The following is a 56801-nucleotide window of genomic DNA, read 5'->3' on the forward strand; positions in this document are numbered from 1 at the left end:
TGCGGGGGCCAGGGGTGCGGGTGGGGCCGGGCAAAACAACGATGGCGAGCCGATCCGCGTTTTCCGCAGACAGGACTCGCCATCGCCAACGTGCGCCGCCAGGGACTCGAACCCCGGACCCGCTGATTAAGAGTCAGCTGCTCTAACCAACTGAGCTAGCGGCGCCTGCTGACGTCGTAGACCTTAGCATCCTGATCGGCGGGAGGAAAAATCGATATCCGCACGGCCGCCCGGGCGGCGCGTACGGCCGCCCAGAGCACCACCTCGGGGCCGGGCAGCCAGGGGTGCCGGGTGTCGGGGGCGGCCAGCCAGCGGGAGGTGCCGGGCGCGTCGCCGCCGGTCAGGGCCGGGACGGTCACCGCGTCTCCCGTGCCGTGGCAGAGCAGCGGCGGCACCGCCTCCGCCCGATGGGAGCCCCACTCCTCCCAGGCCAGCAGCGAGGGCAGCCGGTGGGCCGTGCCCGGGGCGGCGAACAGCAGCATGCGGCCCCGGAACACCGCGACCGGGCCCGATCCCGGGCCCTCGTCCCACAGCCGGTCCAGTATCCGGCGCCCGAAGACCGCCGGGGCGCTCACCACGTCGAAGACGGTGCCGCACGGCAGGACGACCGGGGCGTCCGGGTGCTCGTCCCAGAGGGCCAGTGTGCTGCGTGGATGGGTACCTGCCGAGGCGAGCCAGGCGACGCCGTCGGAGGTGGCGCGGGTGACGTTCGGTGTACCGCTCATGACCACTACAAGTACCGGTCGTGAGCACGCGGTTTCGCAGGGTTGCCGAAAGTCGGGACAGCGGGGTGCCGGGAGGAGTATCTTGCCCACCCGGCATATGCCAGACGGGCTAGACGGGGTCCGCCGTCGTCCGGCCCTCGCTGTCGCCCCGCATCAGGCCCTGGCCGAACTCCACCATCTTCTTCGCGTAGTCCTCGGTCCATTCCGCCTGGTCGGCGATGTCCGCCGGGGTCAGCCGGTCGAACCGGCGCGGGTCGGCGAGCTGGGCCGCCGCGACGGCCTGGAACTCCACGGCCCGGTCGGCGGCGGCACGGAACGCCTGGGCCAGCTCCGTGGCACGTGCCAGCAGCGCCCGCGGGTCCTCGATCGACTCCAGGTCGAAGAAGTGCTCGGGGTCGGAGGCGGCCTCCGCCGGCTCGAACAGCAGGGGCGCGGGGCGTAGCCGCGGTTCGTCACGACGCGGCGTGGGCTCCGCCATGTCTCGTCCTCCTCGTACGGTTCGCTGGGCGCCGCCTTCAGGTGGGCCACCGTCCATTGTCTCGCGCTCACGCAAGGGGCTCTCAGGGCCGCAGGTTCACACGGTGTTCCGCCAGGTGGGCGAGGACCGCGTGATTCGCCTCCCAGCCGTCCGGGAACTTCACCAGAGTGCCCAGCTGGACCGGTTCCGTGGAGGGGTAGTCGTCCAGGAGGTCGCCCACGCCGGCCCGGCAGACCACGATGCACGCGTGCCGGTGCCGGGAGGCCAGGACACACAGGCGGCCGGTCTCCAGATGGAACGCGGTGGCGTCGGGGCGGCCGGAGAGCGGGTGCAGGACGACCGTGACGTCGTACTCGCGGCCCTGCAGACGGTTCGCGGTGTCGACCGTCACGTCGGACACTCCGAGTCCGGTCAGGGCGGCGCGGATCGCCGCCGCCTGGTCGCGGTGGGCCGTGCCGACGGCGATGCGGTCGGCGGTCAGGGGCGCCGGATCCGGTGCGCGCTCCGAGACGGCCGCGCCGCCCCGGTCCAGCAGGCGGCGGACGACGGCCGCCACCGCCCGCACCGCCTCGGGATCCGTGCGCGGGGTGTGGCGGGCGGGCAGTTCCAGCAGGCCCCACCCGGACCGCGCCGCCTCGTCGATCACCCGGTCCGGGCCGGAGCCGTCGGAGGGGACCGCGAAGCGCAGACGGCGGTCGCCGTGGTCGGTGCCGCTGCGGAACGGCGTGTACGGGTAGAAGGCGTCCGAGACCAGGCGGGCCGCCGAAGCGGGCAGCCGCCAGGAGACCGGCAGGCGGTGCTGGGGCAGCGCCGGATTGTGGGCCAGCAGGGTGCTGACCGCGGAGGCCGACGGGTCGTACGACAGGCCCGCCCACTGCTCACTGCCGACGATCGTGAACGGGTCCAGCTGCCCCGGGTCGCCCACGAACAGCGCGCGCTCGAACAGGCCGGCCACGGCGAGCAGGGAGTCCGAGCGCATCTGGTACGCCTCGTCCACGATCGCGTGCCGCCAGGGCTCGTCCGCCTTCACATGGGCCCACTTGGCGGCCGTGGACAGGACGACCGAAAGGCCGTTCAGGTCGGCCGCCTTCGCCGACGTACGGACGTTCGGCAGGTCGTCCAGCGCCTTGTCGTACGCGTCGGTGTCGCTGCTGTGCAGGCGGCCCACCGGCAGATCCGGGCTCTTCTCGGCCAGCCGCAGGACCAGGTCGTCCACCTGGGCGTTGGTCTGCGCCACCACCATCAACGAACGGCCCGCCCCGGCCAGTTCGAGGGCCGCGCGGACCACCAGGGTGGACTTGCCCGCCCCCGGCGGGGAGTCGACGACCACGCCGCGCTCGGTGCCGTGCAGGGTGTCGTGCAGGATCGCGTCGGTGGCGCGGGCGGCCTCGGCCGCGGGGTCGAAGTCGACGCTCCTCACAGCACGTCCTCCTCGGTGACGGTGTCGGGGCTCTCCGCGGCCGGCTCGCCCGGCGGGCCGCCGTGCGTCCACGGCGTCTCCTCCGGGCCGGGCAGCTTCGCCCCGCCCCGCTGCTCGTGCTCGAAGAGGGTGAAGCAGATCCGGTCGCCCTTCTCCGGTACCGAACCGGGCTCCGGCTCCTTGCCGCGGCCCATCTTGTCCATGATCCGCAGCACCAGCACGCTCCCGTCGGCCGCGCCTCCGTACGGCGCGCCTGCGTCGGGCGCGCGCCTGTCGTGCGCGCCCCCGTCCGCCGCCGTCTCGTCCGCCGTGCCCCCGACCGCCGTGCTCCCGACCTCCGTGCCACCGACCTCCGTGGTCTCGTCCGCCGCGGTGGTCCGGGGTGTGGTCTCGTGGCCGACGAACTCCGCCGACTGGGGCTTGCCGCCCAGCGAGCGGTACACCCGTGCGCGCTCCGCGAGGTGCGGCCGGTCGTCCGTGCGGACCGTCACCAGGGGACGCGGGCTCGGCCGCTTGCCCTCGCTGTACGTCATCACGACGTCGATCACCTCGCCCGCGAAGGCCTCACCGGCCAGCCGCCGCCCCGCCATCACCAGCGGGTCGTCCAGCGCCTCCTGCGCCTCCAGACGTGCCTGCTCGCGCTCGCGCGTGGCCAGCTTGTTCGCCGCCGTCACCGCGTCGTCCCGGCGCGGCTGCGGCGGCTCACCGGCGAGCACCCGGTCGCGGTGACCGGTGAACGACCAGCGGTCACGGGTCCAGCGCTCCTCGACGTGCGCACCCGCCGGCAGCGCCCGCAGCAGGTCGACACCCCGCCACACCGCGTCCCAGGCCGGCCGGGCGCGGCTGTCGACCAGCTCGCGGATCTCCCGCTCGGCCACGGTGAGCGCGGCGAGCCGGTCGTCCGCGTCCAGCGGGTCCTCGGCGGCGGCGAGGGCGGTACGCGCCCGGTCGTACCGCTCGATGGCCGGGGCCAGCAGCTTGTTGTCGAAGGCCGGGTCGGTGGCCGGACCGGCCGGCGGGCAGAGCAGCTGCCCCGCCGGGTCCCGCTCCAGCTCGGCCCGCCGGGCGGCCTCGGCGCCGCTCGTGCCCCCGGGCGGGTCGATCCAGGCGAGCAGCGCGCCCAGGTGCTGGTCCTCCAGGCCGGACTGGCCGGTCGCCCAGTGCCGGCCGAGCACGTCGGTCAGGGCGAGCAGCAGGGACGAGCCGGGGACCCGGGCCCGCTCGCCGTAATGGGTCAGCCACCGGCCGAGCAACGGCACCCGGGGCGGCGCCGGGTAGGGAGCCTCGGGGTCCTGCTCGGCGGTGCGGCGGAACCGGGTCGAACGGCCGAGCAGCCGTACGAGATCCAGGCCCGCGCGGCTCGGCACCAGCAGCTGGGGCGCGTCCGCGCACAGCTCGGCCTCGACCTTGACCCGCTTGCCGGTCTCCGGGTCGGTCTCGGTGCGCTCGGCCGCCTCCACGGACTCGGCGTGGGAGTCGATGTACGGCAGGAGGACGTCGGCCAGTTCGGCGAGGAACGCGAAGCGCAGGTCGCGGTCGCGGGGCTGCGGTACGACGAGCAGGCGGGGCGCGTCCCGGTCGGTGCCGACCAGCGCGCCGAGCGGGGCACCCGCCTCACCGGCGGTGGTGAGCGGCACGAACACCAGCGGGCGGTCGGACAGATGCCGGTGGCGGACGGTCGCGGCGGGCTGGGCCCGGCCGCTGCTGACGGCCTCGAGGCGGGCGAGGGTGGTGATCAGGGACACCCGGCCACCTCCGCCGGGGCCGCGTCACGCGGGTCCGCCGTCCGGCCGGCCGCACGGAGGGCTTCCGCGCGCAGTGCCGCCGCCCGGCGCAGCGCCGCCACCGCCGGATCGTCCGGGTCTCCGCTCTCGCCACGGGCCGCGGCCAGGACCTCCTCGACCGTGGCCAGACCGCCCAGTTCGGCGCGCAGGGGCCGGCCGAGGCGGGTGACGGCGCCGGCCTCGCGGGAGCGTTCCCGGCAGTGGAAGGCCAGTTCGCAGGCGGACAGGCATTCGGGCGCGTACGTCGCCGGCACCGCCGCGACGGCTGCCGTCAGTTCCTCGGCGGGCCGGTCGGGCGCGAAGCAGGTGCCCTCGGGCAGGGACCCGGCGATCTCCTCGATGCGGGTGAGCCGGGCGAGCTGGCGCGCGGTGACCGCGCGCTGCTTGCGGACGTCCACGGCGCGGCCCGCGGGCAGGTTGGAGAAGTCCTTGGGACACACCAGCAGCACCCGGTGGTGCACGCGTGGGGCGGCGGCGAGGCGGGCGGCGACCTCCTCCAGTGCGAGCACGTACACCGCGGACTGCCGGGCGGCCGCGCCGACTTTCGCCGGGTCCGCGGAGCCGTCCAGCATCGGGAAGGACTTGATCTCCACCACCGACCAGGCGCCGTCCGGGTGCACCACCACCGCGTCCGGCTCCAGGAAGGCGAGCGAACCCGCCACGTCCAGGGCCAGCATCGGATGGTCCAGCAGCGTCCAGCCGCCCGCGCTCGTGGCCTCGCGCAGCGCCAGTGCCGTACGCGCCGTGCGGCCCTCGGGGCCGTGCGCCGTCAGGTCGGGTACGGCGGCCCCCTCCGGCGCGGGGGCGCCCGGGTCGAGGTGGGCGTGCGCCAGCCGCAGCAGCTCCGCGCCGCCGTCCGCCTTCACCTTCGCCTCGAACGCGTTGCCCCGGGTCAGCGCGAACTGCGACTGACCGAAGCCGGACGGCGCGCCCAGCGCACTCGCCAGCCGCGCCTTGTCCACCCCGGCGCCGTCCAGGATCGCCCGCCTGCGGCACCCGGGGTTCGCGGCGAGCGCCGCGAGGGCGCGCGCGTCCAGGGCCTTGGCCGGTACGTCGGGACCGCGCAGCTCAGCGAGCCGGTGCCGGAGCCCCTTCGCCCGCGTCCGCGGGGGAGGAGTCCGGTTCGCCTCCGGCGTCGAGCTGCGACGCGCGCTGCCGTGGAATTCGCTCACCCGCGGAAGTCTGGCATCCGGCACTGACAATCGGGGAACCCGTGCCCTCCGTGACAGGTGCGGCGGGCGAGAGCAGCCGTGCCCGGAGCGGCTCCACGGCCCGCAGCAGCAGCGGTGCCAGCAGCAGGCCCACGCCCATCACGGCGACGCCCGCGGCCGCGTCCAGGAAGTAGTGGTTGGCCGTGCCCATGACGACGAGGGCGGTCAGCAGCGGATAGGCCACGCCCAGGATCTTCGTCGGCCGTGTGCCGCCGTACCGCCACAGCATCACGCCGCACCACAGCGCCCAGCCGACGTGCAGGCTGGGCATGGCCGCGTACTGGTTGGTCATGGCGCCCATGCCGCGCGGCGCGCTGGCCTCGCCGCCCCACCAGCCGTACGAGCTGTACTGGGCCATCGTGTCCACGAAGCCGTGTCCGGGCGAGAGCAGCCGGGGCGGACAGGTCGGCAGCAGCGTGAAGCCGATCAGGCCGATGAACGTGGACGTCATCAGCCAGGTGCGGGCCGCCCGGTAGTGCCGGGCACGGGCGCGGAACAGCCAGACCAGGACGGCGGGCGTGACCAGGTAGTGCAGCGAGGCGTACCAGAAGTCGGCCGGCACCCCGAGCCAGGGCTCGCGCGTGAACAGGCGGTTGAGCGGGTGCTCGGCGTTCAGGCGCAGCACCTTCTCGATGCGCAGGATCGCCAGGCCGTGGTCGACGGCGCCGGTGACGTCGCCGCGCGCGAGGAGACGGCCGGCCGAGTAGCAGCCGTAGACCAGGAGGATCAGTGGCAGCTCGGTCCACCAGCGCAACCGGGGACGGGCGGCCACCTCGGTGTCCGGTGTCTCGGTCTGCGACATCAGATCGCCCCTCCCCCTTCTGCTGTGCGGCGCCCCGGCGAGGCGACCGTGCCACTTTACGGTGTCCTTAGACCGCCCTTGAGGGGGGCCGTTCCGGCCCACGCGGGCTCAGTCCTCGAAGACGTCGGGACGGCCCGCCGGGTTGCCCCGCCCAGGCGTGAGCGATCTCGCCCGCCGGACCGGGCCGGCACAGGGGCGAGCGCCGCCGCCCGCCGGGCCGTGCCGGCGCGGGGTGGCCGCCGCCCGCCGGGCCGTGGCGGGTGGCGGTGGGCGATGATGGAGGGATCCCGTCCGCTTGGTCTCCGTTCGATCCTCGCGGCGCCCCGTGAGGCGCCCCCTTTCCGGAAAGGTCTCCCATGGCACCGCGCATCCTGCTGGCCCGGCACGGACAGACGGCGTGGTCGCTGTCCGGCAAGCACACCGGCAGGACGGACGTGCCGTTGCTGGAGGAGGGCCGGCGCGGGGCCAAGCTGCTCGGCGAGCGGCTGCACCGTGCTCCGCTGGACGGGCTGGCGCAGGCGGACGTGCGGACCAGTCCGCTGTCCCGCGCGCGTGAGACGTGCGAACTCGCCGGCTTCGGCGACCGTGCCACCACGTGGGACACGCTCATGGAGTGGGACTACGGGGCGTACGAGGGCATGACCCCGGCCGAGATCCAGGCCGTCCGGCCCGGGTGGCTGATCTGGCGGGACGGGGTGCCCGAGGGCGAGAGCCTGGCCGAGGTGACCGCCCGCGCCGACGAGGTGGTGTCATGGGCGCGCTCGGCCGACCGCGACGTGCTGGTCTTCGCCCACGGCCACATCCTGCGCTCGATCGGCGCGCGCTGGCTGGGCCAGCCGCTGGCCTTCGCCGCCCGCATCCGCCTCAACCCGACCTCGCTGTCCGTACTCGGCTGGGCATACGGAGAACCGGCGATCGAAAGCTGGAACGACACCGGCCACCTGCCGTCCTGACCCCCGGCACGGCAACCCCCTGGAGGCACGGGGAACCGCGCGCGGGGGCAACCCTCCAGGGGCGCGGGGAACTGCGCGACCGGCCACGTCGGAGCCGCGGACGGCCGTCTTCGCGCCGCGCCCCCCGGCACGGCGACCGAGCCGCGCCACGAAGCGTGCGCGGGGGCAACCCTCCAGGGGCGCGGGGAACTGCGCGACCGGCCACGTCGGAGCCGCGGACGGCCGTCTTCGCGCCGCGCCCCCCGGCACGGCGACCGAGCCGCGCCACGAAGCGTGCGCGGGGGCAACCCTCCAGGGGCGCGGGGAACTGCGCGACCGGCCACGACGGGCCCGCGGACGGCGACTGCGTGTGGCCCGCCGGGACTACGGCCGTCCCGTCCTGGGCGTGGACGCATGCCGGTCCAAGAACTCCGTCACTCCCGAGGCCCGCCGGTGCGGCAGCAGGACCCTCGCCGTGCCCGCGAGCATCGTCTGGATGCGCGACGACTGGACCTGCTCCAGCAGCGCCAGCACGCGCAGCCCCGCCTCGGCCGCCTCGTCGGGACGACCTTCGCGGGCGAGGTCGTCGGCCAGCTCCGCGGTGTAGAGCGCGATGTTGCGGCTGAAGTGCGGATCCTGCAGCTGGGCCGCCCGGCGCGCGTGCCGGGACGCGCGCCGCCAGTCGCCCAGTGTGGACCAGCACTGCGCCTCCAGCCCCTCCAGCTCGGCCTCTCCGTAGAAACTCATCCACTCGGGATCGGCGTCCGAGCGGCCCCGCGCGAAAAGGGCCTGCGCCCGGACCAGTGCCTGCTCGCAGCCGGTGCGGTCGGCCAGGCCCGCCCAGCCGCCCGCCTCGCGCAGCGCGAGCAGCGACATCAGGCGCGCGGAGCCCAGGGGACGCGCTGCGCGCTGCGCGGCCTGCGCGGCCCGCACCGCCTCCCGGGGCCGCCCGGCGTCCCGGGCCAGGAACGCGGTGTTGCAGAAGGCGTGCGCCTCCAGCCCCGGATCCCCGGTCATCCGGGACGTGGCCAGCGCCTCCGCGTAGTGCGAGCGGGCGTCGTCGAAGCGGCCGGAGTCGTGGGCCAGCCAGCCCACGGAGATGGCGAGTTCACCGGCGCCCGTGTGCAGCCGGTCGGCGGTGGTCTGCCGGGTCGCGCCGGCGTCCAGCAGCGCGAAGGCCGCGCGCAGCGGAGCCGCCGCGCGCCGGTAGAGACCGTCCGCGCCGTGCCGGTCGTCGAGCAGCCGGATGCGGCGGACGGCCTCCTCCAGGGCGGTCGCCTCGGAGCTTCCCGGCCGCCGCGACGGCCGGGCCGCGGCCACCGCGTCCTTGGTGAGCCCCAGCGGGCCCAACGTGGCGGCGGCCACTGTGGCACCGCCGCCGCTCATGAATGCGCGACGCAGCACGTCGCTCTCCTCGTGGTTCAGGTGGTCTTTCGCGTACGGCTCGTGCGGGTCGTACGGGTCCTGCATGTCATACGGCTCGAACGCCCCCCTCGTCTCAAGGGTCCGGCCGGCCTCGGCGGCCTCACGCGTCCCGCAGACGGTGAGCGCCCCCGATGCCTCGGAGGCGTCCGCCGCGGTGCGCGCGGTCCGTCCGCGGACGGACGAACGCGGCGAGAAGCCGAGGTCGGTGAGCGTGCGGCCGGGGAACATGTGCAGGAACACCCGCTCGTACGCGTAGTTGGGGCAGCGGATCTCGCCCGCCTCGACCCGGCCGACATAGCGCGCGTCGCAGCACACCCGCTCACCGATCTCGCGTGCAGCACGCCGTACGAGCGCCGCGAACTCCGCCGGTGAGCGCCTGCCGCGCAGTCGCCGGAAGGCGAGGTTCGGCCGGGGTGGCCGTTCGGGCTGGGACGAGGTCACGGTTGACGACGCCATGGCCGGGTCCTCTCGTGCGAACCGTCGAACCATGCCGGTGCCGGGGCGGGTTCGGGACGAGTTGTCCGTGTGACGCCCTGGTTCCGGCGGGCATGAACGTACCTGCTGTGAAGGACCCGCCACGCAGTGTTTGGCTACAAATCGGATATCTCATGCGAGATCTGCCATGAAGTGCCATCCTTTGCGGCGCACTTGTGCCGTAGCCGTTGACGCGCTCGCGCGTTTAAGTCCATGGACCGCAACAGGGCTGTGTGGTGGAGGCCGGCATGGCGACCAGCCAGAGCAACGAACCTTGTACGTCACCGCTGTCGGCACCCTCGCCGGGGGCGGGCGACACCGGATGCGACCTCGTGACGGTGTCGGCCCGGCAGGGACTGGAGGCGGTCGACATCCTGCGGCGCGGGGCCGCGGACGCGGTGGGCCCCGTCCTGCACGACGGCGGCTGCGACACCCTCGGCTTCCTGGTGCCGGCCGGCACGGCGGCCTGCTGGGACGTGCCGGGCAGCACCTGCACCGAGACGGACGGCCGCGGACTGCGGCTGAACCCCGAGCCGCCGGTGGAGGGCTCCGACTGGCTGCTGCCGCCCGGCGAGGCCGATCTGGCCACCGATCCGGTGGTGCTGCGCCGGGCCCTCGGCGAGGCGGCCCGGATGATCGAGGCGGCCGACAGCTGCCGGTGAGGCGCCGGCCGCGGCCACCTGCGAAAATGGACCGATGGGCAGGTCCAGGAACTCGCGGCGCAGGTCGGCCGCCGTCGAAGCCGTCGTCGAGGCGGTCGACGGCGGGCTCGCGCAGCTCGTGCCGGACCCCGAGCGCGGCCGGGCCTGGACGCTGCTGATCGACGGGGCGCCGCAATCGCACGTCGATCTGGACGACCCCGGGTACCTCTCCTTCGAGTACCAGCGCCGCCTCGGCCATGTCATCGACCTCGTCGCTCCCACGGGGAAGCCCGTACACGCCGTGCATCTGGGCGGTGGCGCCTTCACCCTCGCCCGCTACCTCGCCGCGACCCGGCCCCGCTCCACCCAGCAGGTCGTCGAACGGGACGCCGGGCTGGTCCAACTGGTCCGCAGGGAACTGCCGCTGGATCCGAACGCGCGGATCCGGGTGCGGTCGGCGGACGCCCGGGCCGGCCTCGCCAAAGTGCCCGACGGCTGGGCCGACCTGGTCATCGCCGACGTCTTCAGTGGCGCCCGCACCCCGGCCCACCTCACCTCCGTCGAGTTCCTGGACGAGGTCCGCCGGGCCCTGAAACCCTCCGGGGTGTACGCGGCCAACCTCGCGGACGGCCCGCCCCTCGCCCATCTGCGCGGCCAGATCGCCACCGCCGCCGCCCGGTTCGGCGAACTCGCGCTGATCGCCGACGCGGCCGTACTGCGTGGCAAGCGCTTCGGCAACGCCGTCCTGGTCGCCTCCGACCTGCCGCTGCCCCTCGCCGAACTCACCCGCCGCGCCGCCTCCGATCCGCACCCCGCGCGGGTCGAACACGGCAGGCGGCTCACCGACTTCAGCGGCGGCGCGCTCCCCGTGACGGACGAGGCGGCCGTCGCCTCCCCGGCCCCGCCGCCCTCGGTGTTCCGCTGACCTGCCCGGGCCCGCACCCGCCGCTCGGGGCGGTTCAGTAGGTGCCCACCTCCACGCGTGGCGGTCCGTCGTGCCAGGTGCAGAACACCGACACCCGGTCCGCGCCCCTGCCGAACTCCACCCGGATCCACGTCTGCGTCTTCCACAGCTGCATCGACCAGCCCGCCCCCGGGGTCGCCGAGACCAGCGTCGCGCTGGAGGCGCCCAACTCGAAGACCGCCCGGCCGCCGTCGGTGTCGTACGCCTTGACCCGGCCGGACGCCGGCGCCGGCTTGCCGGAGGAGGGGCTGTGCGTGCCGGCCGGACTCCGCGAGGGCGCGGGGGACGACGGCGCTCGCTGCGTGCGCGACGGGGACGGGGAGGCGGACGGGGCCCCGGACGCCGGCTTCACGTCCCGCGCCCTCACGTCGGCAGCGGTGACCGGCAGGGCGCGCGGCGGGTCGTACACCGTGCCCTCCATCACCGTGTGCACGCCCCACCACGACAGCGTGACCGCCGCTCCCGTCGCGAACAGCCAAGCCAGTACGTGGACCAGTCCTCTGCGCATCGCGGGCCATACTGCCTCAGGGACACCGCCGTGCGCACCCGCCCCGAGTTGTCCACAGGCGCCCGGCCGGCGTCGCGCGCATGGCGTACGGTGCGGCGCATGGCAAGTGTGCTCGTGGTCGAGGACGACCAGTTCGTACGCTCGGCACTCATCCGGCATCTGACCGACGCCTCGCACACCGTGCGCAGCGTCGGTACGGCACTGGAGGCACTGCGCGAGGTCGCCCATTTCCGGTTCGACGTGGTCATCCTGGACCTCGGGCTGCCCGACCTGGACGGCTCCGAGGCCCTGAAGATGCTGCGCGGCATCACCGAGGTGCCCGTCATCATCGCCACCGCCCGTGACGACGAGACCGAGATCGTCCGGCTGCTCAACGCCGGTGCGGACGACTACCTCACCAAGCCCTTCTCCGTCGAGCACCTCTCCGCCCGGATCGCGGCCGTGCTGCGCCGGTCCCGCTCCGGCGCGGCGGAGGGCCCGCCCTCGTCCGTGCTGCGGGTCGGCGGGCTGACCGTCGACCCGCTGCGCCGCCAGGCCGACCTGGACGGTGTCCGTCTCGACCTCACGCGCCGCGAGTTCGACCTGCTGGCGTTCCTGGCGGGCCGCCCCGGTGTCGTCGTCCCGCGCAAGGAACTCCTCGCCGAGGTCTGGCAGCAGTCCTACGGCGACGACCAGACCATCGACGTCCATCTGTCCTGGCTGCGCCGCAAGCTGGGGGAGACCGCGGCCCGGCCGCGCTATCTGCACACCCTGCGCGGGGTCGGGGTGAAGCTGGAGCCGCCCGTGCCGGCCGAGGGCGAAGGGGTGCCGCCGCGATGAGATGGGCCCTGGTCAAGGTCTGCCTGGCGGTGACCGCGATGGTCGTGGTCGCCTTCGCCGTACCGCTCGGGCTGGTCGTCAAGGAGATGGCCCGCGACCGTGCCTTCGCCGGGGCCGAGCGGGAGGCCGCCGCGGTCGCGCCCGCGCTGTCCATCACCACCGACCGGGACAAGCTGGAGCGGGTGGTGGCCTCCGCCGGCGCCGACTCCGGGCTGTCAGTGCATCTGCCCGCCGACGGCGCTCGGGCCGCGATCGACCTCGGCCCGCAGCGCGCCGCCGACCGCGACATACGGGCCGTGCGCAGGCTCGGCCGCGCCTCCACGACCGCCGTCGCCGGCGGCTCCACCCTGCTGCAGCCGGTGGCGCTCGGCACGGGCACGATCGCGGTCGTCGAGGTGTACGTACCCGAGTCCGAGGTGGCCAACGGCGTCCGTACGGCCTGGGCGGTCCTCGCGGCCGTCGGCCTCGCGCTGATCGTCGGCTCGGTCGCCGTCGCCGACCGGCTCGGGGTGCGCATGGTGCAGCCGGCCCGGCGGCTGGCCGAGGGCGCGCACGAACTGGGCGAGGGCCGCCTCGGCGCCCGGGTGCCGGAGGACGGCCCGGCGGAACTGCGGCTCGCCGCGGTCGCGTTCAACTCGATGGCCGACCAGGTGGTCCAGCTCCTCCACAACGAACGGGAGCTGGCGGCCGACCTGTCCCACCGGCTGCGCACCCCGCTCACCGTCCTGCGGCTGAACGCGGCCTCCCTCGGCGCCGGGCCCGCCGCCGAGCAGACCCGGGCCGCCGTCGCCCAGCTGGAGCGCGAGGTGGACACCATCATCCGCACCGCGCGCGACGCCAGACCGCAGACGGCCGCGGCCGGCCCCGGCGCCGGGTGCGACGCCGCCGAAGTGGTCCGCACACGCATGGAGTTCTGGTCCGCGCTCGCCGAGGACGAGGGCCGCACCTGGCGGGTGGCCGGCGTCGACCGTCCGGTCCGCATACCCGTGGCCCGCGGCGACCTGGCCGCCGCCCTCGACGCCCTGCTCGGCAACGTCTTCCGGCACACCGCCGAAGGCACCGCCTTCGCCGTGGACGTGCACAACGGCGAGGACGCGGTCATCGTGCTGGTCTCCGACGCGGGCCCCGGCATAACCGACCCGGAGGCGGCGATGGCCCGTGGCCGCGGCTCCGGGAACACCGGCTCGACGGGCCTCGGCCTCGACATCGTCCGCCGCCTGGCCGAGTCCACCGGCGGCGACGTCCGCATCGGCGCCTCGGTGCTGGGGGGCACCGAGGTGCGGATCTGGTTCCAGCTGGACGGGCGGGGGCCGGCCGGGCGAGGCCGACGGGGCGCCGTACGCAGGCGACGGCGGGGCAAATTGGTCTCGACCTTTAACCGCCCCCGATCGCTCCCTTAAGCGAACCCTAAGGTCTGCGACGGCCGTCCCCAACACGAGGTTTGTCCCTTTCCCGGTCGCTAGCGTGCTGCCGCACCCCCACCCCCGTGTACAGCGAAGGCAGGCACATGACCACGCACCGGCGCAGGATCAGCGGCAGGAACAAGGCGATAGGCGGCCTGGTGGCCGCGGCCGTGGCCGGCGGCGGCGCGGTCCTGCTCACCGGCACCGCGAACGCGGCAGGTGTGGACGCCGCGTTCACCAGGACCAGCGACTGGTCCACGGGCTACACCGCGCAGTACGTCGTCACCAACAACAGCGGCGGCGCCGAGAAGACCTGGACGCTGGAGTTCGACCTCCCGGCCGGCACCCGGCTCGCCTCCCTCTGGAACGGCGAGTCGGCCGTCAGCGGCCGGCACGTCACCGTCAAGCCCGCGAAGTGGGACACCGCCGGTCTCGCCCCGGGGAAGTCGGTGACCATCGGCTTCGTGGTCGACGGCACCGGCGCCCCGACGGGCTGTCGCATCGACGACCAGCGGTGTTCCGCGGACGACGGAGCCACCCCCGAGCCGAGCGGCCGCCCCACCGAGACCGGGACGGGGGCGCCGGCCCCCACCGGCTCCGCCACCCCCACGAAGCCGGCCACCCCCACCGGGAGCGCCACCCCCACCCCTACCCCCTCGGGCAGCACGGGCAGCGGCACCACCGCCTCCGCCGGCTTCGCCCCCTACGTCGACACCTCCCTCTACCCGGCCTTCGACCTCCTCGGTTCCGCCGACGCGACCGGTGTGAAGAACTACAACCTCGCCTTCCTCACCGACGGCGGCGGCTGCACCCCCAAGTGGGGCGGCGTGACGGACCTGACCGGCGACGGCGTGGCCGGCCAGATCGGCGCGCTGCGCGCCAAGGGCGGCGACGTCCGGGTCTCCTTCGGCGGCGCATCCGGCTCCGAGCTGGCCACCACCTGCTCCTCCGCCGACGCGCTGGCGGCGGCCTACGGCAAGGCCGTCGACGCGTTCAGGCTCACCAAGGTCGACTTCGACGTCGAGGGCGGGGCGCTGCCGAACACGGCCGCCAACACCCGCCGCGCGCAGGCCATCGCCAGGCTCCAGGCCCAGCACCCGGGCCTGGACGTCTCCTTCACCCTCCCGGTGATGCCCGAGGGCCTCACCCAGGACGGCGTGAACCTCCTGTCCGACGCCAAGTCCAACGGGGTGAAGATCAGCACCGTCAACATCATGGCGATGGACTACGGCGCCTCCTACAGCGGCGACATGGGCACCTACGCCGTGCAGGCGGCGACCGCCACCCAGGCCCAGATCAAGGGCGTACTGGGGCTGTCCGACACCGCCGCCTGGAAGTCGGTCGCGGTCACCCCGATGATCGGCGTCAACGACGTCTCCTCCGAGGTCTTCAAGGTCGACGACGCCACCCAGCTGGTGGACTTCGCCAAGTCCAAGGGTCTCGGCGGGCTCTCCATGTGGTCCGCGACCCGCGACAAGCAGTGCCCCGGCGGCACCAAGCCCACCGCCGACGCGACCTGCAGCTCCGTCACCCAGTCCGCGTTCGCCTTCTCGAAGGCCTTCGGGGCGTTCAACTGACCCGGATCCACGGGTCGTCCGAGCGGGGGCGCGGTACTCCGGGGGGAGGACCGCGCCCCTTTCGGCCTCAGACCGCCGGCTCCAGCGGCGGCAGCGCCCCCGTCCGGGCCGCCTGCGCGTACCAGCGCGCGCTCGACTTCGGTGTCCGCTCCAGCGTCGTGTAGTCCACGTACACCGCGCCGAACCGCTTGCCGTAGCCGTACGCCCACTCGAAGTTGTCCATCAGCGACCACAGGTAGTAGCCGCGGACGTCGGCCCCGTCGGTGAGGGCGCGGCGCACCTCCGACAGGTGGCCGTGCAGGTAGGCGATGCGCTCGGGGTCGTGCACGCGGCCGTCGGGGTCGGGCTTGTCGTCGTAGGCCGCGCCGTTCTCGGTGACGTACAGAGGCAGGCCGGGGGCCTCGCGGGTGTAGCGCATCAGCAGCTCGTACAGGCCCGTCGGGTCGATCGTCCAGCCCATCTCCGTGCGTTCGCCGGGCGTCTGGTGGAACAGCACGTCGTCGGCGGCCGGCCAGGGGGAGTGTTCGCTGGCGCCGTGGCCGTCCGCCCCCGAACCACCGGCCCTGCCCGCCGCGGCGGAGACCAGGGCGGGGGTGTAGTAGTTGAGGCCGAGGGCGTCCAGCGGCGCGTTGATCGTGCGGACGTCGCCGTCGAGGACGTAGGACCAGTCGGTGACCGACGCGGTCGCCGCGAGCAGCGTCCTGGGGTACGCACCGTGCAGGATCGGCCCGTGGAAGACCCCGTTGGCCAGGTCGTCGATCCGGCGGGCCGCGGACAGGTCGGCCGGTTCCTGGGACAGCGGCCGTACCACCGAGGAGTTGAGGCTGATCGCGATACGGTTGCGGGCCGGCATCGCCGAGCGCAGCGCCGAAGCGCCCAGCCCGTGCGCCAGGTTGAGATGGTGGGCCGCGCGCAGGGCGGCCGCCGGGTCGGTACGGCCGGGCGCGTGCACCCCTGAGCCGTACCCCAGGAAGGCACTGCACCAGGGCTCGTTCAGCGTGATCCAGTTCTCCACCCGGTCACCCAGCGCCTCGCCGACCAGCCGCGCGTACTCGGCGAACCGGAACGCGGTGTCCCGCTCCGGCCAGCCGCCCGCGTCCTCCAGTTCCTGCGGCAGGTCCCAGTGGTAGAGGGTGAGCGCCGGCGTGATCCCGCGCGCCAGCAGCTCGTCCACCAGACGGCGGTAGAAGTCCAGACCCCGCTGGACCGCCGGGCCCCGGCCCGTCGGCTGCACCCGCGACCAGGAGACGGAGAAGCGGTACGCGTTCAGGCCCAGGTCCGCCATCAGCGCCACGTCGTCGCGGTAGCGGTGGTAGTGGTCGACCGCGATGTCACCGGTCTCGCCGCCCGCCGTCCGGCCCGGGGTATGGCTGAAGGTGTCCCAGATCGAGGGGGTGCGGCCGTCCTCCCGCACCGCCCCCTCGATCTGGTACGCCGAGGTCGCCGCGCCCCAGAGGAAGGCCGCGGGGAAGGTCACGGAGGAATCGGGTTCAGACATGGAAGCGCTCCCAATGGAGGTCGGAGGAGAGACCGGCGGGTGACGGGTGAGGGGGGCGCCGCCCCGGAGGGGGAGGGGCCGCAGGAAGAGGGGGCCGCTCGGCGGTGGGAGAGGGCCGAGCCGGGGGAGGGGGCCGAGTCGGGGAGGGGCTGGGCCGGGCAGGGACGGGCCGGGGAGGGGGGGCGGGGAGGGGCGTGGCGGACGGTGACCCGGCACCCTTCCCCTCCCCCCGCGGCAAGGGACGTGTCAGCCCTTGACCGCGCCCTGCATGATCCCGCCCACGATCTGCTTGCCGAACAGCAGGAAGGCGATCAGCAGCGGCAGGGTGCCGAGCAGCGCCCCCGCCATGATCACGGCCTGGTCCGGGACATAGCCGGTGCCGAGTGAGTTCAGGGCCACCTGCACCGTCGGATTCTGCTGGTTCAGGGCGATGATCGGCCACAGGAAGTCGTTCCAGGCGAACACGAAGGTCAGCAGCCCGAGTACCGCCATCGCCGGCCGCGCCGCGGGGAAGACGACGTGCCACACGATCCGGACGCTGCTCGCGCCGTCCACCCGGGCCGCCTCGATCAGCTCCGTCGGCAGCGCCTGCACCAGGTACTGCCGCATGAAGAACGTGCCGAACGCGGTGACGAGGCTCGGCAGGACCACCGTCTGCAGCTGGTTCGACCAGCCCAGGTCCGCCATCCACAGGTACAGCGGTACGACCGCCAGCTGCGGCGGGATCATCATGGTGCCGACCGTCAGCAGCAACAGCAGCCCGGAGAAGCGGAACCGCAGCTTGGCGAAGGCGAAGCCGGCCAGCGTCGAGAACACCACCGTGCTCGCCGTGATCGTGCCCGCCACGAGCACCGAGTTGAACATCGCGGTGCCGAGTCCCGCCTGCTCCCAGGCCGTCTGCAGGTTCTTGAACAGACTGCCGCCGAACCACAGCGGCGGCGGGGTCTGGGCGAGCCGCCGGTCGGTGCGCGAGGCGGCGATCGCCGTCCACACCAGCGGGGCCAGCGAGACGAGGGCGAACACCGTCAGCACGAGGTACGTCACCGGGCCCGCGTGCAACTGCTTGCCCGCACCCATCACCCGCCGGCGCTCCTTGCGGGCCGCCCGGGGCAGCGTCGGTTCACTGGTCGTCATGCGGACTTCCTCAGCCGTCGGGTGAACAGCAGATTGACCGCTGCGACGATCAGCAGGATCAGGAACATCGACCAGGCGATCGCGGACGCCTTGCCGAGGTTGCCGATGATCCAGCCCTGGTCGTACATGTACAGGCCGAGCGTCTGGAACTGGTGCTCGGAACCGCCCTTGGACCCGCTCACTCCGCCGAACAGCAGCGGCTCACCGAAGAGCTGCGTGGCACCGATGGTGGAGACCACGACGGTGAACAGGATCGTCGGCCGCAGCTGCGGAACCGTCACATGCCGGAACTGCTGCCAGCGGTTGGCCCCGTCGATCGCCGCCGACTCGTACAGATCGGCCGGGATCGCCTGCATCGCCGCCAGATAGATCAGCGCGTTGTAGCCGGTCCAGCGCCAGATCACGATGGACGACACGGCGAACTGCGAACCCCAGTCGGACTCGCGCCAGTTGACCGGGTCCACCCCGAAGAAGTGCAGGACCCAGTTGACCATGCCGCCGTCCCACGAATACAGCAGCGTGAACACCAGGGTCGCGGCCGCCACCGAGGTGGCGTAGGGCGTCAGCATGACCACCCGCCACATGGTGGAACCCCGCAGCCGGTAGTTCAGCAGGTGCGCCAGGCCGATGGCCGCCAGCAGCTGCGGCACGGTCGAGACGAGGCCGATGGTAAACGTGTTCCGCAGGGCGTTCCAGAAGAAGTCCGAGGAGAGCAGGTTCCGGTAGTTGTCCAGGCCCGCCCAGGTCTGGTGGTCCAGCCCCGACAACTGCACGTCGTGCAGCGAGTACCAGGCCGTGTAGAGCAGCGGGACCAGGGTGAAGGCCCCGAACAGGACGAAGAAGGGGGCCACGAACGCGTACGGCGACGCCTTCGTGTCCCAGCGGTACAGCCGGCTGCGCCAGGGCTCGGCGCCCGCCGGCGTACCGCGACCATGAGCGCCCCGGACCGCGCCCGGCGGGGTGCCGGGCGCGGCCTCGGCACTCGACGCGGGGTGCGCGAGAGCCTCTTTGGAGCCGGTCACTGGCCGAGCACGTCCTTGATCTCGTTCTTCGCGGCGTCCCAGCCCTGCGCGGGCGTCCGGCCCTTCTGCTCGACCTGGAGGATGCCGACGTCACTGATCGCGTTGTCGATCGGCTTGTCCTTGGGGCCGAGGGGCTGGGCGGGGATGGTCTTCGCCGAGTCGGAGAAGATCCGGGTGAGCGGCGCGCCGGAGAAGTACGCCGTGGTGTCGGCCTGCGGCTTCAGATTCGCGTACGCCGACGGGGTCGACGGGAAGCTGGCCTGCTTGGCGAAGACCTTCGCCTGCTGCTCGGGCGCGGTCAGCCACTTCGCCAGTGCGATGGCCTCCTTCCGGTGCTTGCCGGCGGTCGGCACGCCGAGGAAGGAGCCGCCCCAGTTGGACGCCGCCGGCGCCGCCGCCACGTCCCACTTGCCCTTGCCTGAGTCCCCGGACTTCTGCTCGATGTAGCCGATCATCCAGGCCGGGCAGGCGACGGAGGCGAAGGTGCCGTTGGCGAAGCCCTGGTCCCAGGTCGGGTCGAACTGCTTCAGCTTCGCGGACATGTTGCTGGTCGCGGCGCTCATGGCGGCGTCCCAGGCCTTCTTCACGCCCTCGGACCTGTCCCAGACGACGTTGCCGTCCTTGTCGTAGTACCGCTCGCTCGCGCCGCCCACCGCCGCGTTGTAGACGGAGGAGGCCGAGTCCACGAACTTGGTGCCCTTGGGCGCCTTCTTCATGTACTCCTTGCCGACGTCGACGTACTTGGACCAGTCGCCCTTCCACATCTCGGCGAGCCTGGTCCGGTCGGTCGGCAGCCCGGCCTTCTGGAACAGGTCCTTCCGGTAGCAGACGGCCATCGGCCCGGTGTCGGTCCCGAGCCCGATGGTCCTGCCGTCCTTGGTGGTGGCCTGCGCGAGCTTCCAGTCCAGCCACTGCGACTTGTCGACCTCCTTGCCGAGGTCGACGAACTTGTTCGCCTGGGTCTGCACGGCCTCGGTGATGTTGCCGACCTCGATGGCCTGAATGTCGTCGCTGCCGGAACCGGCCTGGAGGCGGGTGAGCACCTTCGGCCAGTAGACGTCCGTACGGGTGGTGACGTTCTCCTTGATGCTGATGTCCGGGTGCAGCTTCATGTACTCGTCGTAGAGGCCGGACTGCTTGTAGCCGAAGACGCCGAAGGTGCCTATCGTCAGAGTGATCTCGCCCTTGCGGCCGCCGTTGCCGTCGCCGGCGCTCGCCGAGCCGTCGTCCGAGTCGTCGGCGCAGCCGGCCAGCAGCCCTGTGGTCAGCGCGGCGACGGCCACGAGGGCCCCCAGTCTGCGCGGCCCGCGGATGCTCGTGCGCATTGCTCCTCCTGTTGCCTGACGTGCCGACCCCCCGGCCAACTGCATGGAACAAGGCCCGTTCGTGCTCGCTGCGGCTCGGGCGGGGAACGTGCGGGATGTGTAGGTGCCAGGTGCTGTGGGAGCGCTCCCACAGGTGATGTGTTGAAGAGTCGCCGGTTCGGAGCGGGGTGTCAAGGGACCGCACACGGCCAACTGTGTTCAGTTGTCGGGACGTTAAGTGGACCGCTGACTTCCGGAAGCTGTGGGCCAAGTCTGGCGGAAAAGCTTCACCTGCGGGGGCGGAGGGAGGACTTCGCGCGGGCGCCCGCGCCAGTCCCCCCCCGCCGGGCGCCGGGCGGTCGCCGCGGTGGTCGAGGCTGTTACATTCCAGGCCAGCACCAGGAGACGGTCGAGAGAGGCGGAGCCCATGGCAGGCCACGCGGGGCGGAGCCGGAGCGGGGGCCGGCCCACGCTCGAAGAGGTCGCCGCCCGCGCCGGGGTGGGACGGGGCACGGTGTCACGGGTGATCAACGGCTCGCCCCGGGTCAGCGACGCGACCCGCGCCGCGGTCGAGGCGGCGGTCGCCGAACTCGGCTACGTGCCCAACACCGCCGCCCGTGCCCTGGCGGCCAACCGCACCGACGCCGTCGCGCTCGTCGTTCCCGAGCCGGAGACCCGGTTCTTCGCCGAGCCGTACTTCTCGGACATGCTGCGCGGTGTCGGTGCCGGACTCGCCGAGACCGAGATGCAGTTGCTGCTGATCTTCGCGGGCAGCGACCGGGAGCGCCGGCGTCTCGCGCAGTACCTGGCGGCCCATCGGGTGGACGGTGTGCTGCTGGTCTCGGTGCACGCCGACGATCCGCTGCCCGACCTGCTGGCCCAGCTCGAGATCCCGGCCGTGATCAGCGGCCCGCGCTCGGCCGGCGAGGCGCTCACCTCGGTGGACTCGGACAACTACGGCGGCGCCCGCTCGGCGGTGGAGCACCTGCTGGCCGGCGGTCGCCGCCGGATAGCGCACATCACCGGCCGGCTCGACGTCTACGGCGCCCAGTGCCGGGTCGACGGCTACCGCGACGCCCTGCGCGACGCGGGCCACCCGGCGGACGAACTCCTCGTCGAGCGAGGGGACTTCACGGAGGAGGGCGGCCGCCGGGCGATGGCGGTCCTGCTGGACCGGCACCCGGACCTGGACGCGGTCTTCGCCGGCTCCGACGTGACGGCGGCCGGTGCCCGGCAGGTGCTTCGCGAGGCCGGCCGTCGCATCCCGGACGACGTCGCGCTGGTCGGCTACGACGACTCCGCGATCGCCCGCCACATGGACCCGCCGCTCACCAGCGTCCGCCAGCCCATCGAGGAGATGGGCCGGGCCATGATCGACCTGCTCCTCGCGGAGGTCGCCGACCGTCGACCGGCCGCGGCCCGGGACCTGGAACGGCGGCACGCGGTCCTGCCGACGGAACTGGTGGCGCGGGCGTCTTCGTGAACGGCGGCGTTCGTGCCGGGGCCCGGCGTGCCTGCCCGGCACGGCATCGTCCACGGGCGCGGCCACACTCGCGGCCTTCTTGCCCGGCCTTGATGTCGGCCCGGGCCCGACCGGCGGTGCGGGCGTTCTCGCGCGGCCACCGGGCGTGCGCTCCGGCGGTCAGGGAAAACGAATCAGCCGGTGCCCCGTCTTTCGACGGAGTCACCGGCTGATCACACAGGGTGAGTGACGGGACTTGAACCCGCGGCATCCTGGACCACAACCAGGTGCTCTACCAGCTGAGCTACACCCACCATGACCGGTGGTTCGAGGAGTGCTTTCCCCGACCGGCCGAGAAGAAGTCTACATGGTTCGAAGGGGTGCTCGCGCACAGGTTTTCGCGCGGGCGTCCGTGCGGGCCCGGGCGGACACCCGCACGGACCGGGAGTGGTCCGCGCCGTCACCGCAGGGGCGACGGGCGGTCCGCGCCCGTCACTGCGTGGGCAGGACGTGCTTGGCGGCGATCGCCTTCGCGGTGTCGGAGTCCGGGCCGGGCTGCGGGACGAAGACGGCCTCGCGGTAGTACCGCAGCTCGGCGATCGACTCGCGGATGTCGGCCAGCGCCCGGTGGTTGCCGTTCTTCTCCGGGCTGTTGAAGTACGCCCGCGGGTACCAGCGGCGGGCCAGCTCCTTGATCGAGGAGACGTCGACGATGCGGTAGTGGAGGTAGTCCTCCAGGGTCGGCATGTCCCGCAGCAGGAAACCGCGGTCGGTGCCGACGGAGTTGCCGCACAGCGGGGCCTTCCCCGGCTCCTTCACGTGCTCCCGGACGTACGCGAGGACCTGCTCCTCGGCGTCCTTCAGGGTCGTGCCGCCCGCCAGCTCGGCGAGCAGTCCGGACGCGGTGTGCATCTGACGCACCACCTCCGGCATCGTCTCCAGCGCCCGCTCCGGCGGACGGATGACGATGTCCACCCCGTCGCCGAGCACGTTCAGCTCGGAGTCGGTGACGAGGGCGGCAACCTCGATGAGAGCGTCGTCGGACAGCGAGAGGCCGGTCATCTCGCAGTCGATCCACACCATGCGATCGTTCATGCGACCACCCTAAAGCTGGCGTGCGCTTTTGGGATGCCCCCTGCCTCGTCCTCGGGCCCTGGACGGGCCCGAGGACGAGATCGGTGGCGCGGTGCGGCGGTCAGCTGCCGCTGCGCGGCCCCGGGAGCAGACTCACCGCGCCGGCGGCGGCACGCCGGCTCTGCATCGGCACGCCGCTGTCCGGATGCAGCATGGGGGGCACATGGCCCACCGGACCGGGGCCCCCGGGCAGACCCGCGGGCGGTCCCTGCTGGCCGACCGGGGACATCGGGGCGTCCGGCTCACCGTGCCGGTCGCTCTGGGGCCGGCGCGCCCGATAGGCCGCGCGGTAGGCCGCCGGGGACGAGCCGAGCTGGCGGCGGAAGTGCCCGCGCAGCGCGACGGGGGAGCGGAAACCGCACCGGCCCGCCACCTCGTCCACGGAGTAGTCCGACGTCTCCAGCAGGCGCTGCGCCTGCAGCACCCGCTGGGTGATCAGCCACTGCAGCGGTGCGCTGCCGGTCAGCGAGCGGAACCGGCGGTCGAACGTACGGCGGCTCATGTAGGCGCGTGCCGCCAGTGTCTCCACGTCGAACTGCTCGTGGAGGTGTTCCAGCGCCCAGGCGACGACCTCGGCGAGCGGGTCGGCGCCGATCTCCTCTGGTAAAGACCGATCGAGGTAGCGCTCCTGGCCGCCTGTTCGGCGTGGCGGTACCACCAGGCGCCGGGCGAGCGCGCCGGCCGCCTCGTTGCCGTGGTCCGTCCGCACGATGTGCAGGCACAGGTCGATGCCCGCGGCGGTGCCGGCCGACGTCAGCACGTCGCCGTCGTCGACGAACAGCTCCCGTGGATCGACGTGCACCGACGGATAGCGCTTGGCCAGCGTCGGCGCGTACATCCAGTGGGTGGTCGCCGGGCGTCCGTCCAGCAGTCCGGCCGCCGCGAGCACGAACGCGCCCGTGCACAGCCCTACGATGCGGGCACCCTCCTCGTGCGCTCGCCGCAGGGCGTCGAGCGCCTCCTCCGGCGGCGGCGAGGTGATCGAGCGCCAGGCCGGCACGACGACCGTGCCGGCGCGTGAGATCGCCTCCAGTCCATGTGGTGCGGTGAGTTCCAGGCCCCCTGTGGTCCGCAGCGGGCCTTCCTCGCCGGCGCACACCAGCAGTCGGTAGCGCGGTACTCCGGCGTCCTGGCGGTCGATCCCGAACACCGACAGTGGGATGGAACTCTCGAAGATGGGGCCGCCGCTGAACAGCAGCACGGCGACGATCTCCTTGCGGCGGCGCCCGGAGAGCTTCCGGGCCGCGGCTTCCGGCGTGGCAGTGGAGTCGTGGCTCATCCTGCTAAGCCCCCCTCGGTGGTCGCGGCTCCTCGGTTGTGTCGCTCCTGCACGTTTCCCCTCGGTCCTGCACGAGTCCCCCGCCATAAGACAGTCAAGATCGAAATTTACTGGCTACCGCGGTCTCACGGTGGCCGGTTCGACACGCCGGACATTGTCGACATGACAACTTGGCGTGAAGCATTCGATCACGAAGGGTTGCACTCACAAGCCGCGTAGGGAAGTACGCCTTGTCGCAGTGGCCAAACCGCGTAGGGTGCAGAGCGCCCCGTAGACCCTTTCCGTGCAGGTGGAACGGGGGTTGGGGGATGGTCGGGACCCCTCCTGGGCGATATCCAGAAGTTGGCTGAAAAGATGCGTCCGAGGGTGCGGAAACCGGTCAGTCGACCGGTGTCTGCCCCCGAGTGTGACGTCCGCCTCTTTGCGTCGCGCAATCCGCGGCACCCCGCTCGGAGCGGCGCAGCAGTACCCGGCAGACGGCCGTGACCGCGGCCAGGCCCAGTGCGGTACCCGCCGCGCCGGCCAGCGAGGTGCCGTACCAGAGCAGGACCACGGGGACGAGGACGCAGCTGAACGCCGCCCAGCGGATCACGTCGCTGACGGTGTCCGGTGCGCGGTGCGGCTCGGAGTGCGGTCGGGGTCCGGGCATCTCGTACTCCCTGTGGCGGTGGCTCACCCCGGTACAACGCCCGTTCGACGCGGCGGTCACCGGGCGCGCATCTGTGAATCCTGTGCAAACCGCCTGTACGGGGCAGCAAGCATTGCGTTACGGGCGCGGCTCGTGCATGCTCCGGTGAACCCCTACGGACCACGGGGTACCGCTCACGGAGCGTGCGCGGGGACTGGGCTCAGGAGGAGTGCAGCCGTACCCTTGGGGGTATGGGCTTGGGAAGATGTTTCCCGGACACAGCTCCGCCGCACGCTTCCGCAGCACACTGTCGTCCCACCCATGAAGGATCACGACGCCGAGACAGCCATGGCCGGTCACGAATTCTCCGAACCCGCGGACCGCAAGCGGCCGGTCGCCGATCCCACGGCGGCCGATCCCCTGGCGGCGGCGGAGCCACGCCCTTCCTGCGACCCGGCCTTCCGGCACGGAGTGGTCGTCGGCTTCGACGGCTCCACCTCCAGTGAGCGCGCCCTCGCCTACGCGATCGGCATGGCCCACCGCTCCCACTCGGGGCTGATCATCGTCCACGTGGCCAACCGGCTGCCGACCACCGTGTGGGCCGGCTGCGAGCCGCCCGTCTTCGTCGATGTGCCGGACCACCGCACCGAGGTCCTCGGGCTCGAGCTGGCCTGCGCGGACTACCTGGCCGAAGTGCCGTGGATCCTGGTCGAGCGCGGCGGTGACATCTGCCACGAACTCGAAGAGGTGGGCCGCGAGTACGAGGCCGACGCGATCGTCGTGGGATCCACGCACGGCATCGTGGGCCGGATCTTCGGCTCGGTCGCCGGCCGGCTCGCCAAGCGGGCGAAGCGGCCCGTGATCGTCATTCCCTGAAGCGGGCGCAGTAGCCCGTGATCGTCGTTCCCCGAGGCGGGCGCAGCGGCCCGTGATCGTCGTCTCCCGGCGGGCTCACGCTCCGTCAACTTCCTTTGTGCAGCGCGAAACTACTCGTGCGTAGAGGTGGTTTGTGTCCTTGTGAAGGGCATATACCGGTCACCGCTCAACCGCACAGCACGAAGGGAGCCCGCCGTGGACAACGAAGTCTCCGCGGGAATCGTGAGCACCACCGTGGTCGGCCGACTCGCCCTGGGAGTAACCCTGTTGGCGTTCGGGATCGGCCTGACCGGCGTGATCGACGGCGTGCGTGCCTCCGACGCCGTGACCGTGGCCCATTACGTGGGCGGGGTCGCCCTCTTCCTCGTCGGCCTGCTGGCCCTGCGCGACGACGCCGGCTCCGGCGTGGCGTACGTGGCTCTCGGCGCCCTGTGGTTCACCTGGGCCGTGTCGGGTGCCTCCTCGGCCAACGCGACCGGGCTGTTCCTGCTGCTGTTCGCCCTGGTGGCGCTCACGCTGACCCTCGCGGGCGGCGACACCCCGAGCCAGATCGTGCACGGGCTGCTGTTCCTGGCGATGCTGGTGCTCGCCGTCGCGGCCTTCGCCGACAGTTCCGCTCTCGCGAAGGCCGCGGGCTGGGTGGCCGTCGTCTCGGGCGCGGTGGCCTGGTACGCCGCGACCGCGGCGCTGGCGCACTGGCCGACGGCCGTTCCCGGGCGTGCCGCCGGCCGGGGGGTGACGGCCACCGGCTGACACTCAGCGGCACCGGAAGGACCCCCACGTGTCCGGTGGCACACGTGGGGGTCCGTTCCGTTGTCGCGCCCGTGCGGGTGCGCCGTGGCCGCTCGCGCAGTTCCCCGCGCCCCTGACGGGGCGCGGTCGACCGCGTTCCCGACGGGGCGCGGTCGCCGGCGTTTGTGACGGGGTGCGGTCGCCGGCGTTTGTGACGGGGTGCGGTCGCCGGCGTTTGTGACGGGGCGCGGTCGGCCGCGGTTCTGGTCCGGGGCGGCCGGGTTACTCCACCGTCACCGACTTCGCGAGGTTGCGCGGCTTGTCGATGTCCCGGCCCAGGGCCTTGGCCGTGTGGTAGGCGAGGAGCTGGAGCGGGATGCCCATGAGGATCGGGTCCAGTTCGTCCTCGTTCTTCGGGACGAGGATCGTCTGGTCGGCCTTCTCCTGGTGCTGGTGGGCCACGGCGAGGATCTTGCCCTCGCGGGCCTTGATCTCCTCCAGGGCGGCGCGGTTCTTCTCCAGCAGGTCGTCGTCGGGGACGATCGCGACCGTGGGCAGCGCGGGCTCGATGAGGGCCAGCGGGCCGTGCTTCAGCTCGGAGGCGGGGTAGGCCTCGGCGTGGATGTAGGAGACCTCCTTGAGCTTCAGGGAGGCCTCGCGGGCCACGGGGTAGCCACGGACGCGGCCGATGAAGAGCATCGAGCGGGCTTCGGCGTACTCCTCCGCCAGCTTCTTGATCTCCTCCTCCTGCTCCAGGATCTCGGTGATCTGCTGCGGCAGCCTGCGCAGGCCCTCGATGATCCGCTTGCCGTCGCGGACGGAGAGGTCGCGGGTGCGGCCGAGGTGCAGGGCGAGCAGGGCGAAGGCGACCGTGGTGTTGGTGAAGCACTTCGTCGAGACCACGCAGACCTCGGGGCCCGCGTGCACGTAGACACCGCCGTCCGCCTCGCGGGCGATCGCCGAGCCGACCACGTTGACCACGCCGAGGACGCGGGCGCCCTTGCGCTTCAGCTCCTGGACGGCGGCGAGGACGTCGTACGTCTCACCGGACTGGGAGACCGCGACGTAGAGGGTGTCGGGGTCCACGACCGCGTTGCGGTACCGGAATTCGGAGGCGGGCTCGGCGTCCGCGGGGATGCGGGCCAGCTCCTCGATCATCTGGGCGCCGATCATGCCGGCGTGGTACGAGGTGCCGCAGCCGAGGATCTTCACGCGGCGGATCTTGCGTGCCTCGCGGGCGTCCAGGTTGAGGCCGCCGAGGTGCACGGTGGAGAACCGGTCGTCGATGCGGCCGCGCAGCACCCGGTCCACGGCGTCGGCCTGCTCGTGGATCTCCTTGTGCATGTACGTGTCGTGGCCGCCCATGTCGTACGAGGCCGCTTCCCACTCCACGGTGGTCGGCTCGGCGGTGGTACGGGTGCCCTCGGTGGTGTACGTACGGAAGTCGTCGGCCTTGAGGGTGGCCATCTCGCCGTCGTCGAGGGTCACTATCTGCCGGGTGTGGGCGACCAGGGCGGCGATGTCGGAGGCGACGAACATCTCCTTCTCCCCGATGCCGAGGACCACCGGGGAGCCGTTGCGGGCCACCACGATGCGGTCGGAGAAGTCGGCGTGCATCACCGCGATGCCGTACGTGCCCTCGACCAGCCGGAGGGTCTCGCGGACCCTGTCCTCCAGCTTCTCGGCCTGGGCGCGGGCGATGAGGTGGACGAGGACCTCGGTGTCGGTCTCGGAGAGGAACTCGACACCGTCCGCCTCCAGCTTGCGGCGCAGGTCGGCGGCGTTGTCGATGATGCCGTTGTGCACGACGGCGACCTTGGAGTCGGCCGACATGTGCGGGTGGGCGTTCAGGTCGGACGGGGCGCCGTGGGTGGCCCAGCGGGTGTGGGCGATGCCGGTGGTGCCCTTGAAGCGCGCCGGCACCTTGGCCTCCAGGTCCCGGACCCGGCCCTTCGCCTTGACCATCTTCAGGCCGGGCGTCTTCGGGGAGGTGACCACGATGCCCGCGGAGTCGTAGCCGCGGTACTCCAGCCGCTGGAGGCCTTCCAGCAGGAGGGGGGCGACGTCACGCTTCCCGATGTATCCGACAATTCCGCACATGTATAGAGGTATCCCTTGAGTGTCGCTTGTCGGGCCCCGGCCGGTTCTCAGCCGTAGACCATGCGGCGCAGCTGCCTGAGCGTCAGCTCCGGCGGCGCCACCGCCCGGTATTTCAGATCCGCCTCGATCCGGTCGAAGATCTCCGTGTTCACCAGGCCCTGGGCCTGCAGCTCACGGTGGCGGCGACGGACGAAGTCCTGGGTCGTCTCGTCGAAGAAGGCGAGCACGTCCTGGACCACCCGCAGCGCCTCGCCCCGGCTCAGGGGCGTGGACCGCGTCAGGTGATCAACCAGTTCGTCGTGCACCCGGTAGATCCTGGGGTACCGGCCGCCGTTTCGCAAGGAGCGTGCCCGATTTCGGGCAGGCGATAGTTGAAACTCTTATGGACCCCTGTTCGCAAGCTGTCCATTCCGTGTCTTGCGTCTCGTTGCCCGGACCCACGAGTTTCGGACCCCATGGACATTCCACGTATGGGAGTACCGGAGAAGCTCGCCGAGCGCATGAGCATGGCCGAGCGGCACGAGTACCTGCGCGCCAGATTCTCACGGCGCACGATGATCAGAGGCGGCGCCGTCACCCTGGGCGCCGTCACGGGCGGCGCGTTCGTGGCGGGCGCCACCGCCCAGGCCGCCGTGCCGGCCCGGCGCACGGCCCCGGCCCGGCGCACCGCCCCGGCCGGCGCGTCCGTCGACGGCTCGCACGTCGCCCCCTTCGGCCGCCACCTCGCCTACGGCAACGACCCGCGCACCGAGATGACCGTCTCCTGGCAGGTCCCGGTCGCCGTGCGGAAGCCGTTCATCCGTATCGGCGCCCACCCCTGGGACCTCTCCCGCAAGATCGAGGCCGAGGTCCGCGCCCTCTACACCCCGGCCGGTGTCGGCGCGAGCGGCGACCACACCCAGTACTACGTGCACGCCAGGCTCACCCACCTGCGCCCCGGCCGGACCTACCACTACGGCGTGGGCCACCAGGGCTTCGACCCGGCCGAGCCGCACCTGGCGGGCACCCTGGGCACCTTCACCACCGCCCCGGCCCACAAGGCGCCGTTCACCTTCACCGCCTTCGGGGACGAGGGCGTCGGCTACCACGGCCTGGCCAACAACGCCCTGATCCTCGGCCAGAACCCGGCCTTCCACCTGCACGCCGGTGACATCGCCTACGGCGATCCGGCCGGCCAGGGCAGGTCCACCGACACCGGCTTCGACTCGCGCACCTGGGACCAGTTCCTCGCCCAGACCGAGACGGTCGCCAAGCAGGTCCCGTGGATGCCGGCCTACGGCAACCACGACATGGAGGCCTGGTACTCGCCCAACGGCTACGGCGGCGAGGAGGCCCGCTGGACCCTTCCGGACAACGGCCCCGACCGCACGAACCTGCCGGGCGTCTACTCCTTCGTCCACGGGAACACGGCGGTCATCTCGCTCGACGCCAACGACATCTCCTTCGAGATCCCGGCTAACCTGGGTATATCCGGTGGAACCCAGACGAAGTGGCTGGAAAGCCGGCTGAAGAGGTACCGCGCCTCGAGGGACGTCGACTTCGTCGTCGTCTTCTTCCATCACTGCGCCTACTGCACCTCCACCGCGCACGCCTCGGAGGGGGGCGTGCGCCAGGAGTGGGTGCCGCTGTTCGAGAAGTACACGGTGGACCTGGTCATCAACGGCCACAACCACCAGTACGAGCGCACCGACGTCATCAAGGGCGACAAGGTCGCCAAGAAGCTGCCGATCGGCGGCACGGCCTACCCCGAGACCGAGGGTGTGGTGTACGTCACCGCGGGCGCGGCGGGCCGCGGCCTGTACGCGTTCTCCGCTCCGGACTCCTACGAGGGGCACGAGCACGAGAGCGAGTCCGTGGCCTCGTTCATCAACACCAAGGACGGCAAGGTCGACGAGACCGTCGCCTGGTCCCGGGTGCGCTACCTCGACTACTCCTTCCTGCGCGTGGACGTCGAACCCGCGCCGCGGGGCCGGCAGACCACGATGAAGGTGTCGGGCATCGCCGAGACGGGTGCCCGCATCGACCACTTCACGGTCTCCCGCCGGGCGAAGTAGGCCCACGCGCGCGCCCGGAAGAACAGGGCGGGCGTCCGGGGGGAGCGGGTGGTTCTCACAGCCGTCCGAGGACCGCCCGCTTGGCCAGGGTGAACTCCTCGTCCGTCAGCACTCCGTCGCGATGCAGCTCGCCAAGTTCGCGCAGCCGCCGCAACAGCGCGTCGTGGTCGTCCGCGGCCGGCGCCCCGGCGGGCGACGGGCCCTTCCCGGGCGCGGCGTCCGCTCCGGCGGCCGGGGCCGCCGGGTGCGGCAGGCGGGCCTGGACCGCCGCGGCGACCAGGGCCATCAGCGGATCCCTCTTGAAGCCCCACAACTCGACCGCGTTCGGGTCGTACTTGGGCGGCGCCGTGCCGGGCGCCCCCCGCACCCCGAAGCGCAGGTGCCCGTTCTCCAGCCCGGCGGCCGGCTGCCACTCCACGCCGGTGATCTCCGCGAGCGGGATCGTCCGGGGGCCGGTCCCCGCCTTGGCGTCCTCCGTCTTCCAGTTCCACTCAAGGCGCACCCGTTCCCCGTCGAAGCTCGCCGTGCCGTCGCCGGCGGTGGCGGACACCGGCAGCGACGGGCCCGGCAGCAGGTACCCGGCGACCGGGCCGGGTGGGATCCCGTCCAGCACGAGCGCGTTGCGCACCTCATCGGCGACGTACTCGGCGACGCCGTACCGGTCGGGCTCCACGGCCAGTTGCCAGGGGTCGTCCCGCTCGGCGAGCCGGCCGCCGGTCGCCTGCAGCAGCGGGTCCGCGCCGTCGCGCAGCCGCAGCCGCAGCCGCCCCGACCGGCGCCCCTGCTCGAACGAGACACCCGCCAACGCGGCCAGGGGGACGGTGAGTTCGCCCAGCTCACGGCGGAACGGGCTGACGTTCCTGTCCCGTCCGGGGGTCAACCGCAGGGCGTCGCCGTCGAAAACCCAGGTGCCGTCCCGCTGGATGATTTCCACCATGGGGGGATTGTTTCACCGGATCTGCGGGAGAGTGGTCTCGACCAAATCCGAAGGGAGCGCATGTGAGACGGAACCACGGCACGACTCCCCGAACGACCCGCATTCTCGGATCACTGCTGCTTGTCGCGGCGGCCGGCGTCTTCACCTTCGCCGCGAACCCCGCCGCGCGGGCGGCGGCGCCGCCCCCGCTGGACCGGGTGGTACCGGCACCCGCCTCGGCCGAACCGGGTGGAAACCCGTACCGCATCACCCGCGCGACCGGCGTCCGGGTGGACGGATCCGCCGAGGTACGCCGGATCGGCGCCTACCTGACCGACATCCTGCGGCCCTCCACCGGCTATCCGCTGCCGCTCACCGACCACGGCGGCGGCGGGATCCGGCTCCACCTCCAGAAGGGCGACTTCGGCGCCGAGGGGTACCGGCTGCGCAGCGGAGCCGGCGGCGTCACCATCACCGCGGCCACCCCCGCCGGCCTCTTCCACGGCGTGCAGACCCTGCGTCAGCTCCTGCCCGCCGCCGTCGAGAGGAAGACCGTCCAGCCCGGCCCCTGGCAGATCGCCGGCGGCACCGTCGAGGACCGCCCGCGCTACGCCTACCGGGGCGCCATGCTGGACGTCTCCCGGCACTTCCTCACCGTCGACCAGGTCAAGCGCTACATCGACCAGTTGGCCCTCTACAAGATCAATGAGCTGCATCTGCACCTCAGCGACGACCAGGGCTGGCGCATCGCCGTCGACTCCTGGCCGCGCCTGGCCGGCTACGGCGGCTCCACCGAGGTCGGCGGCGGCGCGGGCGGTCACTACACCAAGGCCGACTACCGGGAGATCGTCCGGTACGCGGCCGCCCGCTATCTCGAGGTCGTCCCCGAAATCGACATGCCCGGCCACACCAACGCCGCCCTCGCCTCCTACGCCGAGCTGAACTGCGACGGCGTGGCGCCCCCGCTGTACACCGGCACCAGGGTCGGCTTCAGCTCGCTGTGCGTGCCCAAGGAGGTCACCTACGACTTCGTGGACGACGTGATCCGCGAGCTGGCCGCGCTCACCCCGGGCCGCTATCTGCACATCGGCGGCGACGAGGCGCACTCCACCAGCCACGCCGACTACGTGACGTTCATGGACCGCGTGCAGCCGCTCGTCGCCAAGTACGGCAAGACGGTGATCGGGTGGCACCAGCTCACCGGTGCGCATCCGGTCGAGGGCGCCCTCGCCCAGTACTGGGGCCTGGACAACACCAGTGCCGCGGAGAAGGCACAGGTCGCCGAGGCCGCGCGGAACGGCACCGGGCTGATCCTGTCCCCGGCCGACCGGGTCTACCTCGACATGAAGTACACCAAGGACACCCCGCTCGGCCTGGACTGGGCGGGTCTGGTGGAGGTGCGGCGGTCCTACGACTGGGACCCGGGCGCCTATCTCGACGGGGTGCCCGCCTCGGCGATCAGGGGTGTCGAGGCGCCCCTGTGGTCGGAGACGCTGAAGAAGTCCGCCGATCTCGAGTACATGGCGTTCCCGCGGCTGACGGGCGCGGCGGAGCTGGGCTGGTCGCCGGCCGCCACCCACGACTGGGACGGCTACCGGGTGCGGCTGGCCGCGCAGGCCCCGCGCTGGGACGCCCTCGGCATCCACTACTACCGCTCGCCGCAGGTCCCCTGGCCGACGGGCTGACGGGCTGACGGACCGGCCGCGAACGAGCCGGCCGAAAGGGCGGCGGGCACCCCGGAGGACCGTACTCCGGGGTGCCCGTGCGTCCGTGCGGGTTCAGAACCCGGCGAGGGGGTTGTCGAGCCGGCCCACCAGCTGGAGCGCGCCGGAGGGGTCGGCGAGGTCCACCATCTGCCTGTTGTCCCGCAGTTGGAGCCGGTTCAGGCAGGACAGCGCGAAGTCCGGGGCGAACATGTCGTACTGCCGGAACCTGTCGGCCAGTTGCGGGTTCGCCTGCTGGTACTCGCGGGTGACCTCGGCGACCGTGTGCCAGAAGTCGTCCTCCTCCAGGACGCCCTCGCCGGCCAGCCGGGCGGCGAGGAAGCGGAAGAAGCAGTCGAAGACGTCCGTGAAGATCGACAGCAGCTTCTTGTCCTCCGGGACCTCCATCCGGATCCGCTGGACCTCCGGCGGCAGGACGGCGTCCGGGTCCATCACCGCGATCTCCTCGGCGATGTCCTTGTAGACCGCCCGCTGCACGGCCCCGTCGGCCAGCACCAGGATGACGTTCTCGCCGTGCGGCATGTAGACCAGGTCGTAGGCGTAGAAGCTGTGCAGCAGCGGGGTGTAGTAGGCGTTCAGATACCGCCGCAGCCACTGCGCCGGCGCCAGGCCCGAGCGCTCGATCAGAGCGGCCGCGAAGGAGGCGCCCTCGTGGTCGACGTGCAGCAGCGAGGCCATGGTGGCGAGGGACTCGCCGTCCCGCAGCGAGGGCACGGGGCTCTCCCGCCACAGCGCGGCCAGCATCTTGCGGTACGGCGAGTAGCGGTCGGTGGCCTGCTCGTACTCCAGGTGCCGGTAGCCGACGGCCGCGCGCTCCCGGATGATCGTCAGACCGGTCGCCTTGAGCACCGGGTCGTTCTCGATCAGCTGGGCCAGCCAGTCGTTGATCGCCGGCGTCGCCTCCATGTAGGCGGCCGAAAGACCGCGCATGAAGCCCATGTTGACGACCGACAGGGCCGTCTTCACATAGTGCTTGTGCGGGGCACTGGAGTTGAAGAACGTCCGGATGGACTGCTGGGCCAGGTACTCGTCGTCGCCCTCGCCGAGGCAGACGAGGTGACCGCGGGCCACCTCGGCGGCGAAGGTGACGCTGAGCTTGTTCCACCACTGCCAGGGGTGGACGGGTATCAGGAGGTGGTCGGCGGGGTCCAGGCCGCGCTCGGTCAGCGTCCGGTGGAACCGCTCGACGGTCTCCTCGCCCAGCTCCTGCCGGATGAAGCCCTCGTACTCGATGCCGGCCCCGGCCGTGAACGCGGCCCGCGAGCGGTGCGCGGCGAGCCACACCAGCCGGACGGGGCTCGCGGCCTCCGGCGCGTACGACAGGTACTCGTGGATGCCGAACCCGAGGCGTCCGTTGTTCGCGACGAAGCAGGGGTGCCCCTCGGTCATCCCGGTCTCGATGTCCTGGAAACCGCTCTTCACCAGCTCCGCGGAGGTGACACGGGGCTTGGTGAGCTTGTAGCAGGTACCGGAGAGGGTGGAGGAGATCTCCTCCAGGTAGACGGGCAGGATCTCGTCGCTCAGCCCCAGGGTCTTCTTCAGCTCGATGAAGAAGTCCAGTGCGGCGAGGGGGAGTTCGCCGCCGTCGCGGATCCGGGTGATCGACTCGCCGTCGACCTCCCAGTGGTCCAGCGCCCGGCGGGCGGCGGCGAACCGGTAGGCGGTGAGCCCGTCGTCGCTGCGCACGACGTACCGGTCGCCCTCCCGCTCGGGCGTGATCAGGCGCTCGTGCGCGAACTCGGCGAGTGCCTTGGACAGGAGCAGGCGGTTGGCGGTCGCCCAGCGCTCGGGGGACAGATGGGCCACGGCGTCGGTGGGGGTCACGCGGTCACCGCCTTCGTGAACTGCTCGCGCGTGCAGAAGCTCAGGAGCGCCTTCTTCTCCGGCTTCCGGATCTCCCGCTCGGGCACGAACCCGACGGCCTCGTTCAGCGCGTGCACGGCCCTGTTGCCGACGTCGGGTTCGACGACGACCCGCTCGGTGGCCGGGTCCTCGAAGAGGTGGGCCATCACGGCCGTGATGACACCCCGGGTGAAGCCGTGCACGGGCGTGTCGGCGGGCGCGACCAGGAAGTGCATGCCGACGTCGCCAGGCCGCGGCTCGTACAGCCCGACCAACTCGCGGTGGGCGGGGTCGTACTTCTCCATCAGGAAGGCGGGTTCCCCGTCGTACAGCCCGAGGAAGGCGTGGTGGTGCTCGTCGGCCGCTATCTCCATGTAGGCCCGCTCGACGTCCTCCAGTCTCGCGTCCTGCATCATCCAGTACACGGCCTTGGGGTGGGTGACCCAGCCGTGCAGCACCCCGGCGTCCTTCAGCGGGTCGAGGGGGCGGAGGGTGAAGGTCAGGTCCTTCGTGGTCATACGGCGAACTCCTGGAAGGCGATGGACTTCTCGACCGGGTAGTACTCGCTGCCGAGCAGCTCGCGAATGATGTACGCGTTCCGGTACGCGCCCATGCCCAGGTCGGGGCTGGTGATGCTGTGTGCGTGGACGCCGGCGTTCTGCAGGAAGACCCCGCGGCCGGTGACGTCGATGGCGTAGTTGCGGCCGATGTCGAAGTTGCCCTGCGAGTCGTAGCGCAGCCTGCTTCGCAGGGGCGCCAGGAAGGCCGGCTCGGCGTAGTGGTAGCCGGTGGCGAGGACCAGGCCCTCGGTGGCCAGCTCGTAGTCCTTGCCCTGCTCCTCCTGGCGCAGGCCGAGGACGTAGCCGCCGTTCTCGTGGCGGGCCGTCTGCAGGGCCGAGTTGGTGAGCAGGCGGGTGGGGACCGGGCCGCCGAGGTTCTTCTGGTAGAGCAGGTCGAAGATCTCGTTGATCAGGTCGCCGTCGATGCCCTTGAACAGGCCCTTCTGCTGGCTTGTGAGCCGGTAGCGGGTGTCCTCCGGAAGCGCGTGGAAGTAGTCGATGTACTCCGGGGAGGTCATCTCCAGCGTGAGCTTGGTGTACTCGAGCGGGAAGAAGCGCGGCGATCGGGTGACCCAGTTCAGCTGGTAGCCGTGGACGTCGATCTCGCTGAGCAGGTCGTAGTAGATCTCCGCCGCCGACTGGCCGCTGCCGACCAGGGTGATCGACCTCTTGCGCTGCAGCTCCGCCTTGTGGTGGACGTAGCGGGAGTTGTGGATGAAGTCGCCGTCCAGGTCCCGGCAGGCGTCGGGGAGGTGCGGCGCGGTCCCGGTGCCGAGGACCAGGCGGCGGGCGCGGTAGACGGCACCGGCCTGGGTGCGCACGACGTACAGCTCGTCCTCGTACGTCACCTCGGCGACCGTGGTGCCGAAGCGGACGCAGCTCAGTCTGTTCGCCGCCCAGCGGCAGTAGTCGTCGTACTCGACCCGCAGCGGGTAGAAGTTCTCGCGGATGTAGAACGAGTACAGTCTGCCCTTCTCCTTCAGGTAGTTGAGGAAGGAGTACGGCGAGGTCGGGTCGGCCAGGGTGACCAGGTCCGACATGAACGGGGTCTGCAGGTGGGCGCCGTCCAGGAGCATTCCCGCGTGCCACTCGAAGTCGGGCTTGGACTCCAGGAAGACGCCGTCCAGCTCGGCGATCGGCTCGGTGAGGCAGGCGAGGCCGAGGTTGAAGGGGCCGAGCCCGATCCCCACGAAGTCGTGGACGTGGTTCGGGGCTTCAGGACGCGCGGTCAAGGGACTCTCCCAGGTACTGCTCGGCGTGGCCGGCTATCAGATCGAGGACGGTGGCGATGTCGGCCGTCGTGGTCTCGGGATTGAGCAGGGTGAACTTCAGGTAGTGGCGGCCGCCGACCTTGGTGCCCGCGACCGCGGCGTCGCCGGAGGCGAACAGGGCCTTGCGGGCGTAGAGGTTGGCGCGGTCGATCTCGGCCGGGTCGGTGACGGCCGCCGGGATGTAGCGGAAGACGAGGGTGGACAGGCCGGGCTCGACGACGACGTCGTAGCGCGGGTCGGCGGCGAGCAGCTGCCAGCCCTGCCGTGCCAGGTCGCAGACCTCGTCGAAGAGCCGCCCGATGCCGTCGGCGCCCATCGTGCGCAGGGTCATCCACAGTTTGAGGGCGTCGAAGCGGCGGGTGGTCTGCAGGGACTTGTCCACCTGGTTGGGGATGCGTTCCTGCACCATCCGGCGCGGGTTCAGGTACTCGGCGTGGTAGGTGGCGTGGCGCAGGGTGGCCGCGTCCCGGACCAGCACGGCAGAGGAACTCACGGGCTGGAAGAAGGACTTGTGGTAGTCCACGGTGACCGAGTCGGCGTGCTCGATGCCGTCGATGCGGTGCCGGTACTTCACGGAGGCGAGCAGCCCGCAGCCGTAGGCCGCGTCCACGTGCATCCAGGCGCCGTACTGCTCGCACAGCTCCGCGATCTCCGGCAGCGGGTCGATGGAGCCGAAGTCGGTGGTGCCGGCGGTGGCGACGACGGCCATGGGCACCAGGCCGTCCCGCTCGCAGCGCTCGAGCTCGCGGGCGAGGGCGACCGTCTGCATGCGCTTGTCGTGGTCGACGGGCACGGAGACCACGGAGTCCTGGCCGAGGCCGAGCAGCTTGGCGGACTTCTTCACGCTGAAGTGGCTGACGTCGGAGGCGAAGATGCGCAGGGCGGCGAGGTCGTCCGTCTTGGCCTCCTCGCGCGCCAGCAGCAGCGCCTGGAGGTTGGACTGGGTGCCGCCGGAGGTGAACACGCCGTCGGCCGACGGACCGAGGCCGATGCGGGCGGTGGTCCAGTCGACGAGCCTGCGCTCGATGAGGGTGCCGCCGGTCGACTGGTCCCAGGTGTCGAGGGAGGAGTTGACCGCGGAGAGCACGGCCTCGGCGACCACGGCCGGGATGACGACCGGGCAGTTGAGGTGGGCCAGGTAGCGCGGGTGGTGGAAGTAGACGGCGTCCCGCAGGTAGACGTCCTCCAGTTCGTCCAGGACGGCCGTGATGTCCCCCAGCGGCCGGTCGAGGTCGATCGCGTCGATGCGCGGGCTGAGGGCGTCCACGGTCACACCGGTGAACGGACGGTCGGTGGTGGCGAGTTTGGCCGCCACCCGCTCTACTCCATCGGTCACGGAGCGGCGGTACTGCTCCGCGGTGAGGCCATTGAGCAGATGCGAGCGCATGTGGGGGTCCTCCGAGGGGACAGTCCGTGCGGGGAACGCTGGGCGGGGGCGGCGGGAGAGGCGGGAGAGGCGGGAGAGTGGAAGGAGCGGCGTCGAAGGCCGGCCGCTTTAACTTAGGTTAGCCTAACCTAAATCCATGGCGTGGAAACGCAACCCCGCACGACCGCCGTCACTCGGCGGACCGTTACTCCGCGGCTCGCAACTGCTCCTCCGTCATCCCCTGCCGCCAATACCCTACGAACGTCACCCGGCGCCGGTCGATCCCGCGCTCCCCGACGAAGTGCCGGCGCAGCGCCTTCACCTGGCCGGACTCGCCCGCCAGCCACACGTACGGCCTTTCGGCCGCGGGGAGTTCGGCGGCCCGCAGGGCGTCGACGGCCGTGGGGGACCCGGCGTGCCGTACGAGCCAGGTGATCTCCGCGTCGGCCTCGGTGGGCACGTCCTGGATGTCGGCCGCCTCGGGCACCTCCAGCCAGGCGCGGACCCGGGTGCCGGCCGGCAGCGACTCCAGGATCGCGGTCGCGGCGGGTACGGCGGTCTCGTCGCCCCAGAGGAGGACGGCGTCGGTGTCCGCGGGCGGGCGGAAGCGGATCGCGCGATTGTCGGCGACGGCCGGGCCCAGCAGCAGGACGCGGTCGCCGGCGGCGGCGCGGGAGGCCCAGCGGGAGGCGGGTCCGGCCGGGGCGGGGGAGGAGCCGGGGCCGACCCCGTGCAGCGCGAAGTCGATGTCGATCTCGTCGGGGTCCCGGCGCAGCGCCCGCAGCGTGTACGAGCGCATCACGGCCCGTACGCCGTCCGGGAGTTCGCGCCAGCCCTGCCACCAGCCGTCGCCCAGCTCCAGCGGGACGGCGGGCTCGCTCTGGCCCGGGTGCGGCAGGAACAGCGACAGGGACTGGTCCCGGCCGTGGGAGTGGAAGGCGTGCAGATCGGCACCGGCGAAGGTGACCCGGACCAGCGACGGGCCGAGCCGCCTCGTCCGTACGACCTGGAGGGAGAAGAAACGGAACGGGGCGGCTACGGCCGTCGTCATGTGTGGCTCCTGGGAGTGGGGTTCAGGTTCCGCCAGGGCTGTCGGGGGGTCAGGAGACCTTCTTGGCCTTCTCCAGGGCCTCGGCGAGGGTCGTGATCAGCGGCACGCACTTGTCGTACGACAGGATCGGCTCGGGGGACCGGGCGATGACCTGGCCGGCCTTGACCGCGGGGAGCTTCTTCCAGGTCGGCTTCGAGATGTCGGAGGCCTGGATGGTCGAGCTACGGTCGTCCATCATGATGACGTCGGCCGGGTACTTGTCGACGTTCTCCCAGCTCAGCGACTCGTACCAGCCGCCGCCCCGGGCCTTGGCGCTCTCCGGCGGCTCGACGAAGTTCACGCCGAGCGCCTTGAAGTACTCCAGGTCGACGGAGAGGTTGGTGCCGGAGACGTAGAAGAGCGGGTCGCTCGCGGAGCCGGCCATCACCTTGATCTCGGGCCTCGCCTTGGCGGCGGCGCGCAGCCGGGCGGACGCGTCCTCGAAACGCTTCCTGGCGTCCGTGACCTTCGCGGCCTTCATGTCGCCGCCGAGCGACTCGGCCAGCTCCCACATCCGCTGCAGCGACGTGGGCAGCTGCCGGTCGTAGACGGAGATGCCGACGCTGGGCGCCAGCTGCGCGATCTTCTTCTTCGACTCCTCGGGGACGTACCAGAGGGTGCCGCTGCCGTCGAACATCGTGGAGAGCAGCACGTCCGGCGCGAGGGAGGCGTACTTCTCGATGTTGAACTGGCCCCAGGTGTTGCCGATGACGGTCACCTTGGTGACGTCCATGTCGCCGGCCTGGACGTCGGCCTTGCCGTCCTTGGCCGTCGTCGGGCCGAAGACGCCCTTGACCTGGACGCCGTAGTCGTACAGCGCGGCGGCGACACCGGTGAAGGCGACGATGTTCGCCGGGACCTCGTCCAGTTTCACGGTCGTGCCGCGGTCGTCCTTGAAGGACCAGGGGCCGGACCCGGCGGCCTTCTTCTCCTCGCCGGAGCCCGCGTCTTCGCCCTTGTCGTCCCCGCAGGCGGTGAGCGCGGCACCGAGGCCGAGGGCGCCGCCCGCGGCGAGCAGACCGCGGCGAGAAAGGTGGGTGGCACGGGCATGGGACATGGATGTGACTGCTTTCGACCGGGGCGATCGGCCCGCCGGACAGGTTCAGAGGGCAGGTTAGCCTAACCTCACTTGATGTTCAGCCCCCGGGGAACCCGCCTGTGCCGACGGCGACCGGCTGCCCCGGCACCTCGGCCCGCCGCACCCGCCCTCGTTCGTCCGGGCCCGGCCGGCGAGAAGCTCGCCGACGAGCGGTGCCCGGTGGAGGAGACCACCGGGCACCTGGGCGTTCTTCGCCGAACTGGGCGACGGGCTTCGCCCCGGCGACGGGGCGCCGGCCGGAAGAGGGGTCAGCTCACCAGCCCCAGCTCCCGGGCGATCAGCATGCGCTGCACCTCGCTCGTGCCCTCGCCGATCTCCAGGATCTTGGAGTCGCGCCACATGCGGGCCACCGGATACTCGTTCATGAAGCCGTAACCGCCGTGGATCTGGGTGGCCTCGCGGGCGTTGTCTACGGCGACCGTGGAGGAGTGGAGCTTGGCGAGGGCCGCCTCCTTCTTGAAGGGCTCGCCGGCCACCAGCCGTGAGGCCGCGTCCCGCCAGGCCAGCCGTGCCGTGTGGGCCTTCATCTCCATGTCGGCGATCTTGAACTGGATCGCCTGGTTGGCGCCGATCGGGCGGCCGAACGCCTGCCGTTCCTTGGCGTACTTGACCGACTCGTCCACACAGCCCTGGGCCAGGCCCGTCGCGAGCGCGGCGATGGCGATGCGCCCCTCGTCCAGGATGCGCAGGAACTGGGCGTAGCCGCGGCCCTCCGCGCCCAGCAGGTTGGCGGCCGGGACCCTGACGTCGGCGAACGACAGCTCCCGGGTGTCGGAGGCGTTCCAGCCGACCTTCGAGTAGGGGGCCGCCACCGTGAAGCCGGGGGTGCCCGACGGGACGATGATCGCCGAGATCAGCGGCCTGCCGTCCGGCTTGCGGCCGGTGACCGCCGTGACCGTCACCAGGCCGGTGATGTCCGTGCCGGAGTTGGTGATGAAGCACTTCGTTCCGTTGATCACCCACTCGTCCGTGTCCGGGTCCAGCCGGGCCGTCGTCCGGGTCGCGCCGGCGTCGCTGCCGCCGTCCGGCTCCGTCAGGCCGAAGGCGCCGAGCAGCTCGCCCGTGCACAGGCGGGGCAGCCACTCGCGCTTCTGCTCCTCGGTGCCGAACAGATGGATCGGCATGGCGCCCAGGGAGACCCCGGCCTCCAGGGTGATCGCCACCGACGAGTCCACCCGGGCCAGTTCCTCCAGGGCGATCCCGAGGGCCAGGTAGTCGCCGCCCATGCCGCCGTACTCCTCCGGGAACGGCAGCCCGAACAGCCCCATGCGGCCCATCTCGCGGACGATCTCGTAGGGGAACTCGTGCCGCTCGTAGAAGTCGCCGATCTTCGGTGCCACGACGTCGTGCGCGAACTCCTCCACCGTACGGCGGAGTTCTTCCAGCTCGGGGCTGAGGCGGTGGTCCATGCTGATCACTGTTCCTTGTGGGAGAGAGCGCGGACGGTACGGGAGGGGCTGGGACGGCCCAGCCGCTCGGCCATCCACACGCTGGTGGCGGTCAGACGGCCGAGGTCGACCCCGGTCTCGATGCCGAGGCCGTGCAGCATCCAGACGAGGTCCTCGGTGGCGAGGTTGCCGGTGGCGGACTTGGCGTAGGGGCAGCCGCCGAGGCCGCCCGCGGAGGCGTCCACGGTCGTCACGCCGTGCTCCAGCGCCGCGTACGTGTTGGCGAGCGCCTGGCCGTAGGTGTCGTGGAAGTGCACGCCGATCACGTTCGTCGGCACCCCCTGCTCGTTCAGGAGGCTGAGCAGTTCGTGGACGTGGCCCGGGGTGGCGACGCCGATCGTGTCGCCGAGGCTCAGCTCGTCGCAGCCCATGTCCCGCAGCGCCCCGCAGACGCGGGCCACCTGGTGGAGCGGGACCGCGCCCTCCCACGGGTCGCCGAAGCACATGGACACGTACCCGCGCACATGCACGCCCTCGGCCTTGGCGCGCCGTACCACCGGCTCGAACACGGCCAGCGAGTCGTCCAGCGTGCGGTTGAGGTTGGCCTTAGCGAAGGACTCGGTGGCGCTGGCGAACACGGCGACGCGCTCCGCGCCCAGCGCCAGCGCCCGCTCCAGCCCCCGCTCGTTGGGCACCAGCACCGGAAGAGCGGCGTCCAGGTCCCGCACCAGCGGGTACAGCCGCTCGGCGTCGGCCAGTTGGGGCACCCACTCGGGGCGCACGAAACTGGTCGCCTCGATGGTCTTCAGGCCGGCGTCGGCCAGCCTGCGGACGAACTCCGCCTTCACCTCGGTCGGTACGACCGTCTTCTCGTTCTGCAGCCCGTCGCGCGCACCGACCTCATGGATCCGCACCCGTGCGGGCAGGCCCTCGGCGGGTACCACCATGGGCAGTCCCTCGGCGCTCACCGTGCCGCCCCCTCGGGCGTTTCCACGGCCGGCACCTGGTCCATGGCGGCCTCGGCCGCGATGACGGCCGCCGCCTGGTCCGCCTCGGCCTCGGGTGTGATGACGGCCAGCACCTGGTCCATGGCGACCGTCGTGCCCGGCGTGACGTCCAGCTCGGCGACCGTCCCGGCGTGCGGGGCGGAGATGACGTGCTCCATCTTCATCGCCTCCACCACCAGCAGGCTCTGCCCGGCGGTCACCGCGTCGCCCACGGCCACCTTCACCACGGTCACCGTGCCGGGCATGGGCGCGGTCAGCGAGTCGGCGCCCGCATGGGCCGCGCGGCTCAGCGAGGCGGCCACCGGATCGTGGTCGCGCACCTGCCAGGCGTCACCGTCCCGGCCCAGCCAGGTGCCGTCCGGCAGCGCCGCGAAGGTGTGGGTGACGCCGTCGAGCCGGAAGGTGTACCGGTGCTCGGCGCCGCGCCGCGCGGCCACGATGCCCGAGCCCCGCAGAGGCGCGTGCGCGCCGGGCGGCAGCAGCTCGGTGCCGCCGTCCGGCGTGCTGCGCACGCGCAGGGTCACCGGCTCCCGGCCCGGCACCCGCAGATGGTGCGGCGTCCAGGCCCGCTCGCCGCCCAGCCGCCAGCCGTCGGCGGCGGCGAACGGGTTCCCCCGGCCGTCGGTGGGCGCGAGCGCGGCGTGCCGCAGCAGTGCCGCCGCCGCGTAGACCTCCGCCGGCACCTCCGCGGGCACCAGCCCGTCCACTTCCCGCTCCACCAGCCCGGTGTCCAGCTCGCCCGCCACGACGGCCGGATGGGCGAGCAGCCGGCGCAGGAAGCCCGCGTTGGTCTGCACGCCCAGGGTGACCGTCTGCGCGAGGGCCGCCCGGAGTTTGCGCAGCGCACTCGCGCGGTCGGGGCCGTGGGCGATCACCTTGGACAGCATCGGGTCGTACAGGCTGCCCACCTCGGTGCCCTCGCTGAGCCCGGAGTCCGTGCGCACGCCGTCGCCCCCGGGCTCGTCGAGCAGCAGGACGGTCCCGCCGGAGGGCAGGAAGCCGCGGGCGGGATCCTCGGCGCAGATCCGGGCCTCGACCGCGTGCCCGCTCAGCGTCACGTCCTCCTGCGCGAAGCCCAGCGGCTCCCCGGCGGCCACCCGCAGCTGCCACTCCACCAGGTCGATCCCGGTGACGAGTTCGGTGACCGGGTGCTCCACCTGCAGCCGGGTGTTCATCTCCATGAAGTAGTACGAGGAGGGGTCCCCGCCCGGCACGATGAACTCCACCGTGCCCGCGCCCCGGTACCCGCACGAGCGCGCCGCCTGGACGGCCGCCTCGCCCATCGCGGCCCGGGTCCTCTCGTCGAGGAGCACGCTCGGCGCCTCCTCGATGATCTTCTGGTGGCGCCGCTGCAGCGAGCACTCGCGCTCGCCGAGGTGGACCACGCCGCCGTGGCCGTCGGCCAGCACCTGGATCTCGATGTGCCGGGGCCGGTCGACCCACCGCTCCACCAGCAGGGTGTCGTCGCCGAACGAGGCACGGGCCTCCCGGCGGGCGGCGGCGATCTCCTCCTCCAGCGCGTCCACCTCACGGACCAGCCGCATGCCCTTGCCGCCGCCACCCGCCGACGGCTTGAGCAGCACGGGAGTGCCGATCTCGCGGGCGGCGTCGGCCAGCTGCGCGTCGGAGAGCCCGCTGCCGCTCGAACCGGGGACGACCGGCACCCCGGCCGCCTGCACCGTCTCCTTGGCCCGGATCTTGTCGCCCATCAACGCGATCGCGTCGGCCGGCGGGCCGATGAACACCAGCCCCGCCTCCTCGCAGGCACGCGCGAACCGCGCGTTCTCGGCGAGGAAGCCGTACCCGGGATGGACGGCCTGCGCGCCGCTGCGGGCGGCGGCCTCGATCAGCCGCTCCACCGACAGATAGCTCTCTGCGGCCGGCGCGGGGCCGATCCGTACCGCCGTGTCGGCCTCCCGCACATGCCGCGCGTCGGCGTCGGCGTCGGAGAAGACCGCCACCGAGCGCACGCCCAGCGAGCGCAGCGTACGAATCACGCGTACGGCGATCTCGCCCCGGTTGGCCACCAGCACTGTGTCGAACACGGTTCCCCTCCTCACATCCGGAAGACGCCGAACTGGGGATCTCCCAGTGGCGCGTTGGCGCAGGCGGTCAGGGCGAGGCCCAGCACCTGACGGGTCTCCAGCGGGTCGATCACGCCGTCGTCCCAGAGCCGGGCGGTGGCGTAGTAGGCGTTGCCCTGGCGCTCGTACTGCTCGCGGACGGGTGCCTTGAAGGCGTCCTCCGCGTCCGCCGGCCACTCCTCGCCGCGCGCCTCGAGCTGGTCGCGCTTGACGGTGGCGAGAACGCTGGCGGCCTGCTCACCGCCCATGACGGAGATCTTGGCGTTGGGCCACATCCACATGAAGCGCGGGGAGTAGGCCCGGCCGCACATGGAGTAGTTCCCGGCGCCGTACGAGCCGCCGACGACGACCGTCAGCTTCGGCACGCGGGCGCAGGCCACCGCCGTCACCATCTTGGCGCCGTGCTTGGCGATGCCGCCCGCCTCGTAGTCCTTGCCGACCATGAAGCCGGAGATGTTCTGCAGGAACACCAGCGGGATGCCGCGCTGGTCGCACAGCTCGATGAAGTGGGCGCCCTTCTGGGCGGACTCGGAGAACAGGATGCCGTTGTTGCCGATGATCCCGACCGGGTGACCGTGGATCCGGGCGAACCCGGTGACCAGGGTCTGCCCGAACTCGGACTTGAACTCGGCGAACCGGGAACCGTCCACCAGGCGCGCGATGATCTCGCGTACGTCGTAGGGGGTACGGGAGTCCACGGGGACCGCGCCGTAGAGCCCGAAGGGGTCGACCTTGGGCTCGACGGACGGCTGGACGTCCCAGGGCGGGGACTGCCGGGCCGGCAACGTGGCGACGATGTTCCGGACGATCCTCAGGGCGTGACCGTCGTCCTCGGCGAGGTGGTCGGTGACCCCGGAGATCCGGGAGTGCACCTCGCCGCCGCCCAGTTCCTCGGCGGTGACGACCTCACCCGTGGCGGCCTTCACCAGCGGGGGCCCGCCGAGGAAGATCGTGCCCTGGCCCCGGACGATGACGGCCTCGTCGCTCATGGCCGGGACGTACGCGCCACCGGCCGTGCACGAACCGAGCACGGCCGCGATCTGCGGGATCCCGGCGCCGGACATCCGGGCCTGGTTGTAGAAGATCCGCCCGAAGTGCTCGCGGTCCGGGAAGACCTCGTCCTGCATCGGCAGGAAGGCACCGCCGGAGTCCACGAGGTAGACGCAGGGCAGCCGGTTCTCCAGGGCCACCTCCTGCGCGCGCAGGTGCTTCTTCACCGTCATCGGGTAGTACGTGCCGCCCTTGACGGTGGCGTCGTTCGCGACGACCACGCACTCGCGCCCGCTGACCCGCCCGATCCCGGCGATCACCCCGGCCGCGGGTGCCTGCCCGTCGTACAGCCCGTCCGCCGCGAGCGGGGCCAGCTCCAGGAACGGCGAGCCCGGGTCGAGCAGTGTGTCCACCCGGTCCCGCGGCAGCAGCTTGCCGCGCGCGGTGTGCCGGGCGCGCGCCCGCTCGCCACCGCCGAGCGCCGCCGCGGCCAGCTTGCCGCGCAGCTCCCCGACGAGTGCGAGATGGGCTTGTTCATTGGCCCGCCAGGCCTCCGACGCGGGATCTGCCGCGCTGTGAAGCTCCGGTGCCTCGTGCATCCTGCGGTCCCCTCACACGGTGATCGAACCAGTTAATGAGCGTTAACCATTTCCTTTAGGTTAACGACCGCTAACCTCGCTGTCTAGAATTGGCTGCATGGTCACCAGAACCGACGCGCCCACCCGCCGTGAGCAGATCCTCAAGGAAGCCGCCCGGCTCTTCGCCGAACGCGGTTTCCACGGTGTCGGCGTGGACGAGATAGGCGCCGCGGTCGGCATCAGCGGCCCCGGCCTCTACCGGCACTTCCCGGGCAAGGACGCGATGCTCGCCGAGCTGCTCGTCGGCATCAGCGGGCAGCTGCTCACCGGGGCCAAGCGGCGACTGGCGGAGACCGACGGGGACGGTGGCGCCCCGGCGGTCCTGGACTCGCTGATCGAGGGCCACATCGACTTCGCCCTCGACGACCGCCCCCTGATCACGCTGCACGACCGTGAGCTGGACCGCCTGCGCGACAGCGACCGCAAGCTGGTGCGCCAGCTCCAGCGGCAGTACGTCGAGCTGTGGGTGGAGGTGGTGCGCGAGGTGTACCCGGGGCTGACGGAGCCCTCGGCCCGCTCGGCGGTCCACTCGGTCTTCGGCCTGCTGAACTCCACGCCGCACCTGGGCCGCGCGGGCACGCTCCCCGGCCGGGCCGCCACGGCGGCCATGCTGCACCGGATGGCCCGGGGGGCGTTCGCGTCGGCGGGCGCGGAGTAGGGGGCCGGTGCCTCTCCCGCCCCACTCCCGGCGCCTTCCCGATCCCGTTCCCCGTGGAGCCGGAGCAGGGTGGGCTAGCTCACCCTGGACGCATCGCCTTACTCGCCGGTATCTTCGAGTCTGAGCAAGCGCTTAGACAGACGTGGAGGTGGGCGGCGTGCGCCGTACGGTGTTCAACGAGGATCACGAGGCGTTCCGGGAGACCCTTCGCGCCTTCATCGAGGCCGAGGTCGTGCCCGTCTACGACGAGTGGTTCGCCGCCGGTCAGGCGCCGCGCGACTTCTACCACAAGCTGGGCGAGCTGGGCATCTTCGGCATCAACGTGCCCGAGGAGTTCGGCGGCGCGGGCCTGGACAGCCACAAGTTCGAGGCCGTTCTCTACGAGGAGACCGCCCGCGCGGGCGTCCAGTTCGGCGGCTCCGGCGTGCACGTGCTGCTCGCCCTGCCCTACATCAAGATGCTCGCCACCGACGAGCAGAAGAAGCGCTACCTGCCGAAGTTCGTCACCGGCGAGGAGATGTGGGCCATCGCGATGACGGAGCCGGGCACCGGCTCCGACCTCGCGGGCATGAAGTCCACCGCCAAGCTCTCCGAGGACGGCACGCACTACGTCCTCAACGGCGCCAAGACCTTCATCACCGGCGGTGTGCACGCCGACAAGGTGATCGTCTGCGCCCGCACCGCCGCGCCGACCGCCGAGGACCGCCGGCACGGCATCTCCCTGTTCGCGGTGGACACCAAGTCCGAGGGCTACTCCGTCGGCCGCAAGCTCGACAAGCTGGGCCTGAAGACCTCCGACACCGCCGAGCTGGCCTTCGTCGACGTCAAGGTGCCCGTCGAGGACCTGCTGGGCGAGGAGAACAAGGGCTTCTACTACCTCGGCCACAACCTGGCGTCCGAGCGCTGGGGCATCGCCTTCGGCGCCTACGCGCAGGCCAAGGCGGCCGTCCGGTTCGCCAAGGGTTACGTGCAGGAGCGCACGGTCTTCGGCAAGCCCGTCGCCCACTTCCAGAACACCAAGTTCGAGCTGGCCGCCTGCCAGGCCGAGGTGGACGCGGCCGAGGCCGTCGCCGACCGCGCCACGGAGGCCCTGGACGCCGGTGAACTGACCCCCGCCGAGGCCGCCTCCGCCAAGCTCTTCTGCACCGAGGTCGCCCACCGCGTGATCGACCGCTGCCTGCAGCTGCACGGCGGCTACGGCTACATGAACGAGTACCCGATCGCCCGCCTGTACGCGGACAACCGCGTCAACCGCATCTACGGCGGCACCAGCGAGATCATGAAGACGATCATCGCCAAGGACATGGGCCTGTAAGGCCTCCGCGATCACCGGCCGGTACAACTGAACGCCATGAGCCAGGCACTTCAGGATCTCCTCGATCTGCTCGACCTGGAGCAGATCGAGGAGAACATCTTCCGCGGCCAGTCCCGCTCCGCCGTCGTACCCAGGGTCTTCGGCGGGCAGGTCGCGGCGCAGGCGATGGTCGCCGCGGGGCGGACGGTCCCCGCCGACCGGCCGGCCCACTCCCTGCACGCCTACTTCCTGCGCCCCGGTGACCCGGGTGCGCCGATCGTCTACACCGTGGACCGCATCCGTGACGGGCGGTCCTTCACCACCCGCCGCGTGGTCGCCGTCCAGCACGGCAAGCCCATCTTCCACCTGTCGGCGTCCTTCCAGACGTACGAGGAAGGGCTCGACCACCAGGCGCCGATGCCGGCCGCCCCGGACCCGGCGAGCCTGCCGACATCCCAGGAGCGGCTGCGCGACTACGGCCACCTCGCGCCCGACGTCGTCGAGCGGTTCCTTCAGGCCCGCGAGGCGATCGACCTGCGGTACGTGGACGAGCCGCCGTACGGGCAGTTCGGCGAGCCGCGGGAGCCGCACTCGCAGGTGTGGTTCCGCACCAACGGCAAACTCGACGACGACCCCCTGCTGCACGTCGTCCTCGCCACCTACGTCTCCGACATGACCCTGCTCGACTCCGTGCTGCTCGCCCACGGGCGCGGCGGCTGGGCGGTCGGCGACGTCGTGGGCGCCTCCCTGGACCACGCGATGTGGTTCCACCGCCCCTTCCGCGCCGACGAATGGCTCCTCTACGACCAGGAGTCCCCGTCCGCTCACGGCGGCCGTGGCCTCGGTCAGGCCCGCATCCACACCCAGGACGGCCGCCTCGCCGTCTCGGTGATCCAGGAGGGCGTGGTCCGCGTCCCGCGCTGAAAGTGACGTGGGTGCCGTTCGAGATGACGAGTGACGCAAGCGGGATTAGGCTCTTGGAGTGAAAGCCGCAGTGAGCGGCATCCTCGGTCGGCGAGGCCCCGGAACCGCGGGATCTCAGCCGCAGCATCCGCTGACGTGATCACGTACGGGTGGGCTGCAGGCGCCGGCGTCGGTGGCATCCGCTTCGCTCAAGTCCTGCGGTGGCCCCTCAAGACCGTGCCGCACTCCCACGTTTCGCAGCGGCGACGGCCATCCACCTCGCTCCTGCCCCGCAGGGAACCGCGAGAGACGATGGAGATGGAAGGTATTCCCATGCGATCACAGCGCACGAGGCGTCTTGTCGCCATGTCCGCCACTGGCCTGTTGCTGGCCGGCGGAGCCGCGATCGGAACGGCAGGTGCCGCCTCCGCCTCGGACTACGGCAACTCGCACAGTTCCTACAGCGACAGTTACGGGAACGGTCACCACGGCGACAGCTGGTGGGGCGACGACGATGACGACGACGACTACGGCTGGGGCGGCGGCGACTACGGCGGCGACTACGGCGGCGACCACGGCGGTTACGGCGGCGGTGACCACGGCGGTTACGGCGGTGGCGACCACGGCGGTTACGGCGGTGGCGACCACGGTGGCGGCGGCGGTCACGGCGGTGGCGGTGGCCACGGCGGTGGCGGCGGTCACGGTGGTGGCGGTCACTGACCCGACCGGCGACTGACCACGATGTGCGGCCTCACCGGGGCCGCACATCTCTGTTGCCGCCGTGTCAGGCCAGACCGGCCTCGGCCAGCAGATACGCCGTCAGCGGGTCGTAGTGGCGCGGGCTGACCACATGGTCGTCGAGGGGTACGACCACCTGGACGGTGCCCTCGGACTCGGCGAGGAACAGCGCCGGGTCGTTGCAGTCGGCATACCCGACGGAGTCGACGCCGTGCTGTCCCGCGTACCCGGCCCAGCCGTGGTCGGCCACGACCAGGTCCGGCAGCGGGCGCCCCTCGCGCTCAAGGCCCGTCAGAACGGCCCGCATCGGCTCCCCGGAGTGGGTGTGCCACAACGTCGCCCCGTGCTCCAGCACGGCCACGTCCGCGAACTGCATGACGTACCCCTCGTCCGTCTGCAGCCCCTCGGGGATGACGACGATCTCGCAGCCGGCGGCCCGCAGCGCCTCCGCCGTGGCCCGGTGCACGTCCAGCAGGCCGCCCGGGTGACCGGTCGCGAACAGCACTCGCTGACGCCCCTCGGCCGCCTTGCGCAGCCGCGCCGCCATGCGGTCCAGCGCGTCCACGGTCAGCTCGGGGTCGATCGTGTCCTGCCCGTACCGGTGGCCGGGGTCGTCGCTGACGCCCACCCGCTCGGCCATGACCGCGAGCACGTCCTGCTCGTCCGTCCAGCGGTCGCCCAGCTCCAGGCCGAGCCAGAAGTTGCGGACCCCGTTGGCGAGCTGGCGGTAGTGGGAGAGGTTGTTCTCGCGGGGGGTGGCGACGTCCCCCGCGATACGGGTCCTCACCAGGTGGTCGACGAGCTGGGCGCGGCTGGGTGTCCCGGATATCGGCATGCCTTCCATTGTGGGGCAGCGCGCCGCGGGCGTCCTCGGCATATCGCACCCTGGGACGGTCGTCACCGGGGGCCCGCCCGGCCGTGCCGTGGTGCCGTCGCGGCGCGAACCACCGCTGGAGCGGCCCGCACCGGGCCGTCACCCGGTCGTGCCGTCAGCCCTGCCGCAGCGCGAACCACAGCTCCATGCGCACGTCCGCGTCGTCCAGGTCCCTGTCCAACAGGGCGGCGCAGCGGGCGATCCGCTGCCGCACGGTGTTGCGGTGCACGTCCAGCGCCACCGCGGTGCGGTCCCAACTGCCGTGCAGCGAAAGCCAGGTGCGCAGGGTCTCGGCGAGCGCGGCCTGTCCCGCGAGGGGCGCCAGCAGCGTGCGGGCATGCGTCTCGGCGTCCGCCCGCTGCACCAGGTCCGCCAGCGCCGGCCGGGCCGCGTGCCGGACCAGCGGGGCGCGGGTGGCGCGGGCGCGGGCGAGGGCGCGCTCGGCCTGGGTGTCGGCGGCGGGCCAGTCGTGCGGCGCCACGGCGGCACTCACCCCGAGCGTCCAGCCGGGCTGCGGCTCCGGCTCCCGTCCGGCCGGCACCAGCACCCGTACGACGTCATGGTCGAGGTCGACCAGCGGCGAGCCCAGGGCCGCGCCGAGGGCGGAGGCGGCGACGGCGTCATGGGGATCGCCCCCGAGTGAGCGGGGCCGGGCGCCCGGCGGGCCCTGGGCCTCCGGCCGCGCGTGCACCACGAGCCACCGGTCGGCGCCGAGCAGGGGGGCCACCTGCTCGGGCGGGGCGCCCAGCAACAGCCGTACCAGGGCGGAGGAGCGGGCGGCGCCGCCGCCGCTCTGGTGCGCACCGGTCAGCAGTGACAGCAGTACGGCGGCGACCGAGGCGATGGTGTGGTCACCGGGCTCGCGGCGCGGGGTGGCCACACCGAGCACGAAGCCCTCACCGGCACCGAGGGCGTAGACGGCGAGGTGGGTGGTGCCGAGGGAGTCCGTGGCGGAGGCGGGCAGCGGCCGGGCGGCGGGAGGGGGCCCAGGGGGAGCGGGCGCGTGGGGAAGGGACGCGGAGGCGGCGGGCGCGTGGCGAGGAGCCGCGGGGGCGGCGGACGCCGGCCTGACCACTCCGGCCAGCTGCGCCAGCGCCGCCCGCACCTTCTCGGGTGTCTCCCGGCCGGCCCCCGCGACGCCCGTGCCGTCGGGCCCGTACAGGACCGCGCGGCCACCGAGACGCTGGGCCAGCTGGCGCAGCACCGAGGGAACCGGATCCGGACGGGAAGCGGCCGCCGCGAGGCTCTGCTGGGCCTCCGTGACGCGGCGCAGCTCCGCCAGGCGGGCCTGGGCCATCAGCTGCCACACCGCGCGCGCCACCCCGGAGAAGGTGGTCTGCGGCGGCACCTCCAGCAGGGGCAGGCCGTGCGCGTCGCAGGCGGCGATCAGGGCGGCCGGCACCGTGTCGTGCACCGGCGCCAGCCCGAAGCCGAGGGCCGCGCCGCCGGCCGCCACGATCCGGGAGACGTAGCCGTCGAAGTAGCCGTGGCCGCCGGACCCCTGCTCCCGCTCCGCCCCCGGCCGCGCTCCCGGTTCCCGCTCAGGACCCCCCGCCGGCTCCTGTCCCGGCTCCCGCTCCGGATCCCGCCCCTGCCCCGGATCCCGCTCCGGATCGCCCCCCGCTCCCGCTGGGACGTGCACCCCGGCCGTCAGGAGCAGCTCGCCGCCCAGCAGGTACGGGTACGGGTCGGCCATCTCCGAGGTGTGCGCCCAGTGGATCACCGTGCCCCGGTCCGTGGGGCCCGCGATCTGGCGCATCCCCAGGTCCTCCCGGGCCAGCAGGGCCGAGAGCGCGATGGGTGGGGTCGGTGGGACTGCTGGGGCGATCGTCTCCGGCATGATGTGCGATTCCTCCATCCCGCCCTGTTCATATGGATGAAACGTACTCTTCGCAGTCGCTTTCCGGCCACCTAGTGTCGACACGGAACGGCAGCCGCGGGTACGGGCGGATGTCCCCGCGATCCGCTGCCGTCACCCCCTCTCCGGAGGGACCCACGTCTTTGCACGACACGCCACCGACCGTGAGCGAAGGAGGGCCGCCCCATGGCCGTCGACTACACAGTGATCGTCGTCTATCTCGTCGGCATGCTGGCCATGGGCTGGTGGGGCATGCGGCGGGCCAGGTCCAAGAGCGAGTTCCTGGTCGCCGGCCGCCGTCTCGGCCCGGCCATGTACTCCGGCACCATGGCGGCGATCGTCCTCGGCGGCGCGTCCACGATCGGCGGCGTGGGCCTCGGATACCGGTACGGCCTCTCCGGCGCCTGGATGGTCTTCACCATCGGCCTCGGCCTGCTGGCCCTCTCGGTCTTCTTCTCCGCCCGCATCGCCCGGCTGAAGGTCTACACCGTCTCCGAGATGCTCGACCTGCGCTACGGCGGCCGGGCGGGCGTGATCTCGGGCGTGGTCATGTGGGCCTACACCCTCATGCTCGCGGTGACCTCAACGATCGCCTACGCCACGATCTTCGACGTCCTGTTCGACGTGAACCGCACGGTGGCGATCGTCATCGGCGGCGCGATCGTCGTCGCGTACTCCACCCTCGGCGGCATGTGGTCCATCACGCTGACGGACATGGTCCAGTTCGTGGTGAAGACCATCGGCGTGCTGCTGCTCCTGCTGCCGATCGCGGTCGTCAAGGCCGGCGGTTTCTCGGAGATGAAGGCGAAGCTGCCGACCGAGTACTTCGACCCGCTGGGCATCGGCGGCGAGACGATCTTCACGTACGTCCTGATCTACACGTTCGGCATGCTGATCGGCCAGGACATCTGGCAGCGCGTGTTCACCGCCCGCAGCGACCGGACCGCCCGGTGGGGCGGCACGGTCGCCGGCACCTACTGCCTGGTCTACGCGCTCGCCGGTGCGGTGATCGGCACGGCCGCCAGGGTGCTCTACCCCAAGCTGGGCAGCCCGGACGACGCCTTCGCCACCATCGTCAAGGACGAACTCCCCGTCGGCGTGCGCGGACTGGTCCTGGCCGCAGCCCTCGCCGCCGTGATGTCCACCTCCTCGGGCGCCCTGATCGCCTGCGCCACCGTCGCCAACAACGACATCTGGTCCCGGCTGCGCGGTGCCGTCCGGCGCGACGGCGGCGAGCAGCACGACGAGGTCGCGGGCAACCGGGCGTTCATCCTGGTCATGGGCGTGGCGGTGATCGGCACCGCGATCGCGCTCAACAACGTGGTCGAGGCGCTGACGCTGGCCTACGACCTCCTCGTCGGCGGCCTGCTCGTGCCCATCCTCGGCGGCCTGCTGTGGAAGCGGGGCACCGCGCAGGGTGCTCTCGCCTCCGTGATCGTCGGCGGCCTCGCCGTGATCGGCCTGATGGCCGGCTACGGCATCCTCGCCAACGAGCCCGTCTACTACGGCCTGCTGGCCTCCCTCGTCGCCTACGTCGCCGTCTCCCTGGCGACCAGGCCCACCGACGAGTCGGTCCTCGCCACCTGGCGTGAGCGCCTGGCCGGACGGTCCCCCGAACTCCCGTCCGAACCGGTCCCGGCTCACCAGTAGAGTCATAGGGAAAGCAGTACATGCGCGATGAAGCGCAAGAAAGAAGGCATTTCACCATGAGCAGCAACGAGACGCCCCGCGGCCCCGTCGACTCCTCCCGCGTCCCGCGGTACGCCGGACCCGCGACCTTCGCCCGGCTGCCCCGCCTGGACGAGGTCGGCACCGCCGACGTCGCGGTCGTGGGCGTGCCGTTCGACTCCGGTGTCTCGTACCGGCCGGGCGCCCGCTTCGGCGGCAACGCCATCCGCGAGGCGTCCCGGCTGCTGCGCCCCTACAACCCGGCGCAGGACGCGTCCCCCTTCGCCCTCGCCCAGGTCGCGGACGGCGGCGACATCGCCGTGAACCCGTTCAACATCAACGAGGCCGTGGACACCATCGAGGCCGCCGCCGACGACCTGCTCGGCACCGGCGCCCGGCTGATGACCCTGGGCGGCGACCACACCATCGCCCTGCCGCTGCTGCGCTCGGTCGCCAGGAAGCACGGCCCGGTCGCCCTGCTCCACTTCGACGCGCACCTGGACACCTGGGACACCTACTTCGGCGCCGAGTACACCCACGGCACCCCGTTCCGCCGCGCGGTGGAGGAGGGCATCCTCGACACCGAGGCGCTCTCCCACGTCGGCACCCGCGGTCCGCTCTACGGCAAGCAGGACCTCACCGACGACGAGAAGATGGGCTTCGGCATCGTCACCTCGGCCGACGTCTACCGCCGGGGTGCCGACGAGGTCGCCGACCAGCTGCGCCAGCGCATCGGCGACCGCCCGCTGTACATCTCCATCGACATCGACTGCCTCGACCCGGCCCACGCGCCCGGCACCGGCACCCCGGAGGCCGGCGGCATGACCTCCCGCGAGCTGCTGGAGATCCTGCGCGGGCTGGCTTCCTGCAATCTGGTCTCGGCGGACGTCGTCGAGGTCGCTCCCGCGTACGACCACGCGGAGATCACCTCGGTCGCGGCCTCCCACACGGCCTACGAACTGACCACCATCATGAGCCGCCAGATCGCGGCGTCCCGCAACGCCTGACGCTCCTTACCTGACGTTTCCTAGGGGACCGAGAGCAGTGACTCACGACCACGACCTGGTACTCAGCCCGACGCCCGAGCAGACGCAGGCAGCGTTGAACCCGCCCCCCGGCCGCAACGGCGGAGACCTGGTCGTGGAGACCCTGGCCGGGCTGGGCGCGACGACCGTCTTCGGTCTGCCCGGCCAGCACGCCCTCGGCATGTTCGACGCCCTGCGCCGCTCCGCGCTGCGTTACATCGGCCTGCGGGTGGAGAACAACGCGGGCTTCGCGGCCGACGCGTACGGCAGGGTCACCGGCGAGGCGGCCCCGCTGCTGCTGTCGACCGGCCCCGGCGCCCTGACCTCGCTCGCCGCCCTCCAGGAGGCGGCGGCCGCCTCCGCCCCGGTCCTGGCGATCAGCAGCCAGATCCCGACGGCGGGCCTGGGCGGCGGCCGCCACGGCTACCTCCACGAACTCCCCGACCAGACGGCCTCGTTCCGGGGTGTCGTCAAGTCGGTCCACACCGTCCGCACCCAGTCCCAGATCCCGTCGGCGATCGCGGCGGCCTGGCGGTCGGCGCTGACCGCCCCGCACGGCCCGGTGTGGGTGGAGATCCCGCAGGACGTACTGCTCGCGGAGACGGCCCTGCCGGTGGTGACGGCGATGGACGCGACCCCGGACGACCTCGTCCCGCGCCCCGAACTGACGGCGGTGGCCGCCGACCTGCTGTCGAACGCGTCCCGCCCGGCGATCATCGCGGGCGGCGGGGTCGTACGCGCGGACGCCCCGGGCAAGCTCAGGGCGCTGGCCGAGCGGCTGAACGCGCCCGTCGTGACCACCTTCGGCGGCAAGGGCGCCTTCCCCTGGGAACATCCCCTCTCCCTGCAGTCCTGGCTGGAGGACCGTCACACCACCGACTTCCTGGAGGACGCGGACGTCCTGCTGGTGGTCGGCTCGGGTCTCGGTGAACTCTCCTCCAACTACCACACGTTCAAGCCCCGGGGCCGGGTCGTCCAGATCGAGGCGGACCTCGGCAAGCTGGAGTCCAACCACCCCGCCCTCGGCATCCACGCGGACGCCCGCCTGGCGCTCCAGGCCCTGCTGGAGACGGTGCGGGACCGGCCGGACGAGTCGGCGCGGGACCGGGTGCGGGACCTCCTCGCCAAGGTCGCGGACCGCATCTCCGGTCAGCGACTCACCCTGGAGCAGGACGTGCTGGCGTCGGTCCGCCGGGCCCTCCCGGCCGACTCGCCGTCCTTCTGGGACATGACGATCCTCGCCTACTGGGCCTGGTCGGCGTTCGATCCCCGGGGCGCGAACACCATGCACTCGGCCCAGGGCGCCGGCGGCCTCGGCTACGGCTTCCCGGCGGCACTGGGCGCGGCGGCGGCCGACCCGACGCGCCCGGTGCTGGCGGTGTCGGGTGACGGCGGTGCCCTGTACTCCATCGCCGAACTGGC

48 protein-coding genes and 2 tRNA genes (1 of these 50 cut by a window edge) are annotated in these 56801 nt (G+C 72.2%); 18 read left to right on the forward strand and 32 right to left on the reverse strand.

The window, feature by feature from the left end:
* Window positions 1–91 precede the first annotated feature (91 nt).
* From ACGFT2_RS33145 to ACGFT2_RS33175, 7 genes are all read right to left on the reverse strand, one after another.
* Window positions 92–165 (reverse strand) — tRNA-Lys (locus ACGFT2_RS33145).
* Window positions 156–725, reverse strand: a complete 570-nt coding sequence (locus ACGFT2_RS33150; RefSeq protein WP_393285762.1) for a bifunctional DNA primase/polymerase — start codon at window positions 723–725, stop codon at window positions 156–158. The genes ACGFT2_RS33145 and ACGFT2_RS33150 overlap by 10 nt, the downstream gene beginning before the upstream one ends.
* Before the next feature lie 109 nt (window positions 726–834).
* Window positions 835–1203: a hypothetical protein gene (locus tag ACGFT2_RS33155; protein ID WP_393285765.1), complete on the reverse strand. Its 369-nt coding sequence runs from the start codon at window positions 1201–1203 to the stop codon at window positions 835–837.
* A gap of 82 nt (window positions 1204–1285) precedes the next feature.
* Window positions 1286–2623 carry an AAA domain-containing protein gene (locus ACGFT2_RS33160; protein WP_393285768.1) on the reverse strand — a complete coding sequence of 446 codons (1338 nt, stop codon included), beginning with the start codon at window positions 2621–2623 and terminating at the stop codon, window positions 1286–1288.
* A complete protein-coding gene (locus ACGFT2_RS33165) occupies window positions 2620–4368 on the reverse strand; it encodes a hypothetical protein (RefSeq protein WP_393285771.1) in 1749 nt (582 codons plus the stop codon). The genes ACGFT2_RS33160 and ACGFT2_RS33165 overlap by 4 nt, the downstream gene beginning before the upstream one ends.
* Entirely contained in the window at window positions 4359–5579 is a 1221-nt protein-coding gene (locus ACGFT2_RS33170; protein ID WP_393285774.1) for a hypothetical protein, read from the reverse strand. Before ACGFT2_RS33170 ends, ACGFT2_RS33165 begins: the two co-directional genes overlap by 10 nt.
* The gene (locus tag ACGFT2_RS33175) at window positions 5476–6420 is read right to left on the reverse strand and encodes a phosphatase PAP2 family protein (protein WP_393285777.1); all 945 of its coding nucleotides are present in this window, start codon (window positions 6418–6420) and stop codon (window positions 5476–5478) included. The genes ACGFT2_RS33170 and ACGFT2_RS33175 overlap by 104 nt, the downstream gene beginning before the upstream one ends.
* 356 nt (window positions 6421–6776) lie before the next feature.
* On the opposite strand from ACGFT2_RS33175, the gene ACGFT2_RS33180 reads away from it, so the two are divergent.
* Entirely contained in the window at window positions 6777–7373 is a 597-nt protein-coding gene (locus ACGFT2_RS33180; RefSeq protein ID WP_393285780.1) for a histidine phosphatase family protein, read from the forward strand.
* Window positions 7374–7736: 363 nt separating this feature from the next.
* Here ACGFT2_RS33180 and ACGFT2_RS33185 read toward each other — a convergent pair whose 3' ends face one another.
* Window positions 7737–9233: a hypothetical protein gene (locus tag ACGFT2_RS33185; protein WP_393285783.1), complete on the reverse strand. Its 1497-nt coding sequence runs from the start codon at window positions 9231–9233 to the stop codon at window positions 7737–7739.
* Between the two features lie 266 nt (window positions 9234–9499).
* On the opposite strand from ACGFT2_RS33185, the gene ACGFT2_RS33190 reads away from it, so the two are divergent.
* Together ACGFT2_RS33190 and ACGFT2_RS33195 are read left to right on the forward strand one after the other, a co-directional pair.
* Window positions 9500–9913 carry a hypothetical protein gene (locus tag ACGFT2_RS33190; RefSeq protein WP_393285786.1) on the forward strand — a complete coding sequence of 138 codons (414 nt, stop codon included), beginning with the start codon at window positions 9500–9502 and terminating at the stop codon, window positions 9911–9913.
* 34 nt (window positions 9914–9947) lie between these two features.
* Window positions 9948–10817, forward strand: a complete 870-nt coding sequence (locus tag ACGFT2_RS33195; protein WP_393285789.1) for a spermidine synthase — start codon at window positions 9948–9950, stop codon at window positions 10815–10817.
* A gap of 34 nt (window positions 10818–10851) precedes the next feature.
* Here ACGFT2_RS33195 and ACGFT2_RS33200 read toward each other — a convergent pair whose 3' ends face one another.
* Window positions 10852–11364, reverse strand: a complete 513-nt coding sequence (locus tag ACGFT2_RS33200) for a hypothetical protein (RefSeq protein WP_393285792.1) — start codon at window positions 11362–11364, stop codon at window positions 10852–10854.
* Window positions 11365–11463: 99 nt separating this feature from the next.
* On the opposite strand from ACGFT2_RS33200, the gene ACGFT2_RS33205 reads away from it, so the two are divergent.
* The 3 genes from ACGFT2_RS33205 to ACGFT2_RS33215 all read left to right on the forward strand — a co-directional run bounded on the left by ACGFT2_RS33205 (window position 11464) and on the right by ACGFT2_RS33215 (window position 15163).
* Window positions 11464–12183: a response regulator transcription factor gene (locus ACGFT2_RS33205; protein ID WP_393285794.1), complete on the forward strand. Its 720-nt coding sequence runs from the start codon at window positions 11464–11466 to the stop codon at window positions 12181–12183.
* Window positions 12180–13583 (forward strand): sensor histidine kinase, encoded by a 1404-nt coding sequence (locus ACGFT2_RS33210; RefSeq protein ID WP_393285796.1) that lies wholly within the window; start codon window positions 12180–12182, stop codon window positions 13581–13583. The genes ACGFT2_RS33205 and ACGFT2_RS33210 overlap by 4 nt, the downstream gene beginning before the upstream one ends.
* 107 nt (window positions 13584–13690) lie before the next feature.
* Window positions 13691–15163: a cellulose binding domain-containing protein gene (locus ACGFT2_RS33215; RefSeq protein ID WP_393285799.1), complete on the forward strand. Its 1473-nt coding sequence runs from the start codon at window positions 13691–13693 to the stop codon at window positions 15161–15163.
* A gap of 67 nt (window positions 15164–15230) precedes the next feature.
* On the opposite strand, the gene ACGFT2_RS33220 is transcribed toward ACGFT2_RS33215, so the two are convergent.
* The 4 genes from ACGFT2_RS33220 to ACGFT2_RS33235 all read right to left on the reverse strand — a co-directional run bounded on the left by ACGFT2_RS33220 (window position 15231) and on the right by ACGFT2_RS33235 (window position 20142).
* Window positions 15231–16661, reverse strand: coding sequence for a GH1 family beta-glucosidase (locus ACGFT2_RS33220; RefSeq protein ID WP_393285800.1), 1431 nt, complete (start codon window positions 16659–16661; stop codon window positions 15231–15233).
* 246 nt (window positions 16662–16907) lie between these two features.
* Window positions 16908–17795 carry a carbohydrate ABC transporter permease gene (locus tag ACGFT2_RS33225; protein WP_393285803.1) on the reverse strand — a complete coding sequence of 296 codons (888 nt, stop codon included), beginning with the start codon at window positions 17793–17795 and terminating at the stop codon, window positions 16908–16910.
* A complete protein-coding gene (locus ACGFT2_RS33230) occupies window positions 17792–18817 on the reverse strand; it encodes a carbohydrate ABC transporter permease (RefSeq protein WP_393285805.1) in 1026 nt (341 codons plus the stop codon). The genes ACGFT2_RS33225 and ACGFT2_RS33230 overlap by 4 nt, the downstream gene beginning before the upstream one ends.
* Entirely contained in the window at window positions 18814–20142 is a 1329-nt protein-coding gene (locus tag ACGFT2_RS33235; RefSeq protein WP_393285808.1) for an ABC transporter substrate-binding protein, read from the reverse strand. The genes ACGFT2_RS33230 and ACGFT2_RS33235 overlap by 4 nt, the downstream gene beginning before the upstream one ends.
* A 406-nt stretch (window positions 20143–20548) precedes the next feature.
* Here ACGFT2_RS33235 and ACGFT2_RS33240 point away from each other — a divergent pair, with 406 nt between their 5' ends.
* Complete coding sequence (locus ACGFT2_RS33240; RefSeq protein WP_393285809.1) at window positions 20549–21604, forward strand: LacI family DNA-binding transcriptional regulator; 1056 nt, start codon at window positions 20549–20551, stop codon at window positions 21602–21604.
* A 220-nt stretch (window positions 21605–21824) separates the two neighbouring features.
* On the opposite strand, the gene ACGFT2_RS33245 is transcribed toward ACGFT2_RS33240, so the two are convergent.
* The 4 genes from ACGFT2_RS33245 to ACGFT2_RS33260 form a co-directional block, all read right to left on the reverse strand.
* Window positions 21825–21897 (reverse strand) — tRNA-His (locus ACGFT2_RS33245).
* Window positions 21898–22075: 178 nt separating this feature from the next.
* Window positions 22076–22678 carry an oligoribonuclease gene (orn, locus tag ACGFT2_RS33250; protein ID WP_393285811.1) on the reverse strand — a complete coding sequence of 201 codons (603 nt, stop codon included), beginning with the start codon at window positions 22676–22678 and terminating at the stop codon, window positions 22076–22078.
* Window positions 22679–22778: 100 nt separating this feature from the next.
* Window positions 22779–23996 carry a helix-turn-helix domain-containing protein gene (locus ACGFT2_RS33255; protein WP_393285813.1) on the reverse strand — a complete coding sequence of 406 codons (1218 nt, stop codon included), beginning with the start codon at window positions 23994–23996 and terminating at the stop codon, window positions 22779–22781.
* Between the two features lie 379 nt (window positions 23997–24375).
* A complete protein-coding gene (locus ACGFT2_RS33260) occupies window positions 24376–24645 on the reverse strand; it encodes a hypothetical protein (RefSeq protein ID WP_393285816.1) in 270 nt (89 codons plus the stop codon).
* 327 nt (window positions 24646–24972) lie between these two features.
* On the opposite strand from ACGFT2_RS33260, the gene ACGFT2_RS33265 reads away from it, so the two are divergent.
* Window positions 24973–25500 carry a universal stress protein gene (locus ACGFT2_RS33265; protein WP_393285935.1) on the forward strand — a complete coding sequence of 176 codons (528 nt, stop codon included), beginning with the start codon at window positions 24973–24975 and terminating at the stop codon, window positions 25498–25500.
* A gap of 195 nt (window positions 25501–25695) precedes the next feature.
* A complete protein-coding gene (locus ACGFT2_RS33270; protein ID WP_393285818.1) occupies window positions 25696–26253 on the forward strand; it encodes a hypothetical protein in 558 nt (185 codons plus the stop codon).
* Window positions 26254–26514: 261 nt separating this feature from the next.
* Here the strand turns inward: ACGFT2_RS33270 and glmS are convergent, their stop codons facing one another.
* Window positions 26515–28332 carry a glutamine--fructose-6-phosphate transaminase (isomerizing) gene (glmS, locus tag ACGFT2_RS33275; RefSeq protein WP_393285819.1) on the reverse strand — a complete coding sequence of 606 codons (1818 nt, stop codon included), beginning with the start codon at window positions 28330–28332 and terminating at the stop codon, window positions 26515–26517.
* Between the two features lie 47 nt (window positions 28333–28379).
* A complete protein-coding gene (locus ACGFT2_RS33280; protein ID WP_393285821.1) occupies window positions 28380–28637 on the reverse strand; it encodes a hypothetical protein in 258 nt (85 codons plus the stop codon).
* A gap of 165 nt (window positions 28638–28802) precedes the next feature.
* Here ACGFT2_RS33280 and ACGFT2_RS33285 point away from each other — a divergent pair, with 165 nt between their 5' ends.
* Entirely contained in the window at window positions 28803–30386 is a 1584-nt protein-coding gene (locus ACGFT2_RS33285) for a fibronectin type III domain-containing protein (RefSeq protein WP_393285823.1), read from the forward strand.
* Between the two features lie 55 nt (window positions 30387–30441).
* On the opposite strand, the gene ACGFT2_RS33290 is transcribed toward ACGFT2_RS33285, so the two are convergent.
* Complete coding sequence (locus ACGFT2_RS33290) at window positions 30442–31323, reverse strand: DUF4429 domain-containing protein (RefSeq protein ID WP_393285825.1); 882 nt, start codon at window positions 31321–31323, stop codon at window positions 30442–30444.
* A 62-nt stretch (window positions 31324–31385) separates the two neighbouring features.
* Between ACGFT2_RS33290 and ACGFT2_RS33295 the strand changes: the two genes are divergently transcribed.
* Complete coding sequence (locus ACGFT2_RS33295; RefSeq protein WP_393285826.1) at window positions 31386–32987, forward strand: beta-N-acetylhexosaminidase; 1602 nt, start codon at window positions 31386–31388, stop codon at window positions 32985–32987.
* A 93-nt stretch (window positions 32988–33080) separates the two neighbouring features.
* Here ACGFT2_RS33295 and ACGFT2_RS33300 read toward each other — a convergent pair whose 3' ends face one another.
* The 10 genes from ACGFT2_RS33300 to ACGFT2_RS33345 form a co-directional block, all read right to left on the reverse strand.
* Window positions 33081–34850 (reverse strand): IucA/IucC family protein, encoded by a 1770-nt coding sequence (locus ACGFT2_RS33300; protein ID WP_393285828.1) that lies wholly within the window; start codon window positions 34848–34850, stop codon window positions 33081–33083.
* Complete coding sequence (locus ACGFT2_RS33305) at window positions 34847–35386, reverse strand: GNAT family N-acetyltransferase (RefSeq protein ID WP_393285830.1); 540 nt, start codon at window positions 35384–35386, stop codon at window positions 34847–34849. The genes ACGFT2_RS33300 and ACGFT2_RS33305 overlap by 4 nt, the downstream gene beginning before the upstream one ends.
* On the reverse strand, window positions 35383–36660 hold the full coding sequence (locus ACGFT2_RS33310; protein ID WP_393285833.1) for a lysine N(6)-hydroxylase/L-ornithine N(5)-oxygenase family protein: 1278 nt from the start codon (window positions 36658–36660) through the stop codon (window positions 35383–35385). Before ACGFT2_RS33310 ends, ACGFT2_RS33305 begins: the two co-directional genes overlap by 4 nt.
* Window positions 36644–38086, reverse strand: coding sequence for a lysine decarboxylase DesA (desA, locus tag ACGFT2_RS33315; protein ID WP_393285834.1), 1443 nt, complete (start codon window positions 38084–38086; stop codon window positions 36644–36646). Before desA ends, ACGFT2_RS33310 begins: the two co-directional genes overlap by 17 nt.
* A 184-nt stretch (window positions 38087–38270) precedes the next feature.
* Window positions 38271–39116, reverse strand: coding sequence for a siderophore-interacting protein (locus ACGFT2_RS33320; protein WP_393285836.1), 846 nt, complete (start codon window positions 39114–39116; stop codon window positions 38271–38273).
* A gap of 49 nt (window positions 39117–39165) precedes the next feature.
* The gene (locus ACGFT2_RS33325; RefSeq protein ID WP_393285839.1) at window positions 39166–40212 is read right to left on the reverse strand and encodes an ABC transporter substrate-binding protein; all 1047 of its coding nucleotides are present in this window, start codon (window positions 40210–40212) and stop codon (window positions 39166–39168) included.
* A 290-nt stretch (window positions 40213–40502) separates the two neighbouring features.
* Window positions 40503–41663 carry an acyl-CoA dehydrogenase family protein gene (locus tag ACGFT2_RS33330; protein WP_393285842.1) on the reverse strand — a complete coding sequence of 387 codons (1161 nt, stop codon included), beginning with the start codon at window positions 41661–41663 and terminating at the stop codon, window positions 40503–40505.
* A 5-nt stretch (window positions 41664–41668) separates the two neighbouring features.
* Entirely contained in the window at window positions 41669–42610 is a 942-nt protein-coding gene (locus ACGFT2_RS33335; protein WP_393285844.1) for a hydroxymethylglutaryl-CoA lyase, read from the reverse strand.
* On the reverse strand, window positions 42607–44694 hold the full coding sequence (locus ACGFT2_RS33340) for an acetyl/propionyl/methylcrotonyl-CoA carboxylase subunit alpha (RefSeq protein WP_393285847.1): 2088 nt from the start codon (window positions 44692–44694) through the stop codon (window positions 42607–42609). Before ACGFT2_RS33340 ends, ACGFT2_RS33335 begins: the two co-directional genes overlap by 4 nt.
* Window positions 44695–44705: 11 nt before the next feature.
* Window positions 44706–46322 carry a carboxyl transferase domain-containing protein gene (locus ACGFT2_RS33345; protein ID WP_393285850.1) on the reverse strand — a complete coding sequence of 539 codons (1617 nt, stop codon included), beginning with the start codon at window positions 46320–46322 and terminating at the stop codon, window positions 44706–44708.
* 97 nt (window positions 46323–46419) lie between these two features.
* On the opposite strand from ACGFT2_RS33345, the gene ACGFT2_RS33350 reads away from it, so the two are divergent.
* The 4 genes from ACGFT2_RS33350 to ACGFT2_RS33365 all read left to right on the forward strand — a co-directional run bounded on the left by ACGFT2_RS33350 (window position 46420) and on the right by ACGFT2_RS33365 (window position 49936).
* Complete coding sequence (locus ACGFT2_RS33350; protein ID WP_393285853.1) at window positions 46420–47019, forward strand: TetR/AcrR family transcriptional regulator; 600 nt, start codon at window positions 46420–46422, stop codon at window positions 47017–47019.
* Between the two features lie 157 nt (window positions 47020–47176).
* Window positions 47177–48334, forward strand: coding sequence for an acyl-CoA dehydrogenase family protein (locus tag ACGFT2_RS33355; protein ID WP_393285856.1), 1158 nt, complete (start codon window positions 47177–47179; stop codon window positions 48332–48334).
* Window positions 48335–48370: 36 nt separating this feature from the next.
* Window positions 48371–49237, forward strand: a complete 867-nt coding sequence (tesB, locus tag ACGFT2_RS33360) for an acyl-CoA thioesterase II (protein ID WP_393285859.1) — start codon at window positions 48371–48373, stop codon at window positions 49235–49237.
* Window positions 49238–49582: 345 nt separating this feature from the next.
* Window positions 49583–49936 carry a hypothetical protein gene (locus ACGFT2_RS33365; RefSeq protein WP_393285862.1) on the forward strand — a complete coding sequence of 118 codons (354 nt, stop codon included), beginning with the start codon at window positions 49583–49585 and terminating at the stop codon, window positions 49934–49936.
* A gap of 64 nt (window positions 49937–50000) precedes the next feature.
* On the opposite strand, the gene ACGFT2_RS33370 is transcribed toward ACGFT2_RS33365, so the two are convergent.
* Together ACGFT2_RS33370 and ACGFT2_RS33375 are read right to left on the reverse strand one after the other, a co-directional pair.
* A complete protein-coding gene (locus ACGFT2_RS33370; protein ID WP_393285865.1) occupies window positions 50001–50789 on the reverse strand; it encodes a phosphatase in 789 nt (262 codons plus the stop codon).
* A 154-nt stretch (window positions 50790–50943) separates the two neighbouring features.
* A complete protein-coding gene (locus tag ACGFT2_RS33375; RefSeq protein ID WP_393285868.1) occupies window positions 50944–52686 on the reverse strand; it encodes a helix-turn-helix domain-containing protein in 1743 nt (580 codons plus the stop codon).
* Window positions 52687–52872: 186 nt separating this feature from the next.
* On the opposite strand from ACGFT2_RS33375, the gene ACGFT2_RS33380 reads away from it, so the two are divergent.
* The 3 genes in view from ACGFT2_RS33380 to ACGFT2_RS33390 are tightly spaced (at most 56 nt apart) and all read left to right on the forward strand, a layout consistent with a single transcriptional unit that may run on beyond the window.
* The gene (locus tag ACGFT2_RS33380; RefSeq protein WP_393285871.1) at window positions 52873–54336 is read left to right on the forward strand and encodes a sodium:solute symporter; all 1464 of its coding nucleotides are present in this window, start codon (window positions 52873–52875) and stop codon (window positions 54334–54336) included.
* A 56-nt stretch (window positions 54337–54392) separates the two neighbouring features.
* Window positions 54393–55361 carry an agmatinase gene (gene speB, locus ACGFT2_RS33385; RefSeq protein WP_393285874.1) on the forward strand — a complete coding sequence of 323 codons (969 nt, stop codon included), beginning with the start codon at window positions 54393–54395 and terminating at the stop codon, window positions 55359–55361.
* 37 nt (window positions 55362–55398) lie between these two features.
* Window positions 55399–56801, forward strand: partial view of a thiamine pyrophosphate-binding protein gene (locus ACGFT2_RS33390; protein WP_393285877.1) — the 5' portion only. The gene runs 286 nt beyond the window's last position; the window shows 1403 of its 1689 coding nt (coding positions 1–1403); the start codon lies at window positions 55399–55401; its stop codon lies beyond the right edge, outside the window.

This window comes from Streptomyces sp. NPDC048514 (assembly GCF_043199955.1).
GTDB lineage: Bacteria > Actinomycetota > Actinomycetes > Streptomycetales > Streptomycetaceae > Streptomyces.

Bases quoted from the DNA above. Each gene is read 5' to 3' on its own strand.
- ACGFT2_RS33150 (WP_393285762.1), bottom strand. From the start codon at position 725: ATGAGCGGTACACCGAACGTCACCCGCGCCACCTCCGACGGCGTCGCC.
- ACGFT2_RS33155 (WP_393285765.1), bottom strand. From the start codon at position 1,203: ATGGCGGAGCCCACGCCGCGTCGTGACGAACCGCGGCTACGCCCCGCG.
- ACGFT2_RS33175 (WP_393285777.1), bottom strand. From the start codon at position 6,420: ATGTCGCAGACCGAGACACCGGACACCGAGGTGGCCGCCCGTCCCCGG.
- ACGFT2_RS33180 (WP_393285780.1), top strand. From the start codon at position 6,777: ATGGCACCGCGCATCCTGCTGGCCCGGCACGGACAGACGGCGTGGTCG.
- ACGFT2_RS33185 (WP_393285783.1), bottom strand. From the start codon at position 9,233: ATGGCGTCGTCAACCGTGACCTCGTCCCAGCCCGAACGGCCACCCCGG.
- ACGFT2_RS33190 (WP_393285786.1), top strand. From the start codon at position 9,500: ATGGCGACCAGCCAGAGCAACGAACCTTGTACGTCACCGCTGTCGGCA.
- ACGFT2_RS33195 (WP_393285789.1), top strand. From the start codon at position 9,948: ATGGGCAGGTCCAGGAACTCGCGGCGCAGGTCGGCCGCCGTCGAAGCC.
- ACGFT2_RS33200 (WP_393285792.1), bottom strand. From the start codon at position 11,364: ATGCGCAGAGGACTGGTCCACGTACTGGCTTGGCTGTTCGCGACGGGA.
- ACGFT2_RS33205 (WP_393285794.1), top strand. From the start codon at position 11,464: ATGGCAAGTGTGCTCGTGGTCGAGGACGACCAGTTCGTACGCTCGGCA.
- ACGFT2_RS33210 (WP_393285796.1), top strand. From the start codon at position 12,180: ATGAGATGGGCCCTGGTCAAGGTCTGCCTGGCGGTGACCGCGATGGTC.
- ACGFT2_RS33215 (WP_393285799.1), top strand. From the start codon at position 13,691: ATGACCACGCACCGGCGCAGGATCAGCGGCAGGAACAAGGCGATAGGC.
- ACGFT2_RS33220 (WP_393285800.1), bottom strand. From the start codon at position 16,661: ATGTCTGAACCCGATTCCTCCGTGACCTTCCCCGCGGCCTTCCTCTGG.
- ACGFT2_RS33225 (WP_393285803.1), bottom strand. From the start codon at position 17,795: ATGACGACCAGTGAACCGACGCTGCCCCGGGCGGCCCGCAAGGAGCGC.
- ACGFT2_RS33235 (WP_393285808.1), bottom strand. From the start codon at position 20,142: ATGCGCACGAGCATCCGCGGGCCGCGCAGACTGGGGGCCCTCGTGGCC.
- ACGFT2_RS33240 (WP_393285809.1), top strand. From the start codon at position 20,549: ATGGCAGGCCACGCGGGGCGGAGCCGGAGCGGGGGCCGGCCCACGCTC.
- orn (WP_393285811.1), bottom strand. From the start codon at position 22,678: ATGAACGATCGCATGGTGTGGATCGACTGCGAGATGACCGGCCTCTCG.
- ACGFT2_RS33255 (WP_393285813.1), bottom strand. From the start codon at position 23,996: ATGAGCCACGACTCCACTGCCACGCCGGAAGCCGCGGCCCGGAAGCTC.
- ACGFT2_RS33260 (WP_393285816.1), bottom strand. From the start codon at position 24,645: ATGCCCGGACCCCGACCGCACTCCGAGCCGCACCGCGCACCGGACACC.
- ACGFT2_RS33265 (WP_393285935.1), top strand. From the start codon at position 24,973: ATGGCCGGTCACGAATTCTCCGAACCCGCGGACCGCAAGCGGCCGGTC.
- glmS (WP_393285819.1), bottom strand. From the start codon at position 28,332: ATGTGCGGAATTGTCGGATACATCGGGAAGCGTGACGTCGCCCCCCTC.
- ACGFT2_RS33285 (WP_393285823.1), top strand. From the start codon at position 28,803: ATGGGAGTACCGGAGAAGCTCGCCGAGCGCATGAGCATGGCCGAGCGG.
- ACGFT2_RS33290 (WP_393285825.1), bottom strand. From the start codon at position 31,323: ATGGTGGAAATCATCCAGCGGGACGGCACCTGGGTTTTCGACGGCGAC.
- ACGFT2_RS33305 (WP_393285830.1), bottom strand. From the start codon at position 35,386: ATGACCACGAAGGACCTGACCTTCACCCTCCGCCCCCTCGACCCGCTG.
- desA (WP_393285834.1), bottom strand. From the start codon at position 38,086: ATGCGCTCGCATCTGCTCAATGGCCTCACCGCGGAGCAGTACCGCCGC.
- ACGFT2_RS33320 (WP_393285836.1), bottom strand. From the start codon at position 39,116: ATGACGACGGCCGTAGCCGCCCCGTTCCGTTTCTTCTCCCTCCAGGTC.
- ACGFT2_RS33325 (WP_393285839.1), bottom strand. From the start codon at position 40,212: ATGTCCCATGCCCGTGCCACCCACCTTTCTCGCCGCGGTCTGCTCGCC.
- ACGFT2_RS33330 (WP_393285842.1), bottom strand. From the start codon at position 41,663: ATGGACCACCGCCTCAGCCCCGAGCTGGAAGAACTCCGCCGTACGGTG.
- ACGFT2_RS33345 (WP_393285850.1), bottom strand. From the start codon at position 46,322: ATGCACGAGGCACCGGAGCTTCACAGCGCGGCAGATCCCGCGTCGGAG.
- ACGFT2_RS33350 (WP_393285853.1), top strand. From the start codon at position 46,420: ATGGTCACCAGAACCGACGCGCCCACCCGCCGTGAGCAGATCCTCAAG.
- tesB (WP_393285859.1), top strand. From the start codon at position 48,371: ATGAGCCAGGCACTTCAGGATCTCCTCGATCTGCTCGACCTGGAGCAG.
- ACGFT2_RS33365 (WP_393285862.1), top strand. From the start codon at position 49,583: ATGTCCGCCACTGGCCTGTTGCTGGCCGGCGGAGCCGCGATCGGAACG.
- ACGFT2_RS33370 (WP_393285865.1), bottom strand. From the start codon at position 50,789: ATGCCGATATCCGGGACACCCAGCCGCGCCCAGCTCGTCGACCACCTG.
- ACGFT2_RS33375 (WP_393285868.1), bottom strand. From the start codon at position 52,686: ATGGAGGAATCGCACATCATGCCGGAGACGATCGCCCCAGCAGTCCCA.
- ACGFT2_RS33380 (WP_393285871.1), top strand. From the start codon at position 52,873: ATGGCCGTCGACTACACAGTGATCGTCGTCTATCTCGTCGGCATGCTG.
- speB (WP_393285874.1), top strand. From the start codon at position 54,393: ATGAGCAGCAACGAGACGCCCCGCGGCCCCGTCGACTCCTCCCGCGTC.